Source organism: Bacillus gaemokensis, from assembly GCF_001590835.1.
GTDB lineage: Bacteria > Bacillota > Bacilli > Bacillales > Bacillaceae_G > Bacillus_A > Bacillus_A gaemokensis.
Window position 1 is genome coordinate 57,672 of record NZ_LTAQ01000012.1, and the last position, 57,671, is coordinate 115,342.

Annotated in this window: 52 protein-coding genes, 3 pseudogenes and 1 riboswitch (2 of these 56 cut by a window edge); of the genes and pseudogenes, 38 read left to right on the forward strand and 17 right to left on the reverse strand. The window is 36.0% G+C overall.

The window, feature by feature from the left end; genetic code table 11:
* On the reverse strand, nucleotides 1-422 hold the 5' portion of the coding sequence (sodA, locus tag AZF08_RS11535) for a superoxide dismutase [Mn] (protein ID WP_033673497.1). Its footprint begins 205 nt before the window's first position; 422 of the gene's 627 nt are visible here — the first part of the coding sequence; it begins with the start codon at nucleotides 420-422; its stop codon lies beyond the left edge, outside the window.
* Nucleotides 423-656: 234 nt separating this feature from the next.
* Here sodA and AZF08_RS11540 point away from each other — a divergent pair, with 234 nt between their 5' ends.
* The 9 genes and pseudogenes from AZF08_RS11540 (at nucleotide 657) to msrB (ending at nucleotide 9,840) form a co-directional block, all read left to right on the forward strand.
* Entirely contained in the window at nucleotides 657-1,727 is a 1,071-nt protein-coding gene (locus AZF08_RS11540) for a nitric oxide synthase oxygenase (RefSeq protein ID WP_033673495.1), read from the forward strand.
* A gap of 237 nt (nucleotides 1,728-1,964) precedes the next feature.
* Nucleotides 1,965-2,253: pseudogene (locus AZF08_RS28605) on the forward strand (BCCT family transporter); the annotation flags it as partial.
* 413 nt (nucleotides 2,254-2,666) lie between these two features.
* Nucleotides 2,667-3,440: a DUF6944 family repetitive protein gene (locus AZF08_RS11550; protein ID WP_033673491.1), complete on the forward strand. Its 774-nt coding sequence runs from the start codon at nucleotides 2,667-2,669 to the stop codon at nucleotides 3,438-3,440.
* 136 nt (nucleotides 3,441-3,576) lie between these two features.
* On the forward strand, nucleotides 3,577-5,352 hold the full coding sequence (locus tag AZF08_RS11555; protein ID WP_033673489.1) for a sensor histidine kinase: 1,776 nt from the start codon (nucleotides 3,577-3,579) through the stop codon (nucleotides 5,350-5,352).
* Nucleotides 5,327-6,067: a LytR/AlgR family response regulator transcription factor gene (locus AZF08_RS11560; protein WP_033673487.1), complete on the forward strand. Its 741-nt coding sequence runs from the start codon at nucleotides 5,327-5,329 to the stop codon at nucleotides 6,065-6,067. Before AZF08_RS11555 ends, AZF08_RS11560 begins: the two co-directional genes overlap by 26 nt.
* Nucleotides 6,068-6,199: 132 nt before the next feature.
* A complete protein-coding gene (lrgA, locus tag AZF08_RS11565) occupies nucleotides 6,200-6,631 on the forward strand; it encodes an antiholin-like murein hydrolase modulator LrgA (RefSeq protein ID WP_033673485.1) in 432 nt (143 codons plus the stop codon).
* Nucleotides 6,632-6,666: 35 nt separating this feature from the next.
* Nucleotides 6,667-7,359 (forward strand): antiholin-like protein LrgB, encoded by a 693-nt coding sequence (gene lrgB / locus AZF08_RS11570; protein WP_033673483.1) that lies wholly within the window; start codon nucleotides 6,667-6,669, stop codon nucleotides 7,357-7,359.
* 383 nt (nucleotides 7,360-7,742) lie between these two features.
* A complete protein-coding gene (locus tag AZF08_RS11575; protein WP_033673481.1) occupies nucleotides 7,743-8,777 on the forward strand; it encodes an AI-2E family transporter in 1,035 nt (344 codons plus the stop codon).
* A gap of 97 nt (nucleotides 8,778-8,874) precedes the next feature.
* On the forward strand, nucleotides 8,875-9,840 hold the full coding sequence (gene msrB, locus AZF08_RS11580; protein WP_033673479.1) for a peptide-methionine (R)-S-oxide reductase MsrB: 966 nt from the start codon (nucleotides 8,875-8,877) through the stop codon (nucleotides 9,838-9,840).
* A 25-nt stretch (nucleotides 9,841-9,865) separates the two neighbouring features.
* Here the strand turns inward: msrB and AZF08_RS11585 are convergent, their stop codons facing one another.
* A complete protein-coding gene (locus AZF08_RS11585; RefSeq protein ID WP_033673477.1) occupies nucleotides 9,866-12,982 on the reverse strand; it encodes an efflux RND transporter permease subunit in 3,117 nt (1,038 codons plus the stop codon).
* Between the two features lie 161 nt (nucleotides 12,983-13,143).
* Between AZF08_RS11585 and AZF08_RS11590 the strand changes: the two genes are divergently transcribed.
* A complete protein-coding gene (locus AZF08_RS11590; RefSeq protein WP_033673474.1) occupies nucleotides 13,144-14,019 on the forward strand; it encodes a TetR/AcrR family transcriptional regulator in 876 nt (291 codons plus the stop codon).
* Between the two features lie 62 nt (nucleotides 14,020-14,081).
* Here the strand turns inward: AZF08_RS11590 and AZF08_RS11595 are convergent, their stop codons facing one another.
* Nucleotides 14,082-15,692, reverse strand: coding sequence for an ABC-F family ATP-binding cassette domain-containing protein (locus AZF08_RS11595; protein WP_082246011.1), 1,611 nt, complete (start codon nucleotides 15,690-15,692; stop codon nucleotides 14,082-14,084).
* Nucleotides 15,693-15,804: 112 nt separating this feature from the next.
* On the opposite strand from AZF08_RS11595, the gene AZF08_RS11600 reads away from it, so the two are divergent.
* Together AZF08_RS11600 and AZF08_RS11605 are read left to right on the forward strand one after the other, a co-directional pair.
* Complete coding sequence (locus tag AZF08_RS11600) at nucleotides 15,805-16,377, forward strand: TetR/AcrR family transcriptional regulator (protein ID WP_033673470.1); 573 nt, start codon at nucleotides 15,805-15,807, stop codon at nucleotides 16,375-16,377.
* A 55-nt stretch (nucleotides 16,378-16,432) separates the two neighbouring features.
* Nucleotides 16,433-17,365, forward strand: a complete 933-nt coding sequence (locus AZF08_RS11605) for an SDR family NAD(P)-dependent oxidoreductase (RefSeq protein ID WP_033673469.1) — start codon at nucleotides 16,433-16,435, stop codon at nucleotides 17,363-17,365.
* Between the two features lie 52 nt (nucleotides 17,366-17,417).
* Here the strand turns inward: AZF08_RS11605 and AZF08_RS11610 are convergent, their stop codons facing one another.
* The gene (locus AZF08_RS11610; protein ID WP_033673467.1) at nucleotides 17,418-18,839 is read right to left on the reverse strand and encodes an oligosaccharide flippase family protein; all 1,422 of its coding nucleotides are present in this window, start codon (nucleotides 18,837-18,839) and stop codon (nucleotides 17,418-17,420) included.
* An 81-nt stretch (nucleotides 18,840-18,920) separates the two neighbouring features.
* Nucleotides 18,921-19,901: a glycosyltransferase family 2 protein gene (locus AZF08_RS11615; protein WP_033673465.1), complete on the reverse strand. Its 981-nt coding sequence runs from the start codon at nucleotides 19,899-19,901 to the stop codon at nucleotides 18,921-18,923.
* Between the two features lie 247 nt (nucleotides 19,902-20,148).
* On the opposite strand from AZF08_RS11615, the gene AZF08_RS11620 reads away from it, so the two are divergent.
* Complete coding sequence (locus AZF08_RS11620; protein ID WP_033673464.1) at nucleotides 20,149-21,420, forward strand: glycosyltransferase family 39 protein; 1,272 nt, start codon at nucleotides 20,149-20,151, stop codon at nucleotides 21,418-21,420.
* Between the two features lie 278 nt (nucleotides 21,421-21,698).
* Here AZF08_RS11620 and AZF08_RS11625 read toward each other — a convergent pair whose 3' ends face one another.
* The 3 genes from AZF08_RS11625 to AZF08_RS11635 form a co-directional block, all read right to left on the reverse strand.
* Complete coding sequence (locus tag AZF08_RS11625) at nucleotides 21,699-22,061, reverse strand: DUF2304 domain-containing protein (RefSeq protein WP_033673463.1); 363 nt, start codon at nucleotides 22,059-22,061, stop codon at nucleotides 21,699-21,701.
* A 6-nt stretch (nucleotides 22,062-22,067) separates the two neighbouring features.
* Entirely contained in the window at nucleotides 22,068-22,796 is a 729-nt protein-coding gene (locus AZF08_RS11630) for a glycosyltransferase family 2 protein (RefSeq protein WP_033673462.1), read from the reverse strand.
* 228 nt (nucleotides 22,797-23,024) lie between these two features.
* Complete coding sequence (locus tag AZF08_RS11635) at nucleotides 23,025-23,537, reverse strand: acyl-CoA thioesterase (RefSeq protein ID WP_033673461.1); 513 nt, start codon at nucleotides 23,535-23,537, stop codon at nucleotides 23,025-23,027.
* A gap of 321 nt (nucleotides 23,538-23,858) precedes the next feature.
* Here AZF08_RS11635 and AZF08_RS11640 point away from each other — a divergent pair, with 321 nt between their 5' ends.
* Nucleotides 23,859-25,166, forward strand: a complete 1,308-nt coding sequence (locus tag AZF08_RS11640; RefSeq protein WP_033673460.1) for a glycosyltransferase family 39 protein — start codon at nucleotides 23,859-23,861, stop codon at nucleotides 25,164-25,166.
* A gap of 135 nt (nucleotides 25,167-25,301) precedes the next feature.
* Here the strand turns inward: AZF08_RS11640 and AZF08_RS11645 are convergent, their stop codons facing one another.
* On the reverse strand, nucleotides 25,302-25,934 hold the full coding sequence (locus tag AZF08_RS11645; protein ID WP_033673459.1) for a trimeric intracellular cation channel family protein: 633 nt from the start codon (nucleotides 25,932-25,934) through the stop codon (nucleotides 25,302-25,304).
* Nucleotides 25,935-26,417: 483 nt separating this feature from the next.
* On the opposite strand from AZF08_RS11645, the gene AZF08_RS11650 reads away from it, so the two are divergent.
* The 8 genes from AZF08_RS11650 to AZF08_RS11685 all read left to right on the forward strand — a co-directional run bounded on the left by AZF08_RS11650 (nucleotide 26,418) and on the right by AZF08_RS11685 (nucleotide 36,098).
* On the forward strand, nucleotides 26,418-27,860 hold the full coding sequence (locus AZF08_RS11650; RefSeq protein WP_033673458.1) for an O-antigen ligase family protein: 1,443 nt from the start codon (nucleotides 26,418-26,420) through the stop codon (nucleotides 27,858-27,860).
* A gap of 97 nt (nucleotides 27,861-27,957) precedes the next feature.
* Nucleotides 27,958-29,067: a glycosyltransferase gene (locus AZF08_RS11655; protein ID WP_033673457.1), complete on the forward strand. Its 1,110-nt coding sequence runs from the start codon at nucleotides 27,958-27,960 to the stop codon at nucleotides 29,065-29,067.
* Nucleotides 29,068-29,087: 20 nt separating this feature from the next.
* A complete protein-coding gene (locus AZF08_RS11660; RefSeq protein WP_033673456.1) occupies nucleotides 29,088-29,828 on the forward strand; it encodes a WecB/TagA/CpsF family glycosyltransferase in 741 nt (246 codons plus the stop codon).
* A 103-nt stretch (nucleotides 29,829-29,931) separates the two neighbouring features.
* The gene (locus tag AZF08_RS11665) at nucleotides 29,932-31,455 is read left to right on the forward strand and encodes a multicopper oxidase family protein (RefSeq protein ID WP_033673455.1); all 1,524 of its coding nucleotides are present in this window, start codon (nucleotides 29,932-29,934) and stop codon (nucleotides 31,453-31,455) included.
* A gap of 175 nt (nucleotides 31,456-31,630) precedes the next feature.
* Nucleotides 31,631-32,830, forward strand: coding sequence for an MFS transporter (locus AZF08_RS11670; RefSeq protein ID WP_033673454.1), 1,200 nt, complete (start codon nucleotides 31,631-31,633; stop codon nucleotides 32,828-32,830).
* Between the two features lie 157 nt (nucleotides 32,831-32,987).
* Nucleotides 32,988-33,704, forward strand: a complete 717-nt coding sequence (locus tag AZF08_RS11675; RefSeq protein WP_033673453.1) for a LytR/AlgR family response regulator transcription factor — start codon at nucleotides 32,988-32,990, stop codon at nucleotides 33,702-33,704.
* Nucleotides 33,705-33,826: 122 nt separating this feature from the next.
* Nucleotides 33,827-35,902, forward strand: a complete 2,076-nt coding sequence (cstA, locus tag AZF08_RS11680) for a carbon starvation protein CstA (RefSeq protein ID WP_033673452.1) — start codon at nucleotides 33,827-33,829, stop codon at nucleotides 35,900-35,902.
* Nucleotides 35,895-36,098: a YbdD/YjiX family protein gene (locus tag AZF08_RS11685; RefSeq protein WP_033673451.1), complete on the forward strand. Its 204-nt coding sequence runs from the start codon at nucleotides 35,895-35,897 to the stop codon at nucleotides 36,096-36,098. The genes cstA and AZF08_RS11685 overlap by 8 nt, the downstream gene beginning before the upstream one ends.
* A gap of 226 nt (nucleotides 36,099-36,324) precedes the next feature.
* Here AZF08_RS11685 and pdxK read toward each other — a convergent pair whose 3' ends face one another.
* Complete coding sequence (gene pdxK, locus AZF08_RS11695; RefSeq protein ID WP_033673449.1) at nucleotides 36,325-37,149, reverse strand: pyridoxine/pyridoxal/pyridoxamine kinase; 825 nt, start codon at nucleotides 37,147-37,149, stop codon at nucleotides 36,325-36,327.
* A gap of 157 nt (nucleotides 37,150-37,306) precedes the next feature.
* Between pdxK and AZF08_RS11700 the strand changes: the two genes are divergently transcribed.
* From AZF08_RS11700 to thrC, 8 genes are all read left to right on the forward strand, one after another.
* Nucleotides 37,307-38,884: a GAF domain-containing sensor histidine kinase gene (locus tag AZF08_RS11700; RefSeq protein WP_033673448.1), complete on the forward strand. Its 1,578-nt coding sequence runs from the start codon at nucleotides 37,307-37,309 to the stop codon at nucleotides 38,882-38,884.
* Nucleotides 38,885-38,909: 25 nt separating this feature from the next.
* On the forward strand, nucleotides 38,910-39,557 hold the full coding sequence (locus tag AZF08_RS11705; protein ID WP_033673447.1) for a response regulator: 648 nt from the start codon (nucleotides 38,910-38,912) through the stop codon (nucleotides 39,555-39,557).
* 191 nt (nucleotides 39,558-39,748) lie between these two features.
* Nucleotides 39,749-40,375, forward strand: coding sequence for an FMN-dependent NADH-azoreductase (locus tag AZF08_RS11710; protein ID WP_033673446.1), 627 nt, complete (start codon nucleotides 39,749-39,751; stop codon nucleotides 40,373-40,375).
* A 523-nt stretch (nucleotides 40,376-40,898) separates the two neighbouring features.
* Entirely contained in the window at nucleotides 40,899-41,528 is a 630-nt protein-coding gene (locus AZF08_RS11715) for a hypothetical protein (protein WP_033673445.1), read from the forward strand.
* Nucleotides 41,529-41,654: 126 nt separating this feature from the next.
* A riboswitch (SAM riboswitch) is annotated at nucleotides 41,655-41,760 on the forward strand.
* Between the two features lie 92 nt (nucleotides 41,761-41,852).
* A complete protein-coding gene (locus AZF08_RS11720) occupies nucleotides 41,853-43,151 on the forward strand; it encodes a bifunctional O-acetylhomoserine aminocarboxypropyltransferase/cysteine synthase (protein WP_033673444.1) in 1,299 nt (432 codons plus the stop codon).
* Nucleotides 43,135-44,040 carry a homoserine O-acetyltransferase MetA gene (metA, locus tag AZF08_RS11725; RefSeq protein ID WP_033673443.1) on the forward strand — a complete coding sequence of 302 codons (906 nt, stop codon included), beginning with the start codon at nucleotides 43,135-43,137 and terminating at the stop codon, nucleotides 44,038-44,040. Before AZF08_RS11720 ends, metA begins: the two co-directional genes overlap by 17 nt.
* A gap of 144 nt (nucleotides 44,041-44,184) precedes the next feature.
* On the forward strand, nucleotides 44,185-45,480 hold the full coding sequence (locus AZF08_RS11730) for a homoserine dehydrogenase (protein ID WP_033673442.1): 1,296 nt from the start codon (nucleotides 44,185-44,187) through the stop codon (nucleotides 45,478-45,480).
* Entirely contained in the window at nucleotides 45,480-46,538 is a 1,059-nt protein-coding gene (thrC, locus tag AZF08_RS11735) for a threonine synthase (protein WP_033673441.1), read from the forward strand. Before AZF08_RS11730 ends, thrC begins: the two co-directional genes overlap by 1 nt.
* Nucleotides 46,539-46,550: 12 nt before the next feature.
* On the opposite strand, the gene AZF08_RS11740 is transcribed toward thrC, so the two are convergent.
* Nucleotides 46,551-47,180, reverse strand: coding sequence for a YczE/YyaS/YitT family protein (locus AZF08_RS11740; RefSeq protein WP_033673440.1), 630 nt, complete (start codon nucleotides 47,178-47,180; stop codon nucleotides 46,551-46,553).
* 119 nt (nucleotides 47,181-47,299) lie between these two features.
* Here AZF08_RS11740 and AZF08_RS11745 point away from each other — a divergent pair, with 119 nt between their 5' ends.
* The 5 genes from AZF08_RS11745 to AZF08_RS11765 all read left to right on the forward strand — a co-directional run bounded on the left by AZF08_RS11745 (nucleotide 47,300) and on the right by AZF08_RS11765 (nucleotide 51,768).
* Nucleotides 47,300-48,277: a LacI family DNA-binding transcriptional regulator gene (locus AZF08_RS11745; RefSeq protein WP_033673438.1), complete on the forward strand. Its 978-nt coding sequence runs from the start codon at nucleotides 47,300-47,302 to the stop codon at nucleotides 48,275-48,277.
* Between the two features lie 82 nt (nucleotides 48,278-48,359).
* Nucleotides 48,360-49,172 (forward strand): SGNH/GDSL hydrolase family protein, encoded by an 813-nt coding sequence (locus tag AZF08_RS11750; RefSeq protein ID WP_033673436.1) that lies wholly within the window; start codon nucleotides 48,360-48,362, stop codon nucleotides 49,170-49,172.
* On the forward strand, nucleotides 49,169-50,086 hold the full coding sequence (locus AZF08_RS11755) for an ABC transporter ATP-binding protein (protein ID WP_033673435.1): 918 nt from the start codon (nucleotides 49,169-49,171) through the stop codon (nucleotides 50,084-50,086). Before AZF08_RS11750 ends, AZF08_RS11755 begins: the two co-directional genes overlap by 4 nt.
* Complete coding sequence (locus AZF08_RS11760) at nucleotides 50,079-51,071, forward strand: ABC transporter permease (protein ID WP_033673434.1); 993 nt, start codon at nucleotides 50,079-50,081, stop codon at nucleotides 51,069-51,071. The genes AZF08_RS11755 and AZF08_RS11760 overlap by 8 nt, the downstream gene beginning before the upstream one ends.
* Before the next feature lie 19 nt (nucleotides 51,072-51,090).
* Nucleotides 51,091-51,768 (forward strand): uracil-DNA glycosylase, encoded by a 678-nt coding sequence (locus AZF08_RS11765; protein ID WP_033673433.1) that lies wholly within the window; start codon nucleotides 51,091-51,093, stop codon nucleotides 51,766-51,768.
* Between the two features lie 204 nt (nucleotides 51,769-51,972).
* Here AZF08_RS11765 and AZF08_RS11770 read toward each other — a convergent pair whose 3' ends face one another.
* The 3 genes from AZF08_RS11770 to AZF08_RS11780 all read right to left on the reverse strand — a co-directional run bounded on the left by AZF08_RS11770 (nucleotide 51,973) and on the right by AZF08_RS11780 (nucleotide 54,989).
* Entirely contained in the window at nucleotides 51,973-52,263 is a 291-nt protein-coding gene (locus AZF08_RS11770; RefSeq protein WP_033673432.1) for a DUF3817 domain-containing protein, read from the reverse strand.
* A gap of 207 nt (nucleotides 52,264-52,470) precedes the next feature.
* Nucleotides 52,471-53,292 (reverse strand): Cof-type HAD-IIB family hydrolase, encoded by an 822-nt coding sequence (locus tag AZF08_RS11775; RefSeq protein WP_033673431.1) that lies wholly within the window; start codon nucleotides 53,290-53,292, stop codon nucleotides 52,471-52,473.
* Nucleotides 53,293-53,705: 413 nt separating this feature from the next.
* On the reverse strand, nucleotides 53,706-54,989 hold the full coding sequence (locus AZF08_RS11780) for a purine/pyrimidine permease (RefSeq protein ID WP_033673430.1): 1,284 nt from the start codon (nucleotides 54,987-54,989) through the stop codon (nucleotides 53,706-53,708).
* Between the two features lie 95 nt (nucleotides 54,990-55,084).
* On the opposite strand from AZF08_RS11780, the pseudogene AZF08_RS28615 reads away from it, so the two are divergent.
* The 3 genes and pseudogenes from AZF08_RS28615 to AZF08_RS11790 all read left to right on the forward strand — a co-directional run bounded on the left by AZF08_RS28615 (nucleotide 55,085) and on the right by AZF08_RS11790 (nucleotide 56,270).
* Nucleotides 55,085-55,547 (forward strand): annotated as a pseudogene (locus AZF08_RS28615) (ion channel).
* Nucleotides 55,548-55,553: 6 nt separating this feature from the next.
* Nucleotides 55,554-55,838: a YwdI family protein gene (locus AZF08_RS11785; protein ID WP_033673429.1), complete on the forward strand. Its 285-nt coding sequence runs from the start codon at nucleotides 55,554-55,556 to the stop codon at nucleotides 55,836-55,838.
* 63 nt (nucleotides 55,839-55,901) lie between these two features.
* Complete coding sequence (locus AZF08_RS11790; RefSeq protein ID WP_033673428.1) at nucleotides 55,902-56,270, forward strand: DUF423 domain-containing protein; 369 nt, start codon at nucleotides 55,902-55,904, stop codon at nucleotides 56,268-56,270.
* A 34-nt stretch (nucleotides 56,271-56,304) separates the two neighbouring features.
* On the opposite strand, the gene gerQ is transcribed toward AZF08_RS11790, so the two are convergent.
* From gerQ to AZF08_RS11805, 3 genes and pseudogenes are all read right to left on the reverse strand, one after another.
* Nucleotides 56,305-56,742: a spore coat protein GerQ gene (gerQ, locus tag AZF08_RS11795; protein ID WP_033673427.1), complete on the reverse strand. Its 438-nt coding sequence runs from the start codon at nucleotides 56,740-56,742 to the stop codon at nucleotides 56,305-56,307.
* A 27-nt stretch (nucleotides 56,743-56,769) separates the two neighbouring features.
* Nucleotides 56,770-57,192: a cell wall hydrolase CwlJ gene (gene cwlJ / locus AZF08_RS11800; RefSeq protein WP_033673426.1), complete on the reverse strand. Its 423-nt coding sequence runs from the start codon at nucleotides 57,190-57,192 to the stop codon at nucleotides 56,770-56,772.
* Between the two features lie 191 nt (nucleotides 57,193-57,383).
* Nucleotides 57,384-57,671: pseudogene (locus AZF08_RS11805) on the reverse strand (serine hydrolase) (it continues 992 nt past the right edge of the window).

Below are 57,671 nucleotides of genomic sequence, written 5' to 3' on the forward strand. Positions count from 1 at the left end.
TGTTCACCATCAAGTACAAGCCACCCATATCCACTTCCAAACTGACTAATTGCCGTTTTGGAAAGCTGATTTTTTAAGTTGTCAAAGGTATTGAAATAGTAATCAATTACTTTTGCAACGTCTCCATTAGGTTCGCCTCCACCTTTCGGACTCATCACTTCCCAAAAAAGACTATGGCAGTAATGTCCACCACCGTTATTTCGTACAGCTGTAACAATTTCTGGTGGAAGGGTGTTTAAATTACATAACAATTCTTCTAAAGGTTTGCTCTGCAATTCCTCATGTCCCTCCAAAGCTGCATTTAAATTCTTTACATATGTCGCGTGATGCTTTCCATGATGAAGTGCCAAAGTATCACCATCAATATAGGGCTCTAACTCATCATAGTCATATGAAAGCTCGGGCAAATGAAATGAAGACATATAACTCACCTCCTTCTTTTGTCAAAAAGTTGCATAAGGTAAAAACAATTTACCTAACTCAAAAATACACCTGTTCTTTTCGTAAGTCAACAATAAAATATACAATTCTGTTAATTCCATGAACATATAAGTTTTAACTATGAAAGTAGAACCGTTTCATTAGGTTTGTTACGATACTTGTTTTTGCTATACTGTAAAGTAATAGTGCCTTGGTAAAGTAGAAGGAGATTGTTTATGAGTAAAATGGAACAATTAGTAGAGGAAGCAAGGAAGTTTATTACAATTTGTTATGAGGAGCTCGGTAGAGAGAAGCAAATAGAAGAACGTTTCACACAAATTGTAATGGAAATAGAAAAAACGGGAACGTATGAGCACACTTTTGATGAACTTGTCCATGGTGCACGTATGGCATGGAGAAATAGTAATCGTTGTATTGGGAGATTATTTTGGAATAAAATGCATATATTAGATGCTCGTGAAGTGAATGATGAGGAAGGTGTATACAACGCACTGACTCATCATATTCGATATGCAACGAATAATGGGAAAATTAAACCGACAATTACAATTTTCAAGCAGTATAACGGCGAAAAAAATAACATTAAAATTTATAATCATCAGTTGATTCGTTATGCAGGATATGAAACCGAAATGGGTGTGATTGGTGATTCTCATTCGGTTCCATTTACAGCGCTTTGTCAGGAGATTGGGTGGAATGGAGAGGGTACGAATTTTGATGTATTGCCGCTCGTATTTTCTATTGATGGGCAAGAACCTGTATATAGGGAGATTCCTAAAGAAGAAGTAAAAGAGGTTGATATTGAACATCCAGAATACCCATTTTTGGATCTAGGAGCAAAATGGTATGGGGTACCAATGATTTCAGATATGCGTCTAGAAATCGGAGGGATTTCATATACGGCCGCACCTTTCAACGGCTGGTATATGGGTACTGAAATTGGTGCTCGTAATTTGGCAGATCATGATCGCTATCATTTACTTCCAGCTGTAGCAGAAATAATGAACTTGGATACGTCTAGAAATAGCACATTATGGAAAGATAAGGCCCTAGTTGAATTAAATGTAGCTGTCCTGTATTCTTTTAAAAAGCAAGGTGTAAGTATCGTTGATCACCATACAGCTGCACAACAGTTTGGGCAATTTGAAAAGCAAGAGGCAGCTTGTGGACGTGTTGTGACGGGAAATTGGGTATGGCTCATTCCGCCGTTATCACCAGCTACAACGCATATTTATCATAAACCTTATCCAAATGATATTCTTAAGCCAAACTTCTTTCATAAATAATTTATCCTGCTATTTGTGGGGGGATTAATACTCCCACCTCAAAATTCGGCGCAAGCAAAGAAGTTAGGTGGGAGATAAATTGCCCGTAAGAGCCCGATTCATGAGGATTAATAATCAGTGGGGAATGAAGAGCCTCTACTGATTAAAAGTTCACTTTATTGTTAGACGAGATGATAATCTTTCATAAATTTATAACTTTTTTTGATTCCTGTTAGATAGCAAATGGAAGCCTTTACTTCCATTTCAATGGCAGTGACCGGAGAAGGAGATCCTAGAATTAGCTTGAGAATTTTTTGGTCACTTATTATGGGCGCAGTTGCAGCAATTCTTTTATATATCGGTGAGGGGAGTATTAATGCCTTACAATCCTTCATTGTTGTGACAGTTGTAACCTGTATCCATGCTATTGTTACCGGTGCTTTGGTTAGCACCTAAGGTGGCAGGAGAACTAGCTTTGGAACAAGGTATTGTGAAAGAAAAGGATAAAACAGCTTTCTTATTCCAGAAGGCTAGTCGATCGAAATAAATGATGAATGAGCCCCCTGTACAAGAGATATACAGGAGGCTTTCTCTTTTGGAATTTAGTCTAATACTTCACCTGTGATACTCATCATTACTCCCCTTATTTATTATGCAGTCACCATGGAAGAATAATAAAAGTCCTGCCATTTAATATTGCGAGGAGTCCCCAAAAAGCATACATATCCTTTAGGAATATATTCCGACTTCACGAAGCGGTGTAAAAGGACTGTAATTATATTACTTTAGTTTTAGCAATCTTCAATTTTATTATCAAATTTATCCCACTGATTATTAGCCTTCACTTTATATGAATTAGAGGTAGAACGGGTTTATTTTTACTTGTATATAAACAATGGGCAAGAATCTCGAATATCATAATAAATTATAAGGCAATTTGTTTAGGATGGATGAAGAACCATGAATCCAAGAAGTTTAGAAGTTACGGGAGCTTGGTTTCAAGCCGGTGGAAATATTATATCTGCAATTGGAAATACAAGAGCGTTTATTGGAGAAGAAAATGTAGAGGATCCACTAGTCATTGTTGGTGAATCATTACAAGCTCTTGGAAATGTGTTACAAGCAGTGGCACCAGAACATTCAACAAATAGTAAAGAAGACGAAAAGGAAGAAACTGAACAGATAGATGAATCAGCTCACAAAAATGAGAATAAAATTGTGAAGAATAAACAACCGGGTGATGTAAAAGACCAAGGAGAAAATAATGTAAATCAGGTAAAGAAAAAAGGAAAGTCACTTGAGAAAACAGGTGCTGAAGTGCAGGCTTTGGGGAATATTTCTGATATTATCGGAACGGTTTTGAATATGGAGAAAGAAGAAAAAGAAAATGATTATTTAATCATTGCGGGAAATAGTTTGCAATCTTTAGGGGCTTTTTTAGAAGTTGTTGATGAACTTCGAGATGTTCCAGACATTCAATGGTTAGAGGTCATCGGAAACTCCATACAAACGCTAGGAGCTGGATTACAAGCATTTCAAGGTTTATACAATGTATTAAAAGAAGAAAAGAAAGAGAGTGACAATGAAAAAGAAGATGATAATAGTCAGAAGAATGGAGAGGGAAAAAAAGAGACAAAAGTAGATGAGCAATTGCTTGGGCTTATTGGGAATTGGATACAGGTGATTGGAGCGGTAATTGAGGCAATTGGAGAAACGATAGAGCCACAAAGCTGATAAAGGGATGTTTTCACAATAAAGAAAACATCCTATTTTTATATAATTTTACTTTCACTGACTTCTTCTTCCTTGACTCTTACTCCATTATTTTCCGATAATAAAACTAACTAAACAAATAAAGGATGACTCAAAGATGATAGATCTACTGCTCATGATGATTGAACGCGTCGGATTAATTGTTATTTTAGGTTTTTTACTTTCTCATATTAAAATATTTCGGCGCCTTCTTCATAAACAGGATGGATATAAAGACAAACTTATGCTTATTTGTATCTTTTCTTTATTTACAATTGTAAGCAATTACACAGGGATCGAAATTGCCGGGAATACAATTATGAATGAAAATTGGTTACAAGGTGTTTCTTCATCGAGTACCATTGCGAATACGCGTATTATGGGCGTTGGAATCAGTGGTTTATTAGGTGGACCAATTGTCGGAATTGGTGTCGGGTTTATTGCCGGTATTCATCGTTATATGTTAGGAGGAACGACGGCTCTTAGCTGCGCAATTTCTTCTATTTTAGCTGGGATTATTACAGGATATATTGGCCATGTTTTTCAAAAGCGTAATCGTGTTATTACACCTAAATTTTCGGCTGTTTTAAGTATTTTTATTGTTTCCTTAGAAATGGTGATGATTCTGTTTATTGTAGAGGATGGCTTTAATGTCGTAAAAACGATCGCGATACCGATGATTCTTGTAAATAGTTTTGGCAGCTTTATTTTACTTTCTATGGTACAAGCTATTTTGCGGCAAGAAGAAAATGCGAAGGCCTTGCAAACCCATAAAGTGCTTCGGATTGCTGATAAAACACTACCCTATTTTCGCCAGGGGCTAACAGAGGAATCTTGTAAACATGTGGCACAAATTATCCATCGTTTTACAGGGACAGATGCGGTATCTTTAACAGATACAGAAAAAATATTAGCGCATGTTGGATTAGCATCTGATCACCATATTCCTTCTCATAGTTTAATTACTGGACTATCAAAAGAGGTATTAAAGACAGGGAAAATAATGAAAGCGAAATCAAGAGAAGATATCAATTGTCAACATGAAGGATGTCCATTACAGGCAGCGGTGGTTATTCCATTAACATCACATGGTAATACAATTGGGACATTAAAGCTTTACTTTAAAAACCCTAATCAATTAAGTCGTGTAGAAGAAGAGTTAGCAGAAGGATTAGCGAAGATTTTCTCTACACAGCTTGAATTAGGAGAAGCGGAACTGCAAAGTAAATTGCTACAGGACGCAGAAATAAAAGCATTGCAAGCGCAAATTAACCCGCATTTTCTCTTTAATGCCATTAATACAGTTTCAGCTTTATGCCGCACAGATGTAGAAAAGGCAAGAAAACTATTGTTACAGCTTAGCGTCTATTTTCGTTGTAATTTGCAAGGAGCACGTCAGTTACTTATCCCGTTAGAGCAAGAACTAAATCATGTACATGCATATTTATCACTAGAGCAAGCAAGGTTCCCAAACAAATATGAGGTGAAGACGTATATTGGAGAAGGCTTACAGAAAACGTTACTTCCACCATTTGTATTGCAGTTGTTAGTAGAAAATGCACTTAGACATGCTTTTCCAAAGAAACAGCCAATTTGCCAAGTAGAAGTTCATGTGTATGCCGAGGGAGATATGATTCATTTTAAAGTGAGGGATAACGGGCAAGGAATTGAACAAGAACGCTTAGAACAACTAGGAAAAACTGTTGTTTCATCGAGAAAGGGCACAGGGACGGCTTTATATAATATTAATCAACGGTTAATAGGGTTGTTTGGGAAAGATACAGTACTTGATATTAAGAGTGACGTAGAAAAAGGGACAGAAATATTATTTGAGATTCCAATTCAAAGCATGGGGGAGGAAGAGAGCGATGATAAAGGTATTAGTAGTAGATGATGAAATGTTAGCAAGGGATGAACTGAAATATTTATTACAGCGTACAAAAGAAGTTGATGTAATTGATGAAGCAGATTGCGTTGAGGATGCATTAGAAAAGCTAATGGAGAGCAAGCCAGATCTTGTTTTTTTAGATATTCAGCTTTCAGATGATAATGGATTTGAAATTGCTAATATATTAAAGAAAATGAAACACCCACCGGCTATTGTTTTTGCAACAGCGTACGACCAATATGCGCTGCAAGCATTTGAAGTGGATGCATTAGATTATATTTTAAAACCATTTGATGAAGAGCGGATTGCACAGACGTTGAAAAAATATAAGAAGCGAAAGCAGAGTGAAACAGAGAAACAGCCAGATATGAAAGTCCCAGATGTAGCCACTGGGATGCATAAGCTTGCGCTGCCAATAGAAGAATCTATTGTACTTGTAAATATAGAAGACATTGTTTATGTGGGCCTTGTAGACGGGAAGGTAGCTGTAAAGACGATTCGAGAAACATATGTAACACACGATACACTTGTTATTTTAGAAAAGAAGTTACCGCAAACAAGCTTTATGCGTGTTCATCGTAGTTTTATCGCGAATATTAATCATATTTTAGAAATACAACCTTGGTTTAATTCTACCTATAATTTAATCATGAAAGATGATTCGAAAGTCCCAGTAAGTCGTACATATGCAAAGGAACTCAAAAAGCTGCTTCGTATTTAAGAAGCAGCTTTTGTATTTCATCCGGCTATTTTTGTAACTGATTCTGTATATTTGACGTTCTGTTGTGTAAACGCTTACTTAAGTGTTTACATCATATACAATAAAGTTACCAAATCGAAAGAGGTGGCCAAAATGAGTACAAAAAAAGTATACAGTTTTCTATCACAAGCATTTGTTTTTTCAGCTATTATGTTTGTTTCTCATATTATTACAACGCACTTACCAATTCCAATGCCTTCATCAGTAATCGGATTAGTCATTTTGTTTAGTCTATTATGTTTAAAAGTCATTAAATTGGAACAAGTTGAATCACTTGGAACAGCGTTAACAGGTATTATTGGATTTTTATTCGTACCATCGGGTATTTCCGTTATAAACTCTCTTGGTGTAATGGGACAATACTTTGTACAAATTATAACTGTAATTGTCGTGGCAACAATTATTTTACTAGCAGTAACTGGTTTGTTTGCACAATTTATTCTAGGTAAAGATGAAAAAGAAACAAAAGATACAAAACAATTAGATGTTGTACATAAAGGACGCAAACACGGAAAAGTTGCGTAATATATCAGACCATACATGGTTAGGAGGTAATGAACATGGCAAGTACAATGACTCCATATTTCGGAATCGTCGTTTCATTAATCGCATACGGAATCGGAACATTCTTATTTAAACATTCAAAAGGGTTCTTCTTATTCACACCATTGTTTGTAGCGATGGTACTCGGGATTGTCTTTTTAAAGGTTGGAAACTTTACATTTGAGGAATATAATACTGGCGGTAAAATGATTAGTTTCTTCTTAGAACCTGCAACAATCGCCTTTGCAATTCCTTTATACAAGCAAGTTGATAAATTAAAAAAATATTGGTGGCAAATTTTATCAGCTATCATTGTTGGATCTGTTTGTTCAGTGATTGTCGTGTTCATTGTCGCAAAAGCAATTGGTTTAGATATATCTGTAATGAACTCTATGCTACCGCAAGCTGCAACAACGGCGATTGCACTACCAATATCCGAAAGTATCGGTGGTATTCCAGCAATTACATCTTTTGCAGTTATCTTTAACGCAGTTATTGTATACGCACTTGGCGCGTTATTCTTAAAAACATTTAAAGTGAAAAATCCGATTGCAAAAGGCTTAGCATTAGGAACAGCAGGACATGCACTTGGGGTTGCAGTTGGGATTGAAATGGGAGAAGTAGAAGCGGCGATGGCAAGTATTGCAGTAACAGTCGTTGGGGTTGTAACAGTTGTTGTCATTCCAATGTTTATGCCATTCATCGCATAACAGAATATAATATGTTTTGTAAAAACATAAAAGCAAGCTATTGGTAGAACAGATTTCTACTGATAGCTTGCTTTTTGTGTTACAGTAGTGGTAAGACCTATGTCATATGAAAAAAGTAACATTTTCCTTAAATCTTCATTAATACTTTGCATCATGCGTTCTGAAAAGGGCCGTTGTATTGTAAAATAGAAAGTAATATGATGTATCCCGCTATTCTTGGACATTAATATCCCCGCCTCAAAATCTAGCGAGGGCAAAGAAATTAAATAGGGGAGAAATTTTCCATAAAAGCTTGATTTATAAGGGCTGATAATTGGTAGGGTGAAGGAACCCCCACTGATTAAAGTTTCACTTTATAGGACAGGAGAGATCACTCGTCGATTATGCAAATGAAAAACCTGTTTCAAAGCAAAGGATTCCAAAGATTACTTGTACTACTTTTACTCGCTCTTATGCTATATGGGCTACAAAGTATGTTCAATTTGATTTTAATTACGTTTATTCTTACGTATTTAATGGATCGATTCCAAAAATTTATTTCTCGAAAACTCGATCACTTTATGCCGATTAATCGGAAAATTATTATAGCATTCTTATATGTAATGTTAGTTGGTGGAATTACCATTACATTATTTAAATATCTACCAGTATTGACGGTGCAAATCTCACAATTAATTTACCAGTTTAATGTGTTCTTTAAAAATCCACCGGATAGTGGGATTATAAAGTATTCGATTAATGCAATTAACCATATGGAACTTTCTAAGTATGTTGGGCAAGGCGTGGATATTCTTTATAAATCCATTGCTAATGTTGGAAAGTTTGGTCTGCAATTTTTACTTTCTCTAATTTTAAGTTTATTTTTCTTGTTAGAGAAGGCTCGTATTGTTGCTTTTACTTCAAAATTTAAAGAGAGCAGACTTGCAATTTTCTATAACGAAATTGAATATTTTGGAAAGAAATTCGCTCGTTCATTTGGAAAAGTAATTGAAGCACAGTTTCTAATTGCAATTGTTAATTGTGTCTTGTCAGTGATTGCGCTATGGATTTTAGGGTTTCCACAATTACTTGGTTTAGCATTAATGATCTTTTTACTCGGTTTAATCCCAGTAGCTGGTGTAATTATTTCGCTATTTCCACTTTGTATGATTGCTTATAATATTGGTAGCATTACGTATGTGATTTACATTTTAATTATTGTTACTGTTATTCATGCGCTTGAAAGTTATGTGTTAAACCCAAAATTCATGTCACAAAAAACGAATTTACCTATTTTTTATACGTTTATGGTATTAATTTTCTCAGAACACTTTTTAGGTGTGTGGGGACTTATTATCGGTATTCCGGTCTTTATGTTCCTATTAGATGTGTTAGATGTGATAAGCGATGAGAAAGAAAAGAATTCTGCTGAACAATAGAGGGAAAGAAAAGCATCGGAATCCGGTGCTTTTTCTTTTATAACTTCTAACTTCCTATGCCATACTGTAAGAAGAATAAATAATAGGGGTGAAATAAATGGCTATAAATGAAAAGATAGAGCTTGCTACGTTTGCAGGGGGATGTTTCTGGTGTATGGTTTCACCATTTGAAGAGATGGAAGGCATTATACAGGTCGTATCAGGTTATACAGGTGGGCATAAAGAGAACCCGACTTATAAAGAAGTTTGTTCAGAAACAACAGGACATTATGAAGCTGTGCAAATTACATTTGATGCAAGTAAAATGCCTTATGAAAAACTGTTAGAGCTGTATTGGAGACAAATTGATCCAACAGATGCTGGCGGGCAATTTCATGACCGCGGACAGTCTTATGAAACCGTAATTTTCTATCATAATGAGGAACAACGTGAACAAGCAGAGGCTTCAAAGATAGTACTTGCTGAGAGCGGCCACTTTTCGAAGCCAATTGCTACGAAAATACTTCCTGCTGCTACATTTTACCCAGCTGAAGAGTATCATCAAGGATATCATAAGAAAAATACATTTCGTTACGAATTATACCGCCAAGGGTCAGGCCGCGATGCTTTTATAAAAAAACATTGGCCAAAAGATAATGCACATTTAAAAGGGAAATTAACGGATATGCAGTTTTACGTAACACAAGAAAATGGTACAGAGCCACCTTTTCAAAATGAATATTGGAATCATAAAGAGGAAGGTATTTATGTGGATATTGTATCGGGTGAACCACTATTTACTTCTCTAGATAAATTTGATAGTGGATGTGGATGGCCTAGTTTTACAAAGCCAGTTATGTCAGCTAGTGTAAAAGAGAAAATGGATGTCAGCCACAATATGACGCGTACGGAAGTAAGAAGTAAGGAAGGTGATTCGCACCTTGGCCATGTATTCCCAGATGGTCCTGGACCAAATGGTCTACGCTATTGTATTAATTCAGCAGCGCTTCGATTTATTCCAAGAGCGGATTTAGAGAAAGAAGGCTACGGAGATTTTCTAATCTTATTTGGAAATAAAAAATAACCTCGCATGTAGCGAGGCTATTTTTTTATTTTACAGCTTTATTTTTCTTTTTAAATTTACTTAATACTTCATATACAATCGGAACGATAAGAAGTGTTAACAATGTTGAACTTGTTAATCCACCGATTACTGTTACGCCAAGGCCTTTAGAAATTAAGCCACTACCTTCAAATCCTAGTGCAAGTGGGATAAGAGCACCAATTGTTGCGATTGCTGTCATTAAGATTGGGCGCAGTCGAGTTGCTCCGGCTTCTAATAATGCTTCACGTGTTGATAAGCCTTCTTTCTCTTTATGAATAACGCGGTCGATGAGAACAATCGCATTCGTTACAACGATACCGATTAACATAAGGGCACCAATCATCGCTGATACGCTTAACGTTTCACCGGAGATTAATAGGGCAACGAGAGCACCGATGATTGTAAATGGTAGCGAGAATAAAATTGCGAATGGTGCAAGGGCACCGCCAAATGTAACGACAAGAACGAAGTATACAATGGCAATTGCAGCTAGCATCGCTAAACCAAGTTGTTGGAATGACTCTTGAATATCTTTTGTGACACCGCCCATAGAAACATCTACGCCAGAAGGAAGATCCAGTTTATCTACTTCTTTCTGAACAGCGGCAGATGCTTTGGAAACATCATCGGATGTTAATTTTGCAATCACTTCTGCATAAACACGACCATCACGATGCGTTACTGTGTTGGAAGTTTCACCTTCTTTTACAGTCATAACGTCTTTCACGGCAACTTCATTGCCAAGTGGTGTTGTAATTTTACGATTTGTTAAATCATCAATGGTTTCATAATTTTGTTTTTCTGCTTCTACATATACGTTAATATCTTTACTGTCTTTTTTTATGGTTGTAAGAACAGGGCGATCATGTTGATTAGAAAGTCCCATTCCAATTTGGGCAGCAGTTAGCCCCATTTTACTTAGTTTTTCTTGATCTGCGACCAATGTGTATTCTGCATATGTTTTTGCAATACTAGAGTCGATGTCTTTTAAGTCTTTATTCTTTTTCATGATATTTTGAATGTCTTTTACGACAGGTTTGATGTCTTCTGAGCTATCTCCATATACGTATAGCTTAATTTCATTGCTACCGCCACCAGCTCCGAAGTCTTGGTTTTTCCATTCACCTTTTCCTGTCATCTTTTGTAAGTCTTTAATAACTCGTTCTTTCTCTTTTTCAAAGTTTTTCGCGCTATTATCATACTGAACGAAGAACATTGCTTGATTTGTTTGACCTGGACTCATTGGGTTTTCCGCGCCTAATGAGAATTGAATTGTTTTTACATCTTTCTTGTTTTGGAAGTGCTTTTCAGCTTTTGTTGTTATTTTTTCAACGTCTTCTAATGTTTGTCCTGGCTCAGGGTTATATGTTGCAATAATCATTTTCTCTTCTTCAGATGGTAAGAAACTTACACCGATAATTGGTACAAGTGCAAGGCTACCTACTAATAAAAGAACAGCAAGGCTAGATGTAATAATTTTATGATTTAGCGCCCATCCGAGCAGGCGTTTATAGCCATTTGCTAACTTACTTGGTTTTTCTTCATGGTGTACTTGCTTTTCTCTTGTACTTTCCTTTTTGAATAAAGAGTGTGCTAGCATCGGTACAATTGTAACTGCTACAAGTAATGAAGCTAATAGAGCAAAGACAATTGTTAAAGCAAACGGTAGGAACATTTCACCAATCATGCCTTTTACAAGTCCAAGAGGTAAAAAGACCGCAATCGTTACAATTGTAGAAGACATAATCGGAACAAACATCTCTTTTGTTGCTTCGCGAATTAAGTCTCTACCTTTTAATTTTTCATCTGATAAGGACATACGTCTATAAATATTTTCAATAACAACGATTGAATCATCGACAACGCGCCCAATGGCAACTGTCATGGCGCCAAGTGTCATCATATTAAGCGTAATATCCATCTGTTTTAGTACTAAAACAGCAATTAATAAAGAAAGTGGTATAGAAACGACAGAAATCAATGTTGTTCGGATATTTCGCAAGAACAACATAATAATGACAATGGCAAAGATCGCACCAAAGATTGCTTTGCTTAGCATTGTATCAACTGATTTCTCAATCGGTGCACCTTGGTCAAATGTTGAGATAATCTCTAGGTTTTTATATTTCTTTTCAAAATCTTTTACTTTATCTTTGACTGCATTTACGACATCAACTGTATTTGCATCAGTGGCTTTTACAATTTGAATGCCGATTGCTTCTTTTCCATTTGTACGAGAAATTGATTCAGCTTTTCCAACTTCTTTAATATCGGCAATTTCTTCTAAGGTCACAGTTGGAATTCCATTAGCGGTAGCTGGATTCATTTGCGGTGCTTGAGCTCCTACTCCCGGGTTACCTTGACCACTTGCTGCTGAAGGAACAGCAGGAATTTTCATTTCTTTTAAAGCTTTGAGCGTTGTAATGTTACCATCTACAACAACTGATTTTTCCGTATCTTTAAATGTGTATAGACCAAGTGGTAAAGATACGTCAGAGCCTTTAATGATGTTTTTAACGGTATCTTCACTTAAACCTAATTCTTTCATCTTATCCTTTTTAAAGACAAGTTGTACTTCATTTACTTGTTGCCCTGAGATTTGAACAGATGCCACACCATCAAGTCCTTTTAATCCTGGGACAATATTTTTTTCAACTTTTTCAGTTAAGGCAGCTAAAGATTCATCTTTACTTGCTACGCTTAATGAAATAACAGGGAAGGCATTAAAGTTTACTCGAGAAACTTTTGGGTCTTTCACGCCTTCTGGTAATTTTACATTTGCAAGAGCTTCTTTAATTTCAGTTTCAGCTTTTTCCATATTTTTATCAAAGTCATATTCTACTTGAATAGAAGAGGCATTTTGATAAGAGGAAGAACTGACAACATTGACTCCGCTTAAATTCTGCAGCTGCTGTTCCATCGGTTTCGATACCTTATCTGCTACTTCTGCTGGTGTAGCACCAGGATAAACCGTTGTTACTGTTACAACAGGAGTTGTAATGTCAGGGATTGTTTCTAGCTTCATATTAAGCCCAGAATAAATTCCTGCCACGGTAACGAGGATGGTTAATAGCCAAACTGCGAACTTGTTTTTTAACGAAAAGTTAATAATTTTGTTCATGTTTGCGCTCCCTTTTTTAACATATATTGACCAACTGGTCAGTCTAATACATAATATAACTGACTGAGTGGTCAGTCGTCAATGAAAAGGGATGGTATAATAAAAATTGGTAATTTTATAATATGAATTCATGATGCGAGATGAAATTAGGAGAGAAGAAAATGAAAGAAAAAGAACGTTTAATTATAGAAATGGCAATGAAGTTATTTGCAAATAAGGGTGTAAATACAACGTCAGTGCAAGAGATTGTAACAGCGTGTGGGATGTCAAAGGGAGCGTTTTACTTATATTTCAAATCAAAAGATGAATTATTATTAGCTACACTTCGATATTATTATGATAAAATCCAAAAAAAAATGATGGATCTTGATAAGGAATCGTTATTACCACGTGAAAAGTTTGAAAAACAATTGTATTGCCAGTTTAATGATATACAAAAACATAAAGAGTTTATTATTATGCATGCAAGGGAAAATGCAATTCCATTCAATAAAGAAGTAGAAGCATTTATGATGAGAATGAAGCTAGAATCGCATGCATTTTACCGGAATAGTTTATTGTCTATTTATGGTGAAAAAGTTATTCCGTATTTATTAGATCTGGTGATTATGGTGGAGGGAATATGCCGAGGATATTTAGAATTAATTATTTTAAACGCAACAGAAATTGATTTATCTCATGTTTCTGCATTTATTCTAAAGAGAATGGATGATCTTGTAGCTGGGCTTTTAAAATCTAAGGATAGACCTGTGTTACACGAGGAAAAGCTCGGAGAATTCTTTTGTAGTTCAGAGCTTATTAAAGAGCAAGCAAAAGAACATTTTTTACAGGAAATTATTGTATTCAAACGCACGTTAGCAAATCAATTGGAAAATGATGAACTATTAGTTACATTGGATGTTTTAGAAGCTGAAATGAGGTTGCCAAATCCAAGGATTCCAGTTATTCAAGGAATGTTGGCTAATTTGAAATCTTATGATGATTTTAAGGATTTTCGATTGAGGTTGGCGGGGTATTATCATATAAAAATTATATGAGACGGATAGAATGATTTTGTAATAAGAAAAAGGTGGATACCATAGTGGATCCACCTTTTTTATTAGTTACTAGATTGTGCCCATTCTTCCACGTTCCAAACTTTTGTTATCCAATCTTCATAGAAATCTGGTTCGTGACATACGAGAAGGATTGTTCCTTTATATGCTTTTAATGCTTTTTTTAATTCTTCTTTAGCTGTAACATCAAGGTGATTTGTCGGCTCATCAAATAGAATCCAGTTGCTTTCTTCACCCATTAATTTACATAGACGGACCTTCGCTTGCTCTCCACCACTTAATTGACTCAATGGGCGAGAAATGTGCTCGTTTTTCAAGCCACATCGTGCTAACATTGCACGAACTTGGTGTTGATCTAAATGTGGGAACGTATTCCATACATCATCGATTGGTGTTAAGTTATCAGCTTTTACTTCTTGTTCAAAGTATGCTGGTTCTAAAAAGTCACCAAGGCTTATTTTTCCGCCTAATGGTTTGATTTTGCCAAGAATTGTTTTTAATAATGTTGATTTACCGACACCGTTACATCCAACAATTGCAATTTTTTCACCGCGTTCAATTGTCATTGTTAGCTTAGGTAGTAATGGATGTGTATAGCCAATTTCTACTTCTTCTCCTTCAAAGACAAAGCGGCTGCTTGCGCGACATTCTTTGAAAGAGAACTCTGGTTTAATAGCTGTTTCTGGACGGTCAATACGTTCCATACGATCAAGCTGCTTTTGACGGCTCTTTGCACGACCTGTTGTAGAATAACGGGCCTTGTTTTTTGCAATGAAATCTTCTTGTTTTTTAATGAATTCTTGTTGCTTTTGATAAGCGTTTAAATGTTGATTTTTATGCAGTTCAGCTAGCTCTAAAAATTTCTCATATGTTGCTGTGTAACGCGTCATCTTCGAAAATTCTAGATGGAAGATTACATCAACACATTTGTTCATAAATTCCGTATCATGAGAAATTAAAAGGAATGCATGTGGATATTCTTTTAAATAGTTTGTTAGCCATTGGATATGTTCCACATCTAAATAGTTGGTAGGTTCGTCCAGTAATAGTACTTCTGGTTGTTCAAGTAATAGTTTTGCAAGCAACACTTTTGTACGTTGTCCACCACTTAATGCAGAAACGTCACGATCTAAACCAATTGCGTCAATTCCAAGACCACGTGCTGCTTCTTCAATCTTAATATCTAATAAGTAGAATCCACCGGCTTCAAGTGCATCTTGAATGTCTGCCATTTGGTCAAGAAGTTCTTCTAGTTCTTCTGGCGTAGCCGTTCCCATTTTTTCTGTAATTGTGTTTAATTCTTTTTCCTTTTCAAATAAAGGTAAAAATGCATCTGTGAGTACGTCACGAATCGTTCTGCCAGCTGTTAAAATTGTATGTTGATCTAAATATCCGTAATGCGTACCAGGTGTCCATTCTACACGACCATCATCGTGAATAAGTTGTCCTGTAATAATATTCATAAATGTTGATTTGCCAACACCGTTTGCGCCGACTAAACCAACATGTTCTCCTGCTAATAAGCGTAATGATACATCTTTAAATAACGTACGATCACCAAATGTATGACCTAATTTTTCGACTGTTAATAAGCTCATAATGTCCTCCGTCCATTTCAAAATAGTGTCTTGAATCATGATACTAAATTCTTGGATATAATGCTATCCTTTCGAAATGTATATTTTTTCAAGAGTGGGGTTGTATATTTTTAGAAAAGTAATATAATTTAATTGAACAGCGGTTAATAAAACTTGTGAGGTATGAGAGATGTCGCCAAGGAGAGCAGTTAAACAAGAATTAACAAGAGAAATGATTATGGATGCAGCGAGAGATTTATTTATAAAGCATGGATATCAATATACTTCAATGCGTAAGGTTGCAGTGGAACTAGGATATAGTCATGGTTCAATTTATTATCATTTTAAAAATAAAGCAGAGCTTTTTTATGCGATGGTTGAACAGGATTTTCAATTATTGGATCAAAAATTAGATGAAACAATTGCTCAAAATCTACAGCCAGAAGAGCAATTGAAAGCAGTATTATTGGGGTTTATCGAATTTGGTTTGCGAAATAAAAGTCATTATGAAATTATGTTTTTAATTAAAGATGAAGAATTAAAAGAATGTCTAGCAGAAGAGCCAAATGCTAGTTATGAAAAATTCGCTAATGTGGTATCTTCTCTATGTAATGGGAAGGTAAATATAATGACTATATGGTCTGTTTTTTTATCATTACATGGTTTCGTATCACATTATTGTAGAAACGTTCAAACATTTGAAGATGTACAAGAGTTAGCTAAAGCACATGTAAATTTTATTGTAAAATCGCTTCTTATGTAAGTGGTTTTCTTTTTAACATTAATTGAACAGTGGTTAATTAAAGGGGGATATTAGAATGAAAAAGGCTTTAGTATTGGGAGCATCTGGAGCAATGGGATATGCAATTACAAAGGAGTTATGTAATCGAGGGATTGAAGTAATCGCTTTTGCGAGGAATAAAACAAAGCTGGAAAGGCTATTTCAAGGAGAAGAAAGAGTGTCCATTTTGACCGGGGACGTATTTCGGAAGGCTGATGTACTAGAAGCGGCTAAAGATGTTGATGTTATTTTTCATGCTGTAAACATCCCGTATTCAGATTGGGAAACAAAGCAGCCAAAGTTATTAGTGAATGTATTAGAAGTAACAAAGCATTATGGTGTGAAATTAGCGATGGTAGATAATATTTATGCGTATGGAAGACAAGGCCAAGAGAAGGTAACGGAAGAGGCTGAAAAGAATCCACACACAAAGAAGGGGAAAATTCGTTTGCAGCTTGAGAGGATGGCAAAACAAGCTGGAGTGCCAGTGCTTATTGCTCATTTCCCGGATTTTTATGGACCAAATGCGGAAAGTACGCTTATTCATCATACGTTACAAAGTGTTCTTGTGAATAAAACATCTAGTTTTGTGGGAGATAAGAAGCTTGCCAGAGAATATATTTTTACACCAGATGGAGCTAAGGCTATTGTTGAATTGGCATTACGGGACGATGCATACGGACAGAACTGGAATATACCTGGGTTTGGTGTGATTACAGGAGAAGAAATGATTCACCATATAAGAGAGTTAACAGGATATACAAAATCAGTAATGACTGTGAAAAAAGGCATGATAAGACTAATTGGTTTATTTGATAAGCAGATGAAAGAGTTTGTGGAGATGTTGTATTTGACAGAGGAGCCTGTTGTACTAAGTGGAGATAAGTATGAGAAGTATATTGGGAAGGTGCCAAGAACTTCATATTATAATGGCCTACAGGAGACAATTGCGCATATGAGAACTTTATAATATAGAAAAAACCACCGAATCTTGCTCAAACACAAGATTCGGTGGTTGTATTTTAAGCTTCTTTACTGGCTAGCTTTTTATTTACAAACCCTAAGATTAAACCACGTATTTGTGGGTCAATTGCAAGGCCGATGATACCGAAAAGTACACCAGTAAGTGTTAAAGCAACTAAAGGTGGAAGATTAATTAATACAGTGCGATAAACGCCATAGCTAATTGCAAATGCTAGGGTATTAAATATAATCCCTTTAAACAGCAATTGGAAACCTTTATAAACGAATAAAGTAAATCCTAGTAATAAAGTTCCTTCTGTGATGATGGCAGCTGCGGCAGCTCCCATCATTCCAAATTTACCGCCTAGTACAATATAGCTAATTACAGCAACTACTAATCCAATTGCCATAGTAGTCGTACGTTTCCACTGTTGTCCAATCGTTGTTAAATTATCAGCAAGTGGATAGTTGATGGATTGTAGAATAACCATAAATGCTAAAATAGCAAGAGCGTCCCCTGCTGGTGCGTATTCTTCACCTAATAAGCTGACAATCCAAAAGCTTGGATCAGCGATAAATGGAATAGAAATTCCCATTCCTAGGAAAGACATAAGCTTTAATTCAAAATGTGATAACTTTCTATGTTCATCAATATTTTTTTCATTTCCAAATGCGAATAGCTTTGGATAAAATGCTGCCGCAATTACACCAGGTATTTGATAAAGTACTGCTGGGATTTTTGATGCTGCTCCAAAGAATCCAACTTCGTCTAATGGGGCAACTTTTTCTAATATAATTGGACCTAATTGCGGTAGCAACATGATGATGATCCCATTGATTGTGAAAATCAGCAGTTGATCTAAAATTCCTCTATCCCAACCCTTATGAATGGTTGTATAACGAACTACCATTATAAATGCGATAAGTCCTGTTACAAGGCTGGATACCCCGTACATTGCAGCGACCATCATAAGCGACCATTTGAAATTCATTCCTAATAAAAGTGCAGCGGCTGCTGTTAAACCTTGTAATACAGAGATGATAGCGGTGAATTGCATGCGTTCTGTTACTTGGAAATAGGCCATTCCTACGCCTTGCAAGGTAGCTCCGAACATTGTTGGTAATACAACTAAATATACCATAGCGCGTAAGTAAGCATTGTCATAGAAAAACTGTGCGAAAATGGCAAAGAGAATAGAAATGACAACAGCTAAAATTATGCGGACACGTAAATAACTACTTATTAGTTCACTAATATTAGCACCTGGTTTTGTTCCTTCACGCATAAACGTATGTGTTAAACCAGCGTCTGTAAAATAACAGACAACAGCTGACACAGCTAACGCAGCTGTAAACATACCATAATCTGTTGGAGAAACATATCGTGCGAAGAGAATCGTAGCAATAGCGAGTACAAAACGAACGATAATATTCCCTACGAATAAGTAGGATGCGTTTTTAAGGATTTTGTTTGTTTTCATCGAAAATACCTTTCTATTCTTAAGGACTTAACTTGTCCCATTTGTAACAATGATTTGTTTACAAAAAAGAATGTTTATTAATTAAGAAAACATAAATTTGATTCGTACGAACCAAAGCATTGCATATAACTTTCTGCTTCGCTTTCCATTTTTCGAGTATATCTTTTGGCAATATTTCTTTAAATCCTTTTTAATCAAGTTAACTTGTGATTTTTCTAATTTTGAGTTCGCTTTAATATAAATACAGGCATTGTTAATAACTGTATAAGGAAATAGATAAGTTTCAAGAATTTGTATAAGGTCTTCAGAATCTTTTGTAATTAAATCTTGAGATTTTTGATGAACCCAGTCTTTCATTCGGTTGAATACTTCTAATTCTTTTGTTGTTTTCAATTCATAATCTTTATACTTAGAAGAAAGATTTCCTTCTGATAAGATTCGATAATATGTTAAGTATTCATCTACATAGCATACATTTGTTACACTCATCAGTTTAAATAAAAATTCTAAGTCTTCTCCCCAGCTACAGCCAGGTGTAAAGCGGATGTCATGATCCATGACAATAGAGCGTTTAAAAATCCATGTACTCGTTTGCGCAACAACTTGATGTGTTAAGAAGGCCTTTGACATATCACCTTTGATGAAATTTGTTACATGTTCCACTTTTTCAGATGTTTCTTCATAAAAGTTCATATAACCGCAGTAACAAGCGTTCATGCTGTTCGTATGCATGCTTGCAACCTGCTTTTCTATTTTTGTTGGATGCCATAAGTCATCACTATCAAGAAAAGCGACATATTCACCGCTAGCATTTTCAATTCCTGTATTTCGAGCAACAGACACACCTTGGTTCTTTTGGTGAACATATTTTATTTGCTCAGGATATTTTTGCTGAAGTTCTTTTACAATAGAAGGCGATTGATCTTTACTACCATCATCTACAATTACAATTTCAATGTTTTTATATGTTTGATCCAATATTGATTGCATCGTTTCTTCAATATATTTTTCCGCATTATAAAGCGGGATAACAACAGAAACGAGTTGTTTTTGTTCTATCATAGAATTTTATCTCCTCTGGTTTTTTATGTTTTGCCTCATATATACAAGCCTATTTAATAGGAAGAAGATGACAAGAACATCTGTATAAGTTTACCGCATATAAACTTTGTAAATCAACTCTCTGTTAAGATTATGCCTTATGAAAAAAGATAGATGATGTATAATAGAATAGGTTATAATAAAGAGATGTATGTTAAATATTTCTATTAGAAATAAAAGAATTGTGTGCGAGGGGGAAACCATTAGAATGTTACGTAAATATATTCGAAGGCCTGAATGGATTTTATTAAGTATCATCCTTATTATTGGCCTGGTGTTTCGTTTGATGACTTTAAATAAATATGGTGTGGATTTAACACTAGGTAGTGATGATCTAATGTATCAAAAAAGCGCAATTAATTTATTAGAAACAGGTATGTTAACTTATCACGATCCAACAAAACCAACCATTCATATTATGCCAGGACAATCAGTATTGTTGGCAGCCATATTCTTTATATTTGGACATGGTAGTTTAGGAGTATTATGGGCAAAGTTAGTCATGATAGCTTTTGGTGTATTAAGCATCTATATGACTTATAAAATTGGGAAATATATCGTAAACCCAGCAGTAGGATTAATTGGGGCTTTATTATTAGCGTTATATCCTCCTGAAGTAGTAGTGGAGAATTTAACGCTAACAGAAAGTCCATTTTTGTTTCTTTCACTGGGATTATTATATTGGAGTTTAAAATTAGCTGATACACATTCAATGAAAGATTTCTATATTGTTTTACTGTTCTATTTCGTAACATTATACTTCCGAGTACAAATTGCATTATATCCAATTTTGCTATTTGTATATCTTTTAATGAAACGTTATCCGTTCCGTCTTATGATAAAGCAAGCACTTATTAGTATAGTGTTATTATTTGTCGTGCTTGGACCGTGGTGGGCGCGTAATTATATTCAGTTCCATAAGTTTATTCCTCTTACGGCTGGCGCAGGGAATCCATTATTACTTGGTACATATCAAGGAGAAGGATACCCAGGTGGAAAGAGTATGGAAGAAATTGATGCAGATATTCGTGCGAAGTATCCAAATATTGAAGCGCATGAATTAATGGAAAAACAACAAGAAATAGCAATGGATCGCATTAAGGAATGGTGGCATACCGATAAACGTTCCATGATACACAGTTATCTGGTTTTAAAACCACAAATCTTCTGGGAAAAAGCATTCTATTATCCAGGCACTACAATAAGTATTTTCGATATATCGGGCGAGGATATGAAAAATATTTATGAACCGATTAAAACTGGTTTCTTAGTCTGCTCCATACTTGCATTTGTTTTGTTCTGGAAGAGATGGAGAGAGTATTCATTTTTATGGTTGATTGTTCTGTTCCATACTTATTTTAACAGTTTATATTTTGCATATGATCGTTATGCATTACCATTAATGCCAATGCTATTTATTATGATAGGAGCAGGTATTGTGGCAACTGTAATGAGAGTTAGTAGGCCATTCTTAAAGTAGATGAATATTTGAAGATAAAAAACATCTCCTTACTTCGTATAATAAAAAAAGTGCGAAGTAAGTGAAGGTGTTTTTTTGTTCTGTAATAATAATCCTATTGATTAAGGTTTTATATTTGTAAACGACAATATATATTCAAACCAATGGTGTGAGTTTGAGAAAATAAAAATGACCTGTTTCCTAAAATGTTTAGGAAACAGGTCATTTTTAACATGGAATCGTTCAAGAAGTTTGAACGAAACGATCGAGGAGATAGGAAGTTAACATACTCCTCTAAATTAAGCATCATGTAAAGAACTGCTTTTTTCTTTACTGTTTAATTTTTGTTTTAGTAAGGCATAGTCTTGTGTCAATGTAACAAGTTGGTGATGCAGTTTAGAGATTTTACGTGTTAAATCAAAAATTAAAACAAAGCAGAATAGAAGTCCAAATAAGAATAAAACAGATGGTGGATATTCTACTTTTAATAATTTACCGACCCAATTTATAATTTTATCTGTAGAGCTTAAAATTGCCATTGAGATACAAACGAAAATCCATAGAATAGCATATTTTGTTTCTAGGGCTCCACGGCGAATAGAATTAATAATTAGGAAAAATAATATTAGAATAAAGAGGAATGAAAAGGTAATTATAGGCATTTATTATCAACCTTTCACGATTTTTTGCATTAAGATAGCTAAGCTTACTTTAATCATGTAATATGCAGATTTTAATGGTGTGATAGAAGATTGGCCACCTTGTCTTTCTTGCATATTCACAGATACTTCATTAATGCGAAGTTTTTTCTTCTTTAAGTGAATAAGAACCTCAGGTTCTGGATAATCTTTTGGATAATTATGTGCGAAAATTTGAATTACTTCGCGATTGATAGCGCGGTATCCAGACGTTGGATCCATAAATGTTTGTCTTGTTAAAAGTTTTAATAAGGCAGTGAAATAAAAAATGCCAATTCTCCGTGAGATACTACCTTTGTATGCAGTTTTTTCTGTAAAGCGAGACCCTAATACCATATCACATTTGTTTTCAGCTATAGGTTGAATGATTGTGTATAAGTCTTCAGGGTTATGTTGTCCATCAGCATCGAATTGAATAGCAATATCGTAGCCGTTTTCGTAAGCATATTTGTATCCAGTTTGTACAGCTGAACCAATACCTAAGTTATACGGTAAACTTACAAGATGTACAGGGAATCCTTTTACAATCTCAGCTGTTTTATCGTGGGATCCATCATTAATGACGCAAATACTTAGTTGTGTAAAATGTTCTTTTAGTTCTAACAGTCTCGTTAATGTATCTGCAATTGCTTCTTCCTCATTATAAGCAGGAATAATAATTAATGTTTTTGGTATTGAAATTGGTACCTTAACAGACATATTGCACCATCCCTTATATATTTAATCAATATTGTAATTATTTTTAAACGCACTTTATCTAATATACCATTAATAGTATACCAAAATAAAGGACAAGCTGGTGGATTATTTTGTAAAGGAAATGAGAATAGAAAAGAAAAAGTGTTTATATAGTTAGAAGGATTATTTTTGAGAAATAAAAATACACAGGCAAAGATATGTAGAAATCTTTGCCTGTGTAGGTTGAATTTACATGTTCCATGGCTTATTTAGAGTTAATACTTCCGCCATCTCTTTGCTTTTCATTCTACCTGCTTTTCGACTTTCTGCGCGTTCTGCTCCGGTCTTATATAACCAATGTTCTTCCTCTGTTTCAGGTAGTACTTGTGGGACAGAGGAAGTTTTTCCGTCCTTTATTGCTACGAATGTAATAAAGCAAGTAGCGGCAATACGGCGTTCACCTTCTAATAAATTTTCTGCAATGACTTTCACAAATACTTCCATTGAAGATCTTCCAGTATAGCAAACGAATGCTTCATAGCAAACAGAATCAGTTTGGTGGATAGGAGTTAAAAAGTCAACGGAATCGATAGAGGCCGTTACGCAATGCTTTCGGCTATGCCTTGCTGCTGCAATAGAAGCGATGCTATCAATTTCTGCTAATAATTTTCCGCCAAATAATGTTTGGTGGTTATTTAAATCATTTGGGAAAACACGCGTTGTTTTAATTGCTTTTGATTCTCTCATAAATTTCTTATTCATATAATCGACTCCTATATATGTTTTCGATCAGAGTGCATGTCTTTTTTAGTTCCTGCCGCTTCTTAATTAAATAGCATTTGTTACTGAGATAAGCAAACTTTGTTAGGGATTTGCCTTATTGAAATAGAATAAGGCTGTATTTCTATGCGTATAACTGAAAGAAATTTTGTTTTGTATAGATTGTAGTGTAAAAGAGGTTTCGCTTACATTGCAAGTGAAAGGTAGTTACTACATTTTTGTCATACAATTTTTCTAACTGCCATGTACCTATTCATGATAGAATCGTTGTGTTATGAATGGAAATAGAGGTGCAGTGTACAGATGAATTACATACAAACAGGGTTTAGTAAAATAATTATTGGAATTATGCTTTCCTTTTTTGCTTATTCTTGCTGGAACGCTTTCGAGGGAAGTAAGCAGTTTTTTGGTGGAAGTTCTACGAGTTTAACGATTGTATTATCTATTTTCGTTATACTTCTTTTACTTCTTGCATCTATTTTGCAATATAGATTTACAGATAAGCAATTTCTCATTTTTTTAATGAGCATGACAGTGCTTGTTAGGATAGGGGCAGTCCTCTTTTTGGATAACGCAGTGATTGGTGATACGAGAGCTATGTATGAGACTGCAAAACAGATTGCATTAGGAAACAATGGTAATATAAATATTGTGAGTCAATTACCTTTCATTATATATGAGTCTTTTTTGATTCGAGTGTTCGGCGATGCCACATTTGTTTTACAGCTATTTAATATTTTATATTGCATAGGAATCGTGTTTTTCATTTACCGAATTGCTACAATTGTATTCCAAGAAGAATGTGGTCGTATTGCAGCATTATTTTATGCATTATACTTACCAAATATTCTTTCGTGTTTATTATTAACAGGGGAACTATTCTCTATATTTCTATTTTATTTTGCTTGTTATATATTGCTATATAAGGGATTAAGTCATTCTTACATGTGGGCGTGTGCGGCGATATTATTTGCTCTTAGCAATATCATTTATCCAGTAGGAATGTTTATCATTATTTTGGTACTTGTATACGTCTTGCTAGTGGAGGTATTTCAAAGTGCAGATAAACAAAATGTTTTGTTGAAAATGATTGGGATTTTTGCTGTGTTTTACGCTACTCATTTTGGTATAAATTATGGGGTTCAAGCGATGGACATAAAACAGTATACAATTTCTAACAATGCATATGTGCAATCAGTTTTAATAGGGGAACAGCGTAAGAAACAAGATGTGATTCAGGCACCAAGTATGAAAGATCACATGAACCAAAAATTAAAAGAGTTAGAAACAGAACGGTTAGCTTCTGTTAAACCAAGTATAGATCAACTATCATCAGAAGGAATGAATGGGACACTGTTAAAAGGAGAGAAAATTATCTATCTAGCTGTTACTTTATTTATGGCAATTGCCCTTTTACATTTTCTTATTCAGAAACAAAAGAATGAAGGATATATGTTATTACTGTTACTTATAGTAGGGTATATTGGAATGGAGATTTTGAATAAGAAGATTGTACCTAGTAATTTAGTTATACCAAGTCTTTTTATTTTACAAAGTTTAGGCGTTTATATGTTGTTATTCTATTGCCAAAAGTTATTCTTTAAAAAATAAAGTAAAGAAGTAGAGGCGAATTTTTTACTTTTGAAGAACGAAAGAAAACTCACCATTCTTAAAGAATGGTAAGTTTTCTTTATGTAGATATTGAAGTATAACTGTATAAAGAAAGAGAATTCGTTTTGAATTCTCTTAATGACTTTTATTGGCTTTTGCATGAGTCTTAAAGAAGACCGGAAAATGTACATTATATATAACAGTAACTACACGTATGATGAATGTTACAAGTAAACAAATATAGAAAGCTAATACGTGTGCACCCATCTCATATACGATTAAGAAGCTAATTGCACCTAGAATAGAAGCAATAGCATAAATCTCTTTGCGGAATACGTAAGGGATATCTTGAGCACAAATATCACGCATAATCCCTCCACCAATACCTGTAATAACACCCATCGAAACGACTAAGAATGAAGCATCGACGTGATGTGACATCGCTGCGTTTGCACCAATAGCGGTAAAGACCCCTAAACCGACAGCATCTGAAAGCATAATGACAACTTGAAGTTTATTGATACGTTCAAAGAACATACAAGTGAAAAGTGCTGCTAATACGCTGACAAAAAAGTAAATCGGTTGTACAAATGCGACAGGAGGTAGGTTGCCAATCATAATATCACGAATAATTCCGCCACCAAGTGCAGTAGCTACAGCTAAACAAAGGACACCAAATAAATCTAAATCTTTCTTTAAACCAACTAATGTACCAGAAATGGCAGCGGCGATAATGCCAAGAAACGTAAATATTTCGATTAATAACATGGCTCTAATCCCTTCCTCCTAAAGATGTTCCAGAGAAAAAATATACACTAAAGTTATGGAAATAACAATTACTTTTCGTTACATGTAGAAAAACGAAAGAAATACATAAAGAAAGCGTTTGAAAAGGTGAAAAGATAGGGTATAGGAATGATGCGTTATTCAAATAAGAAGGGTGTTCATTATTGGGTTTTAATCATTTTATATCTATATAATAAGATTTAATGTTTATATAAATTTATATTATAGTGGGAATTATAAAATGGGAATTTAAAGGAAAAAATTTCTTTTTACATTTTTTAAAAGGTGGGGATGATCCATAGAAAGGTAAATTTCTTTTTAAATATGGGAGAGATGTATGAGGGGTGTTGATGTAAAAAAATTTCTCAAATTAAATATGAGTTATGTTATAATTGCTAGGTGTATTTTGAATGATATAAACAATGTTTACATGATAATGTAATGATTTTGTATGGGGGTCTTGGAATGTTAGCAAATCAAGCTAGGATAAGGTTTGAGCGATTTTTGCTCTTTTTTATTATTGTACAACCTGTTTTAGATTTATTAACGTCGCTTAGTATTATCGTATTAAAAATAAATACGACATTTGGAGTAATAGCAAGATTTCTCATTATGGCAATTTGTGGTATTTATATCTTGCTACAGGCAAAAGAAAAAGAAAATAGAAAGTTTTTGATTTATCTTATATTACTAGGGGTGGTACTTGGAATAGGGTTTATTAATAATAAACTTATCAAGAGCCCGATTGTATTAGGAGAAGAAGTTAAATTCGTTGCAAAAGCATTGTATATATATATTATGCTAAGTTCATACATTTTGGCTTTAAAATCGTTGAAAAAGATTACAAATATTGGTGATAAAGTTAGAAACAATATTATGTATTCTACATTAATTATTAACATTGTGATGGTTGTTTCTATTACAACGTCTACAGACTTTGGTAGTTACGAATGGATGAAAGTTGGTTCTCGCGGATGGTTTTATGCCGGGAATGAATTAGGATCAATTCTAGCTATTATCTTCCCGATTGTAGTACTATACTCAATTCAAAAAACGAAAAGTATCACTAGTATTTTATACTGGATTCCATCTTTATTAATGATTTATTCTTTAATTCAAGTTGGTACGAAGGTTGGAATGGGATCAATTGGTGCTACTTTAGCAGCAGCAATTGTTATTATTCTACTTCAGCTGTTATTTGATAGAAGAAGTCCGAACAAGAAGGCTCTTTTACTTAATGGAGTGATTGCTATCGTTCTATTAGCCGGTGTTGTGGGAACATTTAAAAAGACACCATTGGCGAAGAACATGGGTATCCATACTGGTTATTTAGCTGAACAAAATGCGGCACAACAACAGCAAAAAGAGAAAGAAATTAAAGAGAAGCTAAAAGAACAGCATAAGACAGAAAAGCCACAAGAAAAGGCAAAAGTAGAAGAAGAAGTTAAAAAAGAACTTCAAAAAGAACAGAAGAAAGAAAACCAAGAGAATCTTATCTTTAGCGGACGTCAAGTGTATGCAGAAAGACATAAGCAATTCTTTAATGAAGCGCCAATGTCACAAAAACTGTTAGGAATGGGTTACGCAGGTAACTTTAAATATAATCCAGAAAAGCAACCTGATCCAAAATTAATCGAAATGGATTTCCATGATTGGTTTTATGATTTTGGAATTATCGGTTTTGCATTAATGATGATTCCGTTTATCTATTATGGTTTAAGAATTTTATTGGCCTTTATTACAAGGTTTAAAGATATATTTAATATAAAATATGGAATGCTAGCAACGAGCTTAGGCTTAGCTTTAGGTATTGCGTATATTGCAGGTCATATTTTTACTGCACCAGGAGTTGGAATTTATTTTGTAGTGGTGTTAGCTTATCTCATTGTTGATTTAGAAATTGAATGATAAAAATAAAAGCTAACTTTTGTTAGCTTTTATTTTTTAGTACAGTAAAATAAAAGCTAGATGGAAAATGTGGCGAGGATTTGAAGGAGGAAAAAATATGAGAATATTGCATATGAATGCGGGTGCGGAAGATGGAGGAGGAAAGACACATATTATTTCACTTCTCGATCAGTTCTCAACTGATGAGGTAGAATTAGCAGTATTTGAAGATGGAATTGTTGCGAGAGAAGCAAGAGAGTTAGGGATAAAAGTTCATGTGTTTTCACAAAAATCTCGCTACGATTTATCCATTTTGAAAAATATAAGTGGATTTATTAATAAGGAAAAATTTGATGTTGTTCATACGCATGGTCCGAGAGCAAACTTTTATGTTTCCCTTATGAAGAAGAAGATTACTGCAAAGTGGGTTACAACAATTCATAGTGATCCATTCCAAGACTTCACCAAACAAGGCTTAAAAGGCTGGATTTTCACGAAATTAAATTTAAAAGCTTTAAAAGATATAGATTTATTTTTTGTTGTAACCAATCGATTAAAAGCGAGCCTAGCGCAAGTAGGAATATCGAATGAAAAGATGCGCGTTATCTATAATGGAATTGAATATGACAAAGAAAAATCACAAGGCTATAATAAGAAAGAAATGTTTAACATCGAAGAAGATGTGTTTACAGCAATTCAAGTTGCTCGTCTTCATCCTGTTAAAGGTCATGAAGTATTGTTTGAAGCATTAAAACAGACAAAATTGACAAAAATTAAAGTATTATTAGTAGGCGATGGTCCATTAGAACAAGAACTAAAGGCGTTAGCTGCGGAAAAGGGAATTGAAAGTAAAGTTGAGTTTTTAGGACATCGTCAAGATGTAAAACAATTATTCGCGTCTTCGCATGTTAATTTATTAACATCTCATAGTGAAGGATTTCCGTTAGTTTTATTAGAAGCGGCAAATCAACGTGTTCCATCTATTGTAACAAGGGCAGGAGAGATTGAACCGTTAATTGTAGACGAAACTTACGGCTGGGTTGTTCCAACTGGAGATGGAAAGACGTTAGCTGGTGCATTAGAAGAAGCATATGAAAAGTGGAAAACCGGAGAGTTGGCTGTAATGGGAAAACACATTTATGAGCATGCTGTAGCAAACTTTTCATTGCACAAGTTATATGAAGATACGAAAGAAACATATAAGGAATTAATAGCTAAAAACCGTTAATAGCAGAGAGGATTGTAATTATGGCAGTACAAACAGTTGATATTTTAGGTGTCCCTTTTTCTACGATGACAATGGAAGAGACAATTCAATATCTCATCAAACAGTTAGAATCAGGACAAGGTCATACATTTCAAGTTGTAACAGCAAATCCTGAAATTGTAATGTGTGCGAAAAAGGATCCAAGTTTTCATCAAACACTTTTGAAAACGGATCTGATTACACCAGATGGTATCGGTGTTGTAAAGGCTAGTGGCATGCTAGGAACACCACTAAAAGAGCGTGTGGCAGGATTTGATTTAATGAGCGATTTATTCGAGGCATTGTCGAAAGAGAATAAACCTGTATCTGTTTTTTTACTGGGGGCAAAGCCACATGTTGTGAAAGGTGCTGCTGATCATTTAACAAAAACATATTCAGCGGTATCCATTGTTGGCATGCAGGATGGATATTTTAAGCGAGAAGAGGAAGAAAATATTATTTCTCGTATTCAAGAAGCAAAACCTGATTTATTACTTGTAGCGCTCGGATTCCCAAGACAAGAAAACTTTATTCAAAATAATAAGCATCGCTTGCAAACAAAGATGGCTGTTGGTGTTGGCGGTAGTCTAGATGTTTGGGCTGGAGAGGTGAAGCGTGCGCCGAAATGGATTCAAGCGATTCATCTAGAATGGTTTTACCGTTTATGTAGTAATCCAACACGTTGGCGTCGTCAGCTTGTATTAGCTGAATTCTTAAAAGAAGTCATGCGTTCCAAAAAGTAGCGAAGTATCGCTACTTTTTTTGTATGAATTGAACTAGATGATGTTTTTTTTAAATACATATAAGGGGGGAAGTTTTTTATTCTATGACTGTGTAGGTGATGAGATGAAATTAGAGAAGTTTGTCGATGTACTTCCAATCCCTCCTATATTAAGGGCATTAAGGAGAAGTGAGAGCAGTGTATATTATGAGGTTACAATGCGCCAAACATATGTGAAGTTTCACCGAGACCTGCCAAAAACAAAAGTATGGGGATATGAAGGAATGGTACCTGGACCAACAATTGATGTGAAATCGGGAGAAACGGCCTATGTGAAATGGTCAAATGATTTGCCTAGCAAACACTTCCTACCTGTCGATAAAACATTGTCTCACGGACATTTAGATCCTGAAGTCCGTACCGTTGTCCATCTTCACGGAGGGGTAACACCAGAAGAAAGTGATGGGTATCCAGAAGCATGGTTTACAAAAAAATTTCAGCATGTAGGTCCCTATTTTAAAAATTTTATTTATAAGTATCCCAATCAACAACCGTCTGCAACACTTTGGTATCACGATCATGCTATGACATTAACACGCTTAAATGTATATGCTGGATTAGCAGGTTTTTATTTCATCCGTGATAATAAAGAAAAAAAATTTCGGTTACCTGCTGGAAAGTATGAAATCCCTCTACTTATTCAAGATAAAACGTTTCTTGAAGATGGATCGTTATTTTATCCTTCGCAACCTAACAATCCGACTCCCAATACACCTAATCCATCAATTGTCCCCTTTTTTTGTGGAGATAACATAATCGTAAATGGAAAAGTATGGCCATATTTAGAGGTAGAACCGAGAAAATATCGTTTTCGTATTTTAAATGGATCAAATACACGCACATACGAATTGAGTTTAAGTTCTAATCAATCATTTATTCAAATTGGGACAGATAGTGGCTTTTTACAAAGACCAAAAGGAATAAAGAAAATTATATTAGCACCTGCTGAACGGGTGGATGTCATCATTGATTTTAAAAAATTAAAAGGTAAAAGTGTTATTTTGCAAAACGGAAATGGTTGCGGTGGACCTGTTAATCCAGAGGATGATGCCAATGTCATGAAGTTTTCTGTAACGAAAAATTTAGATGGGATAGATAGAAGTTGTATCCCTTGTTATATGAGAAAAAAAGATGATAGTTTAAGAAGATGCGTTAAACGTATTCGAAAATTAAAGGTAACTGCATCACGTGATATGTATAATCGTCCTATGCTTCTTTTGGATGACAAAATGTGGCATGATCCTGTGTCAGAAATTATGAGAGCGGGAGATGTAGAGATATGGGAGTTTTTAAATGTTACAGGTGGTGTTCATCCAATTCATTTACACCTTGTATATTTTTATATTCTTGATCGGCAACCATTTGATGTGAAGTTTTACAATGAAACAGGTGAAATACGTTTTACAGGATCACCGATTATGCCTGATCAGAGTGAACGTGGACCAAAAGATGTTGTTCGTGCCTTTCCAGGTTATATAACTCGTATTATAGCTCGTTTTGGTCCATATAAAGGTCGGTATGTGTGGCATTGTCATTTGTTAGAGCATGAAGATCATGATATGATGCGTCCATTTCAAATCATTAAGTAAAGCGCCTGTTTATAGGGCGTTTTTTATTTGGCTATTTGTGGCCAGCAATACCCATGGATTAAAGGGTTATTTTATGGGAATGATGAAGGAGGAATTTTCACATGAAATTGTTTTACTTATACAATACACACATGTAAAATGATGTGTAAAGACACCTGTGTGAGGAGGACTTTTAGTGGGTAATATAAAAGAAATTTCAAAGCGAAAGCTTCTTGGAATAGCAGGGCTTGGTTGGTTATTTGATGCAATGGATGTTGGTATGCTGTCATTTGTCATTGTAGCGCTGCAAAAAGAATGGGGATTAAGTAGCCAGGAGATGGGCTGGATCGGCAGTATTAATTCGGTCGGAATGGCAGTCGGGGCACTTGTCTTTGGCATACTAGCAGATAAGATAGGACGGAAATCGGTCTTTATTATAACCTTATTATTATTTTCTATCGGTAGTGGTTTAACGGCATTATCGACAACTTTAGCTGTATTTTTGATTCTACGCTTTTTAATTGGTATGGGTCTTGGTGGAGAATTACCAGTTGCTTCTACCCTTGTATCTGAAAGTGTTGAGGCACATGAAAGAGGAAAAATTGTTGTGCTACTTGAAAGTTTTTGGGCTGGTGGTTGGTTAATAGCGGCTCTTATTTCTTATTTTGTAATTCCAAAGTATGGTTGGCAAGTAGCGATGGTGTTGAGTGCGATTCCAGCTTTTTACGCCCTATATTTAAGATGGAACTTACCAGACTCACCGAGATTTGAAAAGGTTGAGAAAAAGCAATCTGTTCTTACAAATATAAAGGCAGTTTGGTCTTTTGAGTATCGTAAAGCAACGATTATGCTATGGGTTTTATGGTTCTGTGTTGTCTTTTCTTATTATGGCATGTTTCTTTGGTTACCAAGTGTAATGGTATTAAAAGGATTCAGTTTAATAAAGAGTTTCCAGTATGTGCTGATTATGACGTTGGCACAGCTCCCAGGATATTTTACTGCAGCATGGTTTATTGAACGCCTTGGCCGTAAATTTGTATTAGTTACATATTTAATCGGTACAGCATGCAGTGCTTATGTATTCGGAATAGCTGATTCGCTTACGACATTATTGATAGCTGGGATGCTCTTATCTTTCTTTAACTTAGGAGCATGGGGTGCTTTATATGCGTATACACCTGAGCAGTATCCAACGGTAATTCGAGGTACGGGAGCAGGGATGGCAGCTGCTTTTGGCCGAATTGGTGGTATCCTTGGTCCGTTATTAGTAGGGTATCTTGTTGCTTCGAAAGCTTCTCTGTCACTGATCTTTACAATCTTTTGCGTTTCTATTTTAATTGGCGTAATTGCAGTAGTGATGCTCGGACGGGAAACAAAGCAGCAAGAGTTAGTATAATGAAAAAAGGAGGTCCGAGTTGACTTCCTTTTTTGTTGTATTCTAGTTGAGCGAGTGTAGGGTAAGTAGAAAATAAGGTTAGAAAAAGGAATTATTTCTTATGAAAGCGAATGTATACAACAAGACATATGGACAAAAGAATTAGGTGGTTAGGCAAATGAAAATTTTACTTATCATGGAAGAGACAGAAAGTCGAACTCGATTAATTGAAACATTTACAGAAAATATGCGAAATGTAGATTGTTTTGAAGTAAGAACAGGAATGGAATCTTTGCAAATAGCAAAAAAACATGTTCCTGATTTCGTTTTTTTAGATACGCAGTTAGCTGATGGCACAGGTTTTGAATTTTCTAGCTTACTACAACAATTAAGTTGTTATACAAAATTTGTTTTTATTGGTGAGAATATAGAAGGAGCGATTGAAGCTTTTCGATTTCAAGCGTTTTATTATTTATTACGGCCATTTCGTGAGGAAGATTTACAGTTCCTTTTGTGTAGAATGGAACAAGAAAAAGAAAATAAAATAAAAAACCATTTGCGAAAACTTCCGATTGAAAGTCACGAAGGAATTACATATGTTTTTCCAGAGGACATTATATACGTGAGTAAAAATAAAGAAAATAAAACGGTTTCGATTTATACAACAAATAATCAATATATTTCAACCTATACACTGCAGGAATTAGAAAATAAATTAACTGCATATGATTTTCTACGCGTTCACAAAAGTTATTTAATAAATATCATGCATGTTCATGCACTAAAACCTTATTATAATGGAACATATAATCTTTATTTAGATAGGTATGATGAGCAGCCAATTCCTGTTAGTCGAAACTATGTGAAAAGACTTCGTAATAAAATTGAACTATGACAAGTTGTGAGTGAATTTCAACATGTTAACATAAGAATCCTTCATGATAAGGAGGATTCAAGTTAAATATTCAGAAAATTTAGTACAATCTCCTCTAAGGAGTAGTATAGGGGGGATTGTATGTGAAGGCGTTTAAGTCAATTTTACTTTGGGGTGTTATTGCAGCATTAGGAGCAGTTGGATTTGGTGTCATTGCCTTATCGCAAGGTGAAACAATTAATGCCGTATGGTTATTAGTGGCAGCTGTTTCTGTATATGCTATTGCTTACCGTTTTTATAGTAGATTTATTGCAAGAAAAGTATTTGAACTAGATAATAATCGCAAAACACCTGCTGAGACGTTAAATGATGGGAAAGATTACGTTCCAACAAATAAATGGGTATTATTTGGTCATCATTTCGCGGCAATTGCCGGTGCAGGTCCGCTTGTAGGACCAATATTGGCAGCGCAGATGGGATATTTACCAGGAACTATTTGGATTATTGTTGGAGTTGTAGTTGCTGGGGCTGTACAAGATTTCGTTATTTTATTTGCTTCAATGAGACGTAATGGGAAATCATTAGGTGAAATGATTAAGGATGAAATTGGTCCTGTTACAGGATTGATTGCAATGGTTGGTATTTTAGGTATTATGATTATTTTGTTAGCAGTATTAGCGTTAGTAGTTGTGAAAGCGCTCGTTGGTAGTCCTTGGGGCATGTTTACGATCGCAGCGACAATTCCAATTGCTATTTTAATGGGTGTTTATATGCGTTATATTCGTCCGGGGCGCGTTGGAGAAGGGTCGGTTATTGGTATTATTTTACTCATTTTATCCCTTGTGGGAGGACAGTATGTAGCGGAAAATCCTACGCTTGCAAGTATGTTTACTTTTAGTGGTGAAACAATTGCTATTATGCTTATCGTATATGGCTTTATTGCATCTGCATTACCGGTTTGGATGCTGCTCGCACCACGTGATTATTTAAGTACATTTTTAAAAGTTGGTACGATTGTTGGGCTAGCAGTTGGGATTCTAATTGTAGCGCCAGACTTACAAATGCCAGCTGTGTCTAAATTTATTGATGGAACGGGTCCAGTGTTTTCTGGGAATTTATTTCCGTTTTTATTCATTACAATCGCGTGCGGTGCTGTATCAGGATTTCATGCTTTAGTTTCCTCTGGTACTTCGCCGAAAATGATTGAAAGGGAAGGGCATGCGCAGCCAATTGGCTACGGAGCGATGCTGATGGAATCTTTCGTTGCAGCAATGGCCATGATTGCAGCTTGTGTACTAACACCAGGGACTTATTTTGCTATCAACAGTCCAGCGGCTCTAATTGGAACGGATGTATCACAAGCAGCCCAAGTTATTTCTTCTTGGGGATTTGCAATTACACCGAATGAATTAAAGGACCTTGCTGTAAATGTTGGTGAACAAACGATACTATCTCGTACAGGAGGAGCGCCAACATTAGCAATTGGGATGGCCTACATCTTTTCACAAGTAATAGGTGGAACTGCGATGATGGCGTTCTGGTATCATTTTGCTATTTTATTTGAAGCATTATTTATTTTAACAACAATTGATGCGGGTACGCGTGTAGGACGATTTATGATTCAAGATATTTTAGGACACGTGTATAAACCATTTGCGAAAACGGACTCTACACTAGCAAATGTAATTGCAACAACTTTATGTGTGTTAGGATGGGGGTATTTCTTATACCAAGGGGTAATTGATCCACTCGGTGGAATTAATACATTATGGCCGCTCTTTGGAATTGCGAACCAAATGTTAGCTGGCATTGCATTATTACTCGGAACAACAATTTTGTTTAAAATGGGGAAAAAGGCGTATGTTTGGGTCACTCTTATTCCAACTGTAGGATTATTGATTGTAACGATGACAGCTGGTTATCAAAAATTATTTCACGAGAATCCAAAAATTGGATTTTTATCGCATGCAAAAGTATTTCAAAATGCTTTAGATAGTGGGAAAATATTGGCACCAGCGAAAAACGTAGCACAGATGAAGCAAATTATTTTGAATGATTATATTGATGCGGCACTTTGTGGCATTTTCATGTTAGTCGTTATCGCAGTGCTGATTTCTGCTATTCGTATATGGATCCAAGTGTTGCAAAATAAAGCAGTACCGTTAAAAGAAGCACCATATATTGCGAGAGATGAAAGTGAGACGAGAAATTATGCTTAAAAAATTAGGAAAGGTGTGGAGGGCACGAAAGCAATTTATTAGTTTGCTTGTTGGAGTACCGAGTTATGAAACGTATGTTACTTATATGAAGAAGCACCATCCAGAAGAAACTATGTTATGTCGAAAACAGTTCTTTGCAGAAGTGCAAGAAGCTAGATTTAATGCGAAAGGTGGAAAAATATCGAGATGTTGTTGACGGAAAAGGGCGATTCATCGTCCTTTTTTATTTTTTTTGTTTCACGTGGAACGAAAAAAATAAAAAGATTTGGGGATAATAGCGGCTTCTGTTTGAGTAGAATGATCATAGTGATTTACATAATAAGAAACGATAGAACCAAGTTAGATTTTGTAGCCAAAAAAAATAAGGCTATCGTTGGATAGCCTTATTTTTTATCCCGATATTAGTAGGGGATTTTACTTTCTTATACAAGTTCTTTTCCAACAGCAAATTTACGATATGCACCGTGATGAGTTGGGCCAACATATTCGTTAATTTGGAATGAATGACGAATTGCTGCTGTGATGAAATCTTTTGCCACTTGTACTGCTTCTTTTACAGACTTTCCTTTTGCAAGCTCTGCTGCAATTGCTGCAGAATATGTACAACCTGCACCGTGTGTATTTGTCGTATCGATTTTCTCTGATTCTAAAAGATCAAATGTTTCTCCATCGTATAATACATCGATTGCAGTTTCAGTTCCTAACTTGCTACCGCCTTTAATTAATACATACTTAGCACCTAAAGCATGGATTTTTTTAGCAGCTTCTTTCATGTCCTCAAGGGAATTAATTTTCACACCGCTTAGCTGATATGCTTCAAATAAGTTTGGTGTCACAACTAATGCTTTTGGAACAAGTACATCACGTAAGCAGTCATTTGTTTCAGGATGCAATGCTTCGTCTGCCCCTTTACAAACCATAACTGGATCGACTACTACGTTTTGTAGATTATGTTTTTCAATTGTTTCAGCAACCATTTCAATGATTTCAACAGATCCAAGCATACCCGTTTTTAAAGCATCCACACCAACACCTTCAATAGTTGTCTCTAATTGTGGTTTTAGTGTAGAAGCAGGAATAGGAAATACGTTATGTGCCCATCCGTTATGTGGGTCCATCGTTACGATTGTTGTAAGAGATGTCATTCCGTATACACCAAGTTCTTGGAACGTTTTTAAATCCGCTTGAATACCAGCGCCACCGCTTGTGTCAGAACCCGCGATTGTAAGTGCTTTATTTAATGTCATTGTGAAAGCCCCCTCAGGTGATATAATGAAAACTACATTTTTAATCATTATATCAATGTTACGAATAAGTACAAAGTGAAAAAATGGCTTGTTTGTTTTAAATGGTATTGAATTTGGTACAATGAGAAATGAAAATATTGTATGTAGGAGACAATTTATGTTTCAAGAAAATCGTACAAATGAATTAGTAATATTAAAAGAAATTGCAGAAACATTAAATGCATCAAATGATACGTATCATGTTCTGCAGGCAGTATTAGAAAAGCTACTGCATGTAACAGGATTAACAACAGGATGGATTTTTCTTGCTGATGAAAATGGTAGGTATACAAAATTAATTGATTATCATTTACCAGCAGCGCTTACCTTTCAAAATAAAAAGCCAATGTGTGAAGGAGAATGCTGGTGTTTGCGTCGGTTTGTAGAAGGGAAATTAGAGAGAGCCGTTAATATTATTGAATGCAAGAGAATTAATAACGCAATTGAAAATGACTGGGGTGATACAGAAGGGATTCTTCACCATGCAACAGTTCCATTAAAGGCTGGTGGGGAAGAATTTGGCGTACTAAATGTAGCAAGTCCAGGAAAAACGCATTTTTCTGAGGAAGAACTTATGTTATTACAATCAGTTGCTTTACAGATTGGAACGGCCTTAAAGCGGACGAAATTATATGAGGGCGAAAAACGACGGGCTCATTATTATGTGAAGTTAGAGCACTTCATTCAGAAATTGAGAATGATTCATAAGCTCAATACATTACCGGAAGAAGTTGTAAAACAAGTGGGAGATGTATTTCTGTGGGAGCAAGTCGCATTTTTTATACAGGAAGAAAAAAAAATATCCATGCGGGCTTTCTATAAGGAGCATACATTACAAGAGGATTTAGGTTTAGAGAGAGCGGCAAAAGAAGCTATAGAGAGGAATCGACCTGTCTTATTGAAAAGACAGATCGGGAATGTCGTTTATCCTAGTGGTTCTATTATTGCTGCCCCAATACATATTCGAAACCATGTGTTTGGTGTTCTATGCGTGAGCTCGAGTAAAGGTGAGTTTGATACCAATACTGTAGATATGATACAAGCGTTAACGAATCATATCTCATTAATGATTGAGAATTTAAGATTAAATGAACAGCGCCGTGAGCTTGTTCGAATGGAAGAACGAAATCGTTTAGCGAGGGATCTTCATGATTCTGTTTCACAAAAGCTATTTTCATTAACCTTCATGACGAAGGGAGCTGAAGCTGTTTTGAAGGGACAAAATGAAAGAGTCGATCAATCTCTTCATGAGATGAGGGAACTAGCACAAGGTGCTTTAAAGGAAATGAGGACCCTCATTTGGCAGCTTCGCCCAGCAGGATTAGAAAAAGGTTTGCTTCCAGCTTTAAAACAGTATGGTGAAAACTTAGGGTTACAAATTCGTGAACAGGTTACAGGTGTGCGTGATCTACCTCGTGTAGTAGAAGAAACATTGTGGCGTATTGGACAAGAGGCTTTAAATAATGTCAGTAAGCATGCTGACGTCATGGAAGCTACGATTTATTTCAAATTGACAGAGAAAGATGTATCTTTAGAAGTAGTTGATTACGGAATTGGTTTTATTGAGAAAAATGTAAAAAAGAAAAAGTCACTTGGCATGACAACCATGCGGGAACGAGCAGAATTAATTGGTGGATATATTAAGATTGCGAGCGGAAAAAAGCGGACAAGTATAAAAGTGATTGTACCATTATAATGTGATGTGAAAATGAGGGAAGCTTGTGAAGATAAAAGTATTATTAGTTGATGATCATACAGTTGTTTTAAAAGGGTTAGCATTTTTCTTAAGTACGCAAGAAGATTTAGAATTAGTTGGGGAAGCAAACAACGGAAAAGAAGCGTTAGAAAAGGTAGGAGCAGTACAACCGGATGTTGTGTTGATGGATTTGTACATGCCAGAGATGGATGGCATTGAAGCGACAGCGTGTATAAAAAAAGAATATCCGGATGTAAAAGTACTTGTATTAACCAGTTTTTCTGATCAAGCACATGTGTTACCGGCATTAAAAGCTGGAGCAAGTGGATATATTTTAAAAGATGTTGAACCGGATCAGCTTGTAGAGGCGATTCGTAGTGCGTACAAAGGAAATATTCAGCTGCATCCTGAGATAGCAAATGCGCTCCTTTCCCAAACAATGCCGCAAGAAGAACAAGAGTCTATATCAAATATTCATGTGGATGTACTAACTGCCAGAGAAAATGAAGTATTGCAGTTACTTGCTAAAGGAATGAGTAATAAGGAAATTGCTTCTGTTTTAGTAATTACGGAAAAAACAGTAAAAGCTCACGTAAGTAGTATTTTGAGTAAATTAAACTTATCAGATCGTACGCAAGCAGCTTTATATGCAGTGAAAAATGGAATTGTATAAAGACAAAAGTCGTAGGACCAAGTTCGCCTTTAGAAGGTGGACTTTTTTTATGGAAAGATACGTCTATATGAGGAAGAAATAAATGAATTGAAAAGGTAGAATGTAGTTGTAAGCAACAACATTACAAGGGACAAGACCTTTTTAGTAAGTAATATATAACAACGTAAGAGTGAGTACTAGGAGGAAAAAGCATGACAACAGTTTTATTTGTAAAAGCTAACAACCGTCCAGCAGATCAAGCAGTTAGTGTGAAATTATATGAAGCATTTTTAGCAAGCTACAGAGAATCACATGCAAACGATACAGTGGTAGAACTTGATTTATACAATGAAGAGTTACCGTACATGGGTGTAGATATGATTAATGGTACATTTAAAGTAGATAAAGGATTTGATTTAACAGCAGAAGAGGCGAAAGCGGTAGCTGTTGCTAATAAATATTTAGATCAATTCCTTGCAGCTGATAAAGTAGTATTTGGTTTCCCATTATGGAACTTAACAATTCCAGCTGTACTTCACACATATATCGATTATTTAAACCGTGCCGGTAAAACGTTCCAATATACAGCAGAAGGCCCAGTAGGTCTTATCGGAGATAAGAAAGTTGCATTATTAAATGCACGCGGTGGTGTATATTCTGAAGGTCCAGCAGCTGGCGTAGAAATGGCTGTTAAATATGTAGCAAGCATGATGGGATTCTTCGGTGTGAAAAATATGGAAACAGTAGTAATTGAAGGCCACAACCAATTCCCAGATCAAGCAGAAGAAATTATTGCAGAGGGTCTTGAAAAAGCTGTTAAGGTAGCAAGTGAATTTTAATTAAAATTATAATCGCCACTCAAAAGTGATAAAGATTATTGCAGTACCAACTTTTTAAGACGTTGGTACTGCTTTTTTGTTGAACAGATAATGTCAGGCATAGGCAGCCTGTTTTCATTGCCGTGGGGGTTCATCTGCTGATTTTTGTAATTATTTTCGGTCTTGTAGCCAATACATCCTCCCTTCTTTTTAAACCAATTTTGCTCACAAAACTGATATTGTCCCAACTTATGAAATATACAGTCTTGATGAGCTGTATCAAATTTTAAAGTAATTACTATTTCTTAGACTAAGATACTGGTGAAGGAACGTCTTGAATAACAAGCGAAAGAAATGGGTGCCAATACAATTGTAGGTCTTCGCTTTGAAATGGCGACAGGACAAGGTTCTTCAGAATTAATTGGTTACGGCTGTTATTGTGAAATAATGAAAACTCGCGTTATTTGCGCGAGTTTTTTCATATAAATGAATATAGGATGACATCTTAAAATATAGTAAAATTTTCTATAGAGGAGGGGGAGGGTTGAGAGTTTTCATTTGTATTGCCTTAGTGGTCTGTATATGTATGTTCATAAGCTTACGGTTTTTGCAAAAGCAATTTCCAGATAAAAAATATGATGTTTTTTTATCTATCGTAGTAACTGCAGCAGGAATTTTTCTTATGCTATATGGTGCTTACGGTGTTGATATTTCGATTGGTAAAAATTTATGGTATATAGGGATGTTTATAGTAATCGGGTCTGTAACGGGTACCTTAATAAATATAACTATAAGGGTTGGAAGGAAACAAGGTAGGTATAAATTCCATGTTGTTGGTCACGTGATAGGGTTTTTAGGATGTGCCATACAAGTCATAATTTATTTTTATCAAGAATATCAGTGGACTTTCTTTGATATAGAAAAGGTTTTTATTTTTATTATGGTTATGGTATCTATACTATTTGTGTGTATTGCAGTGTTTCTTCATCGGATTTTTTTCATGTGTGCTGCAATTTTCCCAAGTTTATATGCAATGATATACTTATCTATTCCTTGGATGATAGTAAGTAATAGCTTGCTTGTAATAGCTGCTTTGCTTATGACAACAGAGTATGAAAAGAAAAAACGGGTAGATAAACGTGTAGAATATTTTAGGGGAAAAGGTTATTTATAATAGTATCTTAATATAATTAAAATTTTTAGAATAAACGATTAAATTGTTAATAAAATCTTTTGTAAAGATTCAGAAAGATAATTGACATTAGGAAATTATTGCTATAAAATCAACGGTAATTGCATAGTCTTATCAAGAAAAGGTGGAGGGACAGGCCCTATGAAACCTTGGCAACAGCCGAATAGCGGAATTGTGCCAAATCCTGCAGGTAATAAACCCTGAGAGATAAGAAAGAGACTCTAGAGCGTGTTTTCAAACTGCTTCTTTCTTGTTCGGGAAAGAAGCAGTTTTTTTATTTTCTATGAAACGAAAGGAGAATGAGACATGGGAGAATCATGGGGAAAGGGAACCATTTGTGTGCAAGGTGGTTATACACCAAAAAATGGTGAGCCGCGTGTTTTACCGCTTTATCAAAGTACGACGTACAAATATGATACGTCAGATGAATTGGCGGCACTCTTTAACTTAGAGGCAGAAGGTTACATTTATACACGTATTGGAAATCCGACACTTGCAGCATTTGAGCAGAAGTTAGCAGAATTAGAGGGTGGAGTCGGAGCTGTTGCAACAGCTTCTGGCCAGGCTGCCATTATGCTTGCTGTTCTAAATATTTGTAGCAGTGGTGATCATTTGCTATGCTCTTCAACGGTATACGGAGGGACATTTAACCTATTTGGGGTAAGTCTACGTAAACTGGGCATTGATGTTACATTCTTTAATCCAAACTTAACAGCTGATGAAGTTGTGGCACTTGCCAATGATAAAACAAAGTTAATTTATGCAGAATCACTTGGAAATCCAGCGATGAATGTTTTAAATTTTAAAGAGTTTTCAAAGGCTGCAAAAGAGTTAGAAGTACCGTTTATCGTTGATAACACGTTAGCAACACCTTATCTATGCCAAGCGTTTGAGCACGGAGCAAATATTATTGTCCATTCTACAACGAAGTATATTGATGGTCATGCAAGTTCATTAGGTGGGATTGTTATTGATGGTGGAAACTTTGATTGGAAGAATGGTAAATATCCAGAGCTTGTCGAACCAGATCCAAGTTATCACGGTGTAAGTTATGTACAGAATTTTGGGGCAGCAGCGTATATTGTAAAAGCACGTGTTCAGTTATTAAGAGACTATGGTAACTGTATGAGCCCATTCAATGCGTATATTAGCAATATTGGTTTAGAAACATTGCATTTACGAATGGAGCGTCATAGTGAAAATGCTCTTGCTGTTGCAAAGTGGCTTGCTAATCATGAACGTATTGAGTGGGTGAACTATCCGGGATTAGAAAATAATGAAAATTATCCGTTGGTGCAAAAGTATTTAGCAAAAGGGGCAAGTGGTGTTTTAACGTTTGGGATTAAAGGTGGATTAGAACCTGCGAAAGAGTTCATTGCAAATGTGAAGTTGGCAACGCTCGTGACACATGTAGCAGATGCAAGAACATGTGTGATTCATCCTGCTAGTACAACGCACAGACAATTAACTGAGGAAGATCAGCGCCTAGCTGGTGTTACATCTGATTTAATTCGCTTATCGGTCGGTATAGAAGATGTTTCTGATATTATTGCTGACTTACAAGCAGCTTTAGTTGGGGGCAAAGCACATGCCGATCATAGTTGATAAAGATTTACCAGCTCGCAAAGTATTACAAAAGGAAAATATTTTTGTCATGACGAAAGAGCGAGCAGAAACACAGGATATACGTGCTTTAAAAATTGCCATTTTGAACTTAATGCCAACAAAGCAAGAAACAGAAGCTCAATTGCTGCGATTAATCGGTAATACACCGCTGCAATTGGATGTGCATTTGCTTCATATGGAGTCCCATACATCCCGCAATGTAGCACAGGAACATTTAACAAGTTTTTATAAGACATTTCGTGATATTGAAGAGGAAAAATTTGATGGGCTTATTATTACAGGGGCTCCGGTTGAAACACTTCCTTTTGAAGATGTAGATTATTGGGAAGAGCTTGGACGTATTATGGAATATTCAAAAACGAATGTAACATCCACGCTGCATATTTGCTGGGGGGCACAAGCGGGTTTGTATTATCACTATGGAATTCCGAAATACCCACTTGAAGATAAGATGTTTGGTGTATTCGAACATGAAGTACAGGAACAACATGTGAAGCTATTACAAGGGTTTGATGAACTGTTTTTTGCACCGCATTCTCGCCATACAGAAGTGCGTGAGGCGGACATTGAAAAAGTGAAAGAACTGACGTTACTAGCGACGTCAGAAGAAGCAGGTGTTCATCTTGTTATGGGGCAAGATGGAAAGCATATTTTCGCTCTTGGTCACAGTGAATATTGTTGTGATACGCTAAAACAGGAATATGAACGAGATCGGCAAAAAGGGTTAGAGATTGAGATTCCAAAAAATTATTTTAAACATAATAATCCAGATGAAAGACCGCTTGTGAGATGGCGAAGTCATGGGAATTTATTATTTTCAAATTGGCTCAACTACTATGTGTACCAAGAAACCCCCTATATTTTGTAAGATGAACGTTATATAGTACTTGGCAACGTTTTCTTTGCAGAGATTATCTTATATTTTTCCGAATGTTCAAAATATATTGTTTTTCAGAAATTTAGCTTATATAATGGCATCTAAATACAATTTTTTAGAGGGGTGGACAGTATCATGAATGAAATTCAAGTGGGCTTATTGGGTCTTGGGACAGTTGGTAGCGGTGTGGTTCGTATTATTACGGATCATCAGGATCGATTGATGCACCAAGTAGGTTGCCCAGTTAAAGTAGCAAAAGTATTAGTGCAAAGTATCGAAAAAGAGCGAGAGGTCCATGTACCACCTACTCTATTAACGCAACATGCAAATGAAATTATAGATAATCCTGATATTGATGTTGTCATTGAAGTGATGGGTGGTATTCAGGAAGCAAAAGCATACATTTTACAAGCCTTAAGTAATGGGAAACATGTTGTGACTGCCAATAAAGATTTAATGGCATTGCACGGGGCAGAACTTTTGACAGTGGCAAAAGAGAATAAAGCGGACTTATTTTACGAGGCAAGTGTAGCTGGAGGAATTCCAATCTTGCGAAGCATTGTAGAGGGGCTTTCTTCAGATCTTATTACGAAAGTGATGGGAATTGTAAATGGAACAACAAACTTTATTCTGACAAAAATGTCTGACGAAGGGAGAGCGTATGAAGACGTGTTAAAAGAAGCGCAGCAGCTTGGATTTGCGGAAGCAGATCCAACATCAGATGTAGAAGGTTTAGATGCAGCAAGAAAAATGACAATTTTAGCTACTCTTGGTTTCTCTACAAATGTAGAGCTTGGGGATGTGAAGGTAAAAGGGATTACTTCTATTACAGAGGAAGATATTGCGTACAGCAAAAGCTTAGGATATACAATTAAATTAATTGGACTCGCGAAGCGTGATGGGGAAAAGTTAGAAGTAACAGTTGAACCGACATTACTTCCTAATGCACATCCTCTTGCAGCTGTTCAAAATGAATATAATGCCGTATATGTATATGGTGAAGCGGTGGGAGAAACGATGTTTTATGGACCTGGCGCGGGAAGCTTGCCAACAGCGACAGCGGTTGTCTCTGATTTAGTTGCGGTAATGCAAAATGTGCGCCTTGGTGTAAATGGAAATAGTGCTGTTTCTCCGCAGTATGAGAAAGTATTGAAAGAGTCAGATGAAATTTTTGTGAAGAAGTTTTTACGCCTACATGTAAGAGATGAGATTGGTGTATTTGCAAAAATTACATCCTTATTCTCTGAGCGTGGTATTAGTCTCGAAAAAATTATTCAGATGCCGCTTGGGGAGAAAGGAAAAGCTGAGATTGTTATCGTAACACATCGTGCATCTCTTGCAGATTATGAATATATTTTACATATATTGGAGGAGTACGAAGAAATAGATTGTGTGAAAGCAAACTATCGAATCGAAGGGGATGCTAAGTAATGTGGAAAGGTTTACTTGCTGAGTATAAGGAATTTCTTCCTATTACAGAACAGACACCACCTTTAACATTACATGAAGGTAATACACCACTGATCTTATTAGAAAATCTGTCAGCTCGTTGGGGTGTGACGATTTATGGGAAAATAGAAGGTGCAAATCCGAGCGGTTCCTTTAAAGACCGCGGTATGGTGATGGCTGTAGCGAAGGCGAAAGAAGCTGGAAGCGGTGCGGTAATTTGTGCATCAACAGGTAATACGTCTGCTTCTGCAGCAGCATACGCGGCGAGAGCTGGATTATCATGTATCGTGATCATTCCAAATGGGAAGATTGCCTATGGTAAATTGGCGCAAGCTGTCATGTATGGTGCTGAAATTGTAAGCATTGATGGAAATTTTGACCATGCACTGCAAATCGTATGTAACCTCAGCGCGTCATCACCAATTACACTTGTGAATTCCGTTAATCCATACCGGATTGAGGGACAAAAAACAGCTGCATTTGAAATTTGTGATGCGCTAGGAAAGGCTCCGGATATTTTAGCTATTCCTGTTGGAAATGCTGGTAATATTACAGCATATTGGAAAGGTTTCGCAGAATATCATGAAAGACTTGGAACTGGTTTACCAAAGATGCATGGTTTTGAAGCAGAAGGCGCGGCTGCGATCGTACGAGGACATAAAATTGAGAATCCCGAAACAGTTGCAACAGCCATTCGTATTGGAAACCCAGCAAGTTGGGAAAAGGCTATTTTGGCTGCAGAGCAATCACAAGGAAAGATTGATGAAGTGACAGATGCAGAAATTCTTGAGGCGTACGAATCGCTAGCGAAGTACGAAGGAATCTTTGCTGAGCCAGCTTCTTGTGCATCTCTTGCTGGGATTTATAAGCAGGTGCAGAGCGGTGGAATTGCGAAGGGAAGTCAAGTTGTGGTGGTGTTAACAGGGAATGGCTTGAAAGATCCAAATATCGCAATCGACACGAAACAGATTCAGCCGATTGTATTGCCAAATGATGAGAAGGTTGTCTTTGATTATATTCAGGGAGCTGTTTTTCAGTGAAATAGATGAAGCTTATTGAGCATGATGCTCAATAGGCTTTTTTACGCTCAAAACCTTTGTACCGATCTGAATAAATGCTTGAATAATCCAGCCTGTTGTAAAGGAAAGGATAATCGTTCCGAAATAAATAGGTCCATCTAATAAAAAGCTACATATTAAAAATAAAAAGGCCAATGAAATCTCTGTTCTACGAAATGTCCACTTTTTCTTTTCAGCCATGGTTAAGACGAATGCCTCTTGCGGTGCGGCACAAAGCTGTGTTGATACATAAATGCCGATTCCAGCTCCAACAAATAGATTTCCGCAAATAAGTGTTATATATTTTGGAAGAGAGCGTATTGAATCCATAATGATAGTAATTGATCCAATCCAATCAACAAAAATAGAAATAAGGATCATAGTTACAATTGTACCGATTGTAATATGCTTTTTATTTAAGAGGAGCACAATAAGTGTAAAAGAAAAGTTAATCATAAAAATCCAGAATCCAATACTTATCCCGAAATTTTGATATAGTGCAATAAAGAATGAATCATAAGGACTGAGTCCAAAGGAAGTAATAGTTGTCATCATGTTAATGCCAAGGGAGAGAATGAGTAAGCCGCCGATAAAAAATATATATTCTAGTTTGAGTCGTATCATATATTTCAAATCCTTTCTGAACGTATTTGCTAGGAAAGGATATAATGTGGAAAGCTTACCAGGTCAAGGGGGATTTTTACCATGGTGTATGTAAAAAAATAAAAAGGGGAAGAAATACGATGGCAAATATAAAAAAGATTGCTGAAATTGCTGGTGTATCAGTCTCAACTGTGTCACGCGTACTAAATAATCATCCTTATGTAAATGAGGAAAAGAGGAAAGAAATTTTAGCAATCATTGAAGAGTTAAACTACACTCAAAATGTGAATGCGATTCATTTAGTAAGAGGAAAAACAAATGTGATTGGTGTTTTATTACCTCATGTAAATGATCAGTATTATAGTGCCATTATTGAAGGGATTTCTCAGGAAACAGCAAAGAAAAATTATCATATGATGCTTTGTCAGACGAATTATAGTGCTGAAAAGGAACTTGAGATTTTACATATGTTAAAAATGAAGAAGCTTGACGGCTTAATTATATGCTCTCGAATGAATGACCACAAAAAAATTGAAGAATATACAAAGTTTGGACCGATTGTAACATGTGAAGAAATAGAATCTAACTCTATTTCTAGTGTACATATTGATCACTATAAGGTGTTTTCGCAAGGGATGAAATATGTAATAGAAAATGGACATACTCATATTGGATATTGTATTGGAAGAAATAATAGTATAAATAGTCAAAAGCGAAAACGAGCTTATGATGAAGCGCTTCAGGAAATTTCTATGAATCCCTTAGATGAATGGAAGGTTAAAGAGTGCTTTACAGTAGAGGATGGACGTGAAGTATTAAGGGAATGGATGAACATGTCATCGAAACCGACGGCGTTTCTCGTTTCTTGTAATCCAATTGCAGCTGGTATAGTAACGGAAGCGAAGAAGCAAGGTATTCGTATTCCAGAGGAGCTTGCAATTATCGGGTGTGATGATCAAGAGGTGGCTGATATATTAGGGATTACAACCATTTCTCATTCTAGTAAGGCAGTTGGTACAAAAGCATTTGAATTATTATATGAGAAGATTATGGATGAAAAGGTAGACGTAAAAAATATTGAGTTATTGCCACAATTCATTAAGCGAGAAACAACATAATAGAGAAGATAGGAAAATCGCTTTTCAAAAAGGCGTTTGGTATAATTATGGACAATCTATGAGGGGTAAAAGGGGTTTTGATATGAGATCAAAATTAGTAAAAGGAGTTTTACTCATTACAATTGCATCTTTTTGTTTGTTTGCATACGGTTTTATTTCAGGTATTAACGATGTGTTGAATCCAAAAGCTTCAAATTTAATTACTAAGGCAGAAACAGCGCAGGTTAAGGAAAGGAAGAAACCTGGGACACTGCAAGTCGTCAGTTTAGGTGATTCTTTAACGCGCGGCGTTGGTGATAAAGAAGGAATTGGCTATATTGGACGGGTGAAGGATGGATTGCAAAAGGATTATAAGCAGAAGGTTGCGTTAACGAATTTAGCCGTTAGTGGTGCAAAGATGCCAGATTTGTTAAAGCAAATCGAAAGTAACGGTGCTCAGTACTCCATTAAACAAGCAGATCTAATTGTTTTAACAATTGGAGGAAACGATTTGTTTCCGGGCTGGGAATCGCTTGGGAAAATCGATTTAGAGACATATCGCCCTAGTGCGGAAACATTTCAAAATCAGGCAAAGAAAATTGTAACGGAAATTCGTAAGTTAAATCCAGATAGCCCTATTTTTTGGCTTGGTTTATACAACCCCTTTGAGGATGTTGAAGATTTAAAAGGTTCTTCATCCATTGTTGTAGATTGGAATGCTTCTTTAGAAAAATTAGCAGTAAATGATAAAGATGTATATATTACGCCAACCTTTGATTTGTTTCAAAATCGTGGGAAAGAATTGTTATATACGGATCACTTCCATCCGAATGAAACAGGCTACTCATATATGGCAAATCGCTTATTACAAAACGTTGTAAGTAAGTTACAGCTAGATAGGGGAGGTGCGAAATGACGACGATATTATCAGTGCGGAATGTGAAAAAGGTTATTGGTAAAAAAACACTTGTGGAGAATATTTCGTTTGATGTGGAACAAGGAGAAGTGTTTGGATTCTTAGGCCCAAACGGAGCAGGGAAAACGACGACAATTCGGATGCTAGTTGGACTTATTAAAGCAACTGAAGGAACGATTTCTATTGGTGGCTACAATATTAAAGAGAATTTTCGAGAAGCAATGCGTCAAATCGGTAGTATTGTTGAAAATCCAGAACTTTATACATATTTAACAGGCTGGGAAAATTTAAAGCAGTTCGCACGTATGCTTGGTGGCATATCAGATGAACGTATTATAGAAATTGCGAAAATGGTTCATTTAGATGAACGCATTCACGATAAAGTAAAAACGTATTCCCTCGGTATGAAACAGCGCCTTGGGATTGCACAGGCTCTTCTTGGAAATCCAAAGCTTCTTATACTAGATGAACCGACAAACGGATTAGATCCTGCTGGTATAAGAGAGATGAGAGAGTTTATACATAAGCTCGTGAAAGAAGAAAATATGAGTGTATTTATTTCGAGTCACTTACTTAGTGAAGTACAAATGATATGTGATCGCGTTGCAATTATTCATAAGGGCAAAATGATTACGGTTGCGCCTATTGAGGAATTGATAAAAACTGCGAGCGATCGTGTTGAGTGGGTTGTCACGCCAATAGCACAAGCAAAGGATATATTAGAGGCAGCAGAGGAAGTAAGTGAAATTATTTTAGATAATGAACGGTTATTGTGCCGGATGGACACTTTATCGATTAGTGCCTGGAATAAGCGCTTTGTAGAAAACGGAATAGATGTGCATAGTGTGAAAGAGCTTGTGTTTACGTTAGAAGATTTATTTATTGAACTCACAAGGAGTGAGCGGCATGCGTGAATTTGCAAATCTTGTTTTGAATGAATCGGAGAAAATTTATCGGAAGAAACGTATCTTTGTTGTCATCCTTATATTAGCAATTTTAATTCCGCTATTTGTTTATGCGCAGTATCGCGAACTGCAGACGACGCAAAAGCGTCTTGGTACGAGCGATTGGAAAATCTCACTGCAGCAGCAAATTGTTGATTCACAAAATCGTTTGAATAATTCTAGATTACCAGAAGAATGGCGTGATTGGCTCAAGGTAAGAGTAGAGCAGCAACAATATTATTTAGATCATGATATTAATCCAACTGCACCAGGGGCACCGACATTTGTAAGGATGTTTATTGAACAAGGGATTACATTGTTTATTCCGCTTCTGGTTATGATAGTAGCAATTGATATTGTATCGGGAGAGCGGAGTGATGGGACGATGAAAATGCTCTTGACGCGGCCTATTAGGCGGTGGAAAATCCTCCTCAGTAAATACGTGACAATGTTGTTGTTTATTTCGCTTATCTTACTCCTTGTCGGGATTTTTGCCTACGCACTAGCAGGCATTGTCTTCGGCTATGCTGGATGGAATTTGCCCGTGTTAACAGGGTTTGTTATTGATAAAGAGGCGTTAAATACAAACTTTGTTCATCTTATTCCGCAGTGGCAATATATTTTAATGGCGTATGGGCTGGCGTGGTTTGTGGCACTCGTTGTTGGGACGATTTCCTTTATGGTTTCAGTTCTTATTCGTAATACGCCGGCAGGTATGGGAGTTATGCTAGCTGCCTTAATTGCTGGTAGTATTTTAAGCTCTTTTGCGACATCATGGGAAGGCGCAAAATATATTTTTAGTGTGAATTTATCATTAACAGACTATTTATCAGGAAAATTACCAGCGCTACAAGGTTTATCAATGAGCTTTTCATTAATGAATTTAACCGTTTGGGCCATAGCCTCACTTGTCGTTTCATTCGTTGTGTTTACGAAGCAGGATATGGTCAATTAAGTGAGTAGGAAGTGAAGGAATGGAAAACATTTTAAAGAATGACTGGGAGCCACTACTTGCACCAGAATTTGAGAAGCCGTATTATCAAAAATTAAGCCAGTTTTTAAAAGAAGAATATAGTACACATGTCATTTATCCAAATGAAAATGATATTTTTAATGCATTGCATTATACGAGTTATGAGAGTACAAAGGTTGTCATTTTAGGACAAGATCCGTACCATGGGCCAAATCAGGCGCACGGTCTAAGTTTCTCTGTACAACCAGGTGTTAGAACACCACCATCGCTGCAAAATATGTATAAAGAATTACATTCTGATATTGGCTGTGAAATTCCGAATAATGGTTATTTAGTGAAATGGGCGGAGCAAGGCGTATTGTTACTTAATGCAGTATTAACCGTCCGTCAAGGTGAGGCTAATTCTCATAAAAGAAAAGGATGGGAGCATTTCACAGATCGCGTTATTGAATTTTTAAATGAACGTGAGAAGCCAGTAATTTTTATATTGTGGGGACGCCACGCACAGGCAAAGAAAAAGCTGATAACAAATTCAAATCATCATATTATTGAATCCGTTCATCCGAGTCCATTATCAGCAAGACGTGGTTTCTTCGGAAGTAAACCATTTTCAAAAGTAAATGAATTCTTATCTAATATGGGTGAGAGGGAAATTGACTGGCAGATTCCAAATCTATAATGAGGTATAAAAAAGGTAGCTAACAATCATTTTGTTAGCTACCTTTCATTATTACCCCGCTATTTTAGGGAAGTAAGACCCCCACCTCAAAATTCAGTGAAAGCAAAGGAGTTAGGTGGGGGATCAACTGCCCGTAAAAGCCCGATTCGTTCAACTAATAATCAGTGGGGGATGAAGAAAACCCCCACTGATTAAAGGTTCACTTTATTGTTCATTTTTAAGTTTTGCATCTAGTACAAAAGTGCCAAATGGGATAACAGATGCAATAAATGCACCAAGAGCCCATAAAATGGATTTACGGTGTACGATTGTTACTTGAATCACTGCAAAGATAAATAGTATAAATAGAACGCCGTGAGCCATACCTGTAATTTTAACGGCTGTTGCAAATCCCGCGAAGTATTTTAACGGCATTGCTACAAATAATAGTAGTAGAAAGGAAATACCTTCTACTAACCCAATTGCTCTTAATCGTCCAATCGGTGTAGATAACATGAAATTGCCCCCTTATAAATAAGTGCTTGTTTATAGTAAATATGTATTCTTTTCAAAATGAAATAGTCTATTTTGTTTCATTATATCCGAAAACAGAGTTTACACTACGAGAATGTTGTAAAGTTCAAAATATCTTCACAAAGCTGTTTGTATTTAAATGAAACCCCCTTTGAAGTATTTGACTTCAAAGGGGGTTTATGAATGGAATTACACAAGGATTTCGCTTTTTAGTACAAATTTCTCTACAACTTTTGCAACGCCATCATTCATATTTGTATCAGTTACGTAGTTTGCAATTTCTTTAATATCATCTGGTGCATTTCCCATCGCAACGCCAAGGCCAGCGAATTCAATCATTGCCTGATCATTGTAGCTATCGCCCATTGCGATGACTTCTTCGCGCTTAATACCAAGTTTTTGAATTAATTGATTTAGGCTTGTTCCTTTTGTAACGCCAGCTTCCGTGAACTCTAAGAAGTATGGTTTTGAACGCATTACACTTAGTTTACCTTCTAATTGTTTTTGAAGTTTCTTTTCCACTTCTACAAGGCGTTCAGCCTCTTTATTCATTAACACTTTTACAACAGGTTCTTGTACAGCAGCCGTAAAGCTATCTACTAGGATAATTGGCATGCCTGTCAGTTGCCCTTCAATTTCTGTATATGGATTATTCTCTTCAGTTACAATGTCATCACCCATATACGTATGGATCCAAACATCTTCTTCTTTACTAATTTCATATAGGCTGTGAACGATTTCAGGAGATAATGTACTACTGAATAGTTCTTCATCTGTTTTACAATCAATAATTTTTGCACCGTTAAATGATAGGATAAAACTTCCGTATTCTTCTAAACGAAGTTCTTTTGCAATGTGGCGCATACCAAATGTTGGGCGACCAGAAGCAAGCACAACTTTCACACCTTGTTCTTGGGCTGTCATTAAAGCTTGTTTTGTACGAGCTGAAATTGTATGGTCATCGCGTAGTAAAGTATCATCTAAATCTAAAACAATCATTTTATAAGACATATAGAAAGTTCCTTTCTTTGTTGAAATAATAGTTGATGTTGTTAGACATATGTTCTAGCAAAATGGCGAGGATAGATAGTAAGACATCGAACCTCTTCAAAGGTATATAAATACAAATTGAAAAACGGATAGAAAACCTTTCTTTTTAGGTGGGAGAGAACATCCAACCGTGCATAGAAGCGTCAGCCCCTCTTCCTGCCCCGTGCCAAGTTAAAACAAAGAGAGACGACGAGTGCAGGTTACCTTTTGTTTTTCGTAGTAGCAACTTATATGTTGAAAAATCAAAATGGATTTATATAGTGAAGTGGATTACCGTATTGTTAGTATAAATTATTATGGGCAACATGCCCATAATAATTTATACATATCGTAACAACTCTAAAAGTAGAGTGCAATAATGGAAGTTTTCCAATTTACGATGGCTGTTTTTCTGTTGAACGAGAAAATAAAACCTCAAGTAGAATAGCCATGACTGAACCAAGTACAAGACCATTGCTTAAAAAGGATGCTAAAAATGGTGGAAGCGTAGAGAACGCCCCAGGCGGGACAAACATAACACCAATTCCTGTAAAGAGTGAAAGACCAGCGACGCGGAATAAGCCCTCTTTATTTTGTACGGTATCGTACTCACGGAAAGCGAGGCCAATCATACTTGCAAGTACAGGATAAATAGCCGCATATCCAACAGCGACAGGAATGGCTGCGAAGAATGATGTAATCTTTGGAAATACACTAATTAAAATAATGAAACTCGATCCTAATATAAAGGGAAGTCGTTTATAAATATTTGTTGTTGCAATAAATCCAGCTGAACCTGAAATAGCTACTGGCCCAATTGCCGAGAAAAGGCCGCCTAGCAATTGATTGATTCCTGTTATAATTCCAGCTTGTTTAAAACGATTTTGGACTGCGTCTTCTTCATATTTAGACACAACCTTTTGAACAACGCGAATACTTGCTAACATGTTTGTTAGAAGAAGTAGTGTGACAAAGATAACGGTGATTACCATATTCCATTCAATGCGAGGTGCACCAAAAACAAATAGAGATGGCAAACGAATGATATCTGTTACTGGTGTAATAGGATTTGATAACCCGAAACATGCAAATAAAATCCATCCGAAGACAATACTGAAAAGGACAGAGTATTGCCCGATAATAGGTAGCTTCATAATGAAAAAAGATAGTAAAATAACAATTAGTGAAAGAATGAATACGTTTGTCTGTACTTCAGTATGTTGTCCATCAAGACCAAACATCCCTTTTAGGAAAGAACCACTAAGCTGAGCAACGAGAAGGAATAAATATGTTCCAATTACTGTTGGTGTAAAATAGTGGACAAGCTTATCGATAAGTCCGAAAATACTAAGGAGAATACAAATAATCCCGCTTAATAAGAAAGCATACTGCAAGACGCGGAGTGTTTCACTATTGGATCCAAACAATACGACACCTAAGCTTGCATATAGTGAGAAAATTCCCCACCAAAGCCCAGCAGGCCCTTCTTGAACGGGTAGTCTATGCCCAAATATAGCTTGCAGGAGGCCAGCGAAGCCAAGAACAAATAATGTTCGTTGTACAAATGCAATAGCTTCAGCACCTTCAAGTCCATAACTGGTGGCAACGCTAATTGGTACAATGAGACTACCAGCCAAAATAAATAATGCCCATTGTAGGGCGGAAAGAAATGTTTTCATCATATCGACCTCTTTCGTAGATTCCGTTTCTAGTATATACGTATTTCATTTCCTCTGGCAAAGATTGTAGATAGAGAAAAGAGTTGAAGAATGATATGAATGCACGTAGGCAATTGTGGATTGCAGTGATATGTATGTGTGTTGTTGTAATTCTTGGCACAATTCGATTTATGACAATCGAAGAGATTAGCTTGTTTCAAGTCTCTTGGATGACAATGAATACAGTATGAACAGTTGGATATGGTGATGCGGTTCCGCTAACCATATTGCAAAAGGAATTGCAAATCCACTAGCGGTCCATTATATTGATACAGTGTTGTATGAAAGGGAGAAGCCTGCGCAATTGAAAAAGTGGGTTCACTTTTGATTGGGAAGAGATTGATGGAAGGTAATATTAGAAATCAATGTAATGTTACAATTTTAGCGATATTGTGATAAAGAAATATCATCCATAATTCAAAGGGGCAGGAAAAATTACAAGAACATGATATGATAATAGTATTTGGTCCAGTAGAGAAGCTGGGGCAATTTAAAGAAGAAATACAAAGTACGAGGTGAAAAGGAATGCACATATCTAGCGATAAGATTTTAAATAAAATGGCGAATGAAATTGCAAAAGCAAAAAGTAGCGAAGGACAGAAATCCAAAGAACATCTTTTAGTCGTTCGTGCTTTATGTGATTTACTATTGGATGAACAAGGTGAATCTCATGCGTATGTAGAATCAAAATTACAATCACAAGTTATCACGCCGCATCCCATGACAACGGTTCAGGTAGCGCCAGTTTCGGGAGAGCCTGTTTATATGAAAGAAGAGGATGCGAACGGTGGTTCTTTATTTGACTTTTAAAAGTTAAATAGGTTGGCTTATCTGTGAAAATTTCTTATCATAAAGATAAAAAGGGGAATTCCAATGAAAATTTTCTTCTTATTAGGTTGTATTGCAGCAGGTTTATCTGTCGTATTAGGAGCTTTTGGGGCGCATGGTTTAGAAAACAAAATTTCTGCGAAAATGCTAGAAGTTTGGAAGACGGGTGTTACATATCAAATGTTTCATGCGGGAGGATTATTTGTTGTTGCACTATTAATGGATAAAATCCAATCGTCGCTTTTAAGTACAGCAGGTTGGTTCATGGTAGCGGGAATTATTATGTTTTCTGGTAGTCTATATGCATTAAGTACAACAGGTATTAAATTTTTCGGACCGATTACACCACTTGGCGGTGTTGCGTTTATTGTAGGCTGGGTTTTATTGGGGACTGCAGTTGTAAAAGGGTTATAAAGGCAAAACAAAAGCTGGCAAATGCCAGCTTTTTTTATGGTCTAGGAGCATAAGTTGCTTGTTGGCCAGGTAAGTACGTAATTTCTTCAGGGAATTCAACGTAATCTAAGTAAATCATAAGTAATAAGAAACGTTTTCCAGATGCCGGCTCACTAATTACAATGTGATCACGACCAGCTGCTTCAATAATTCCTGTATAGGATTGTGTACCAAGTGAGCTACCGCGTTCATAGGTCATAACAACCGTTGCTTTTTTTCCCTTGTTTAAGCGGAGAATATTTTCAATATATGATTGTTCTAGCGGAAGCATACCTTGAGATGCTGCATACTGTGCTTGAGCTTGTTGTTGCATTGCTTGTTGTTGCATCAATTGTTGTTGCTGAGGTGTCATTTGTTGCTGTTGTCCTTGGGGCAGTGGGGTTCCAGAAGGTTGAAAAAAAGTTCCATAGTATGGGTTTTGTTGTTGTGCCATTCAAAAATCCCTCCTCATTTGCATTCCTTAATATACACTTGGACAGTCCTGACCTGATGGCTGAAAGAAGCAGTGCTTTTTAAAGCGTCCTGAATTTTGCTGATTATACCAAGTTGGTGGACAAGGACCTTCAGGCCGAAAAAACCATAAAGCAAAATTTGCAGGCCAAAAGCGTTGCCCTTGAATGGTACGTCTTGCAAGGGCAATGTCTTGTTCACGCGCTCTTTGGTAAAAATATCCTTTTTGTGTTGCTTCAAAACCACCGGGAGTTTGAAACACCATTTGGCGTAAATTACGTATTTTTTTAAAGTCTAAACAATCGCCTCGAACACGGTTTACACCAACATTTCCAACCATCAGCATACCTTGTTGTCCTTCACCTTCGGCCTCTGCACGCATGAGCCGAGCTAATAGCTTTACATCTTCTTCCGTATAGGCAATAACACCCATTATGTCTCACCTCTCTTTTTGGATTGCACTAGAAAGAGGTTTATTTCTAGATGAAGTGTGGAACAATTACTAGTTCATACGTATGAGAAAAAGGACTCATATATGACAACCAAACAAAGTTTTAGTATGGCACGAGGAGTGAATGAGTTGAAACATAATAAAAAAGCTAGCAATTTGCTAGCTTTCTATTATCAAAATACTTTTGACCACATATTTGAGAAGAAATCACCAATTGATCGCATTGTTAATACAAACCAATTTGCCTTTTCTACTTCTTCAGTTGTTTTTGCAGCAATTTTCATTTTCCTGCTTCCATCTAAGAAACCATATTGATCAGTCGATTCTAAAACGATTGACCCTACTTTTGCATCCTTTTTAATAGGTGCAACCAATTTTCCATCCTCAGCAAGAGATTTATCTGCCTCAGTGGAAATTTTGTAAGGTGGTTTGCTACCCTTTTTTGTGATTACCGTTATCTC

Excerpts from the sequence above, each read along its gene's own strand:
- AZF08_RS11645 (WP_033673459.1), bottom strand. The coding sequence starts at position 25,934 with ATGTTATTAATCGAAATATTTACGTTTCTTGGCATTATCGCCGCTGCC.
- AZF08_RS11700 (WP_033673448.1), top strand. The coding sequence starts at position 37,307 with ATGTTTCAAGAAAATCGTACAAATGAATTAGTAATATTAAAAGAAATT.
- AZF08_RS11555 (WP_033673489.1), top strand. The coding sequence starts at position 3,577 with ATGATAGATCTACTGCTCATGATGATTGAACGCGTCGGATTAATTGTT.
- AZF08_RS11605 (WP_033673469.1), top strand. The coding sequence starts at position 16,433 with ATGAAAAAGGCTTTAGTATTGGGAGCATCTGGAGCAATGGGATATGCA.
- AZF08_RS11750 (WP_033673436.1), top strand. The coding sequence starts at position 48,360 with ATGAGATCAAAATTAGTAAAAGGAGTTTTACTCATTACAATTGCATCT.
- AZF08_RS11620 (WP_033673464.1), top strand. The coding sequence starts at position 20,149 with ATGTTACGTAAATATATTCGAAGGCCTGAATGGATTTTATTAAGTATC.
- AZF08_RS11610 (WP_033673467.1), bottom strand. The coding sequence starts at position 18,839 with ATGAAAACAAACAAAATCCTTAAAAACGCATCCTACTTATTCGTAGGG.
- AZF08_RS11775 (WP_033673431.1), bottom strand. The coding sequence starts at position 53,292 with ATGTCTTATAAAATGATTGTTTTAGATTTAGATGATACTTTACTACGC.
- AZF08_RS11685 (WP_033673451.1), top strand. The coding sequence starts at position 35,895 with ATGCTTAAAAAATTAGGAAAGGTGTGGAGGGCACGAAAGCAATTTATT.
- msrB (WP_033673479.1), top strand. The coding sequence starts at position 8,875 with ATGGCTATAAATGAAAAGATAGAGCTTGCTACGTTTGCAGGGGGATGT.
- AZF08_RS11720 (WP_033673444.1), top strand. The coding sequence starts at position 41,853 with ATGGGAGAATCATGGGGAAAGGGAACCATTTGTGTGCAAGGTGGTTAT.
- AZF08_RS11760 (WP_033673434.1), top strand. The coding sequence starts at position 50,079 with ATGCGTGAATTTGCAAATCTTGTTTTGAATGAATCGGAGAAAATTTAT.
- AZF08_RS11790 (WP_033673428.1), top strand. The coding sequence starts at position 55,902 with ATGAAAATTTTCTTCTTATTAGGTTGTATTGCAGCAGGTTTATCTGTC.
- AZF08_RS11655 (WP_033673457.1), top strand. The coding sequence starts at position 27,958 with ATGAGAATATTGCATATGAATGCGGGTGCGGAAGATGGAGGAGGAAAG.
- AZF08_RS11780 (WP_033673430.1), bottom strand. The coding sequence starts at position 54,989 with ATGAAAACATTTCTTTCCGCCCTACAATGGGCATTATTTATTTTGGCT.
- AZF08_RS11650 (WP_033673458.1), top strand. The coding sequence starts at position 26,418 with ATGTTAGCAAATCAAGCTAGGATAAGGTTTGAGCGATTTTTGCTCTTT.
- AZF08_RS11730 (WP_033673442.1), top strand. The coding sequence starts at position 44,185 with ATGAATGAAATTCAAGTGGGCTTATTGGGTCTTGGGACAGTTGGTAGC.
- AZF08_RS11665 (WP_033673455.1), top strand. The coding sequence starts at position 29,932 with ATGAAATTAGAGAAGTTTGTCGATGTACTTCCAATCCCTCCTATATTA.
- AZF08_RS11560 (WP_033673487.1), top strand. The coding sequence starts at position 5,327 with ATGATAAAGGTATTAGTAGTAGATGATGAAATGTTAGCAAGGGATGAA.
- AZF08_RS11615 (WP_033673465.1), bottom strand. The coding sequence starts at position 19,901 with ATGATAGAACAAAAACAACTCGTTTCTGTTGTTATCCCGCTTTATAAT.
- thrC (WP_033673441.1), top strand. The coding sequence starts at position 45,480 with ATGTGGAAAGGTTTACTTGCTGAGTATAAGGAATTTCTTCCTATTACA.
- AZF08_RS11640 (WP_033673460.1), top strand. The coding sequence starts at position 23,859 with ATGAATTACATACAAACAGGGTTTAGTAAAATAATTATTGGAATTATG.
- AZF08_RS11625 (WP_033673463.1), bottom strand. The coding sequence starts at position 22,061 with ATGCCTATAATTACCTTTTCATTCCTCTTTATTCTAATATTATTTTTC.
- pdxK (WP_033673449.1), bottom strand. The coding sequence starts at position 37,149 with ATGACATTAAATAAAGCACTTACAATCGCGGGTTCTGACACAAGCGGT.
- AZF08_RS11550 (WP_033673491.1), top strand. The coding sequence starts at position 2,667 with ATGAATCCAAGAAGTTTAGAAGTTACGGGAGCTTGGTTTCAAGCCGGT.
- AZF08_RS11755 (WP_033673435.1), top strand. The coding sequence starts at position 49,169 with ATGACGACGATATTATCAGTGCGGAATGTGAAAAAGGTTATTGGTAAA.
- lrgA (WP_033673485.1), top strand. The coding sequence starts at position 6,200 with ATGAGTACAAAAAAAGTATACAGTTTTCTATCACAAGCATTTGTTTTT.
- AZF08_RS11785 (WP_033673429.1), top strand. The coding sequence starts at position 55,554 with ATGCACATATCTAGCGATAAGATTTTAAATAAAATGGCGAATGAAATT.
- AZF08_RS11740 (WP_033673440.1), bottom strand. The coding sequence starts at position 47,180 with ATGATACGACTCAAACTAGAATATATATTTTTTATCGGCGGCTTACTC.
- AZF08_RS11630 (WP_033673462.1), bottom strand. The coding sequence starts at position 22,796 with ATGTCTGTTAAGGTACCAATTTCAATACCAAAAACATTAATTATTATT.
- AZF08_RS11745 (WP_033673438.1), top strand. The coding sequence starts at position 47,300 with ATGGCAAATATAAAAAAGATTGCTGAAATTGCTGGTGTATCAGTCTCA.
- AZF08_RS11635 (WP_033673461.1), bottom strand. The coding sequence starts at position 23,537 with ATGAATAAGAAATTTATGAGAGAATCAAAAGCAATTAAAACAACGCGT.
- lrgB (WP_033673483.1), top strand. The coding sequence starts at position 6,667 with ATGGCAAGTACAATGACTCCATATTTCGGAATCGTCGTTTCATTAATC.
- AZF08_RS11710 (WP_033673446.1), top strand. The coding sequence starts at position 39,749 with ATGACAACAGTTTTATTTGTAAAAGCTAACAACCGTCCAGCAGATCAA.
- AZF08_RS11540 (WP_033673495.1), top strand. The coding sequence starts at position 657 with ATGAGTAAAATGGAACAATTAGTAGAGGAAGCAAGGAAGTTTATTACA.
- AZF08_RS11590 (WP_033673474.1), top strand. The coding sequence starts at position 13,144 with ATGAAAGAAAAAGAACGTTTAATTATAGAAATGGCAATGAAGTTATTT.
- AZF08_RS11660 (WP_033673456.1), top strand. The coding sequence starts at position 29,088 with ATGGCAGTACAAACAGTTGATATTTTAGGTGTCCCTTTTTCTACGATG.
- gerQ (WP_033673427.1), bottom strand. The coding sequence starts at position 56,742 with ATGGCACAACAACAAAACCCATACTATGGAACTTTTTTTCAACCTTCT.
- AZF08_RS11585 (WP_033673477.1), bottom strand. The coding sequence starts at position 12,982 with ATGAACAAAATTATTAACTTTTCGTTAAAAAACAAGTTCGCAGTTTGG.
- AZF08_RS11770 (WP_033673432.1), bottom strand. The coding sequence starts at position 52,263 with ATGTTATCTACACCGATTGGACGATTAAGAGCAATTGGGTTAGTAGAA.
- cwlJ (WP_033673426.1), bottom strand. The coding sequence starts at position 57,192 with ATGGGTGTTATTGCCTATACGGAAGAAGATGTAAAGCTATTAGCTCGG.
- AZF08_RS11575 (WP_033673481.1), top strand. The coding sequence starts at position 7,743 with ATGCAAATGAAAAACCTGTTTCAAAGCAAAGGATTCCAAAGATTACTT.
- metA (WP_033673443.1), top strand. The coding sequence starts at position 43,135 with ATGCCGATCATAGTTGATAAAGATTTACCAGCTCGCAAAGTATTACAA.
- AZF08_RS11600 (WP_033673470.1), top strand. The coding sequence starts at position 15,805 with ATGTCGCCAAGGAGAGCAGTTAAACAAGAATTAACAAGAGAAATGATT.
- AZF08_RS11765 (WP_033673433.1), top strand. The coding sequence starts at position 51,091 with ATGGAAAACATTTTAAAGAATGACTGGGAGCCACTACTTGCACCAGAA.
- AZF08_RS11675 (WP_033673453.1), top strand. The coding sequence starts at position 32,988 with ATGAAAATTTTACTTATCATGGAAGAGACAGAAAGTCGAACTCGATTA.